The 57,671-nt window shown below is 36.2% G+C and carries 50 protein-coding genes, 2 rRNA genes, 5 pseudogenes and 1 riboswitch (2 of these 58 only partly in view); of the genes and pseudogenes, 7 read left to right on the forward strand and 50 right to left on the reverse strand.

The window, feature by feature from the left end; translation table 11 throughout:
• The 14 genes from QM017_RS06840 to pth form a co-directional block, all read right to left on the reverse strand.
• A 23S ribosomal RNA gene (locus QM017_RS06840) occupies positions 1-1,039 on the reverse strand; it reaches 1,877 nt to the left of the window's first position.
• 204 nt (positions 1,040-1,243) lie between these two features.
• Positions 1,244-2,805 (reverse strand): 16S ribosomal RNA (locus QM017_RS06845).
• The 16S and 23S rRNA genes sit together here, the layout of an rRNA operon.
• 392 nt (positions 2,806-3,197) lie before the next feature.
• Positions 3,198-4,685, reverse strand: a complete 1,488-nt coding sequence (gene lysS, locus QM017_RS06850) for a lysine--tRNA ligase (protein WP_282709223.1) — start codon at positions 4,683-4,685, stop codon at positions 3,198-3,200.
• Between the two features lie 96 nt (positions 4,686-4,781).
• On the reverse strand, positions 4,782-5,765 hold the full coding sequence (dusB, locus tag QM017_RS06855) for a tRNA dihydrouridine synthase DusB (RefSeq protein ID WP_282709224.1): 984 nt from the start codon (positions 5,763-5,765) through the stop codon (positions 4,782-4,784).
• 66 nt (positions 5,766-5,831) lie between these two features.
• A complete protein-coding gene (gene hslO, locus QM017_RS06860) occupies positions 5,832-6,716 on the reverse strand; it encodes an Hsp33 family molecular chaperone HslO (RefSeq protein ID WP_282709225.1) in 885 nt (294 codons plus the stop codon).
• An 86-nt stretch (positions 6,717-6,802) separates the two neighbouring features.
• Positions 6,803-8,896 carry an ATP-dependent zinc metalloprotease FtsH gene (ftsH, locus tag QM017_RS06865; protein ID WP_282709226.1) on the reverse strand — a complete coding sequence of 698 codons (2,094 nt, stop codon included), beginning with the start codon at positions 8,894-8,896 and terminating at the stop codon, positions 6,803-6,805.
• Positions 8,897-9,027: 131 nt separating this feature from the next.
• The gene (gene hpt / locus QM017_RS06870; RefSeq protein ID WP_282709227.1) at positions 9,028-9,567 is read right to left on the reverse strand and encodes a hypoxanthine phosphoribosyltransferase; all 540 of its coding nucleotides are present in this window, start codon (positions 9,565-9,567) and stop codon (positions 9,028-9,030) included.
• Between the two features lie 3 nt (positions 9,568-9,570).
• The gene (gene tilS, locus QM017_RS06875; RefSeq protein WP_282709228.1) at positions 9,571-10,920 is read right to left on the reverse strand and encodes a tRNA lysidine(34) synthetase TilS; all 1,350 of its coding nucleotides are present in this window, start codon (positions 10,918-10,920) and stop codon (positions 9,571-9,573) included.
• A gap of 72 nt (positions 10,921-10,992) precedes the next feature.
• Entirely contained in the window at positions 10,993-11,454 is a 462-nt protein-coding gene (locus tag QM017_RS06880) for a S1 domain-containing RNA-binding protein (RefSeq protein ID WP_282709229.1), read from the reverse strand.
• Between the two features lie 91 nt (positions 11,455-11,545).
• Positions 11,546-11,953 carry a septum formation initiator family protein gene (locus tag QM017_RS06885; protein WP_282709230.1) on the reverse strand — a complete coding sequence of 136 codons (408 nt, stop codon included), beginning with the start codon at positions 11,951-11,953 and terminating at the stop codon, positions 11,546-11,548.
• 19 nt (positions 11,954-11,972) lie between these two features.
• Positions 11,973-12,242: an RNA-binding S4 domain-containing protein gene (locus QM017_RS06890; protein WP_282709231.1), complete on the reverse strand. Its 270-nt coding sequence runs from the start codon at positions 12,240-12,242 to the stop codon at positions 11,973-11,975.
• Between the two features lie 10 nt (positions 12,243-12,252).
• A complete protein-coding gene (locus QM017_RS06895; protein WP_282709232.1) occupies positions 12,253-13,821 on the reverse strand; it encodes a polysaccharide biosynthesis protein in 1,569 nt (522 codons plus the stop codon).
• Positions 13,811-17,353 carry a transcription-repair coupling factor gene (mfd, locus tag QM017_RS06900; RefSeq protein ID WP_282709233.1) on the reverse strand — a complete coding sequence of 1,181 codons (3,543 nt, stop codon included), beginning with the start codon at positions 17,351-17,353 and terminating at the stop codon, positions 13,811-13,813. Before mfd ends, QM017_RS06895 begins: the two co-directional genes overlap by 11 nt.
• Positions 17,354-17,494: 141 nt before the next feature.
• The gene (gene pth / locus QM017_RS06905; RefSeq protein WP_282709234.1) at positions 17,495-18,058 is read right to left on the reverse strand and encodes an aminoacyl-tRNA hydrolase; all 564 of its coding nucleotides are present in this window, start codon (positions 18,056-18,058) and stop codon (positions 17,495-17,497) included.
• Positions 18,059-18,330: 272 nt separating this feature from the next.
• Between pth and QM017_RS06910 the strand changes: the two genes are divergently transcribed.
• Complete coding sequence (locus QM017_RS06910; RefSeq protein WP_282709235.1) at positions 18,331-19,293, forward strand: L-lactate dehydrogenase; 963 nt, start codon at positions 18,331-18,333, stop codon at positions 19,291-19,293.
• A gap of 118 nt (positions 19,294-19,411) precedes the next feature.
• On the forward strand, positions 19,412-20,047 hold the full coding sequence (gene cbpA / locus QM017_RS06915; RefSeq protein ID WP_282709236.1) for a cyclic di-AMP binding protein CbpA: 636 nt from the start codon (positions 19,412-19,414) through the stop codon (positions 20,045-20,047).
• Positions 20,048-20,340: 293 nt separating this feature from the next.
• Here the strand turns inward: cbpA and QM017_RS06920 are convergent, their stop codons facing one another.
• The 9 genes from QM017_RS06920 to QM017_RS06960 form a co-directional block, all read right to left on the reverse strand.
• Complete coding sequence (locus QM017_RS06920; protein ID WP_282709237.1) at positions 20,341-20,712, reverse strand: type II toxin-antitoxin system PemK/MazF family toxin; 372 nt, start codon at positions 20,710-20,712, stop codon at positions 20,341-20,343.
• Positions 20,713-20,739: 27 nt separating this feature from the next.
• Positions 20,740-20,979 (reverse strand): hypothetical protein, encoded by a 240-nt coding sequence (locus QM017_RS06925; RefSeq protein ID WP_282709238.1) that lies wholly within the window; start codon positions 20,977-20,979, stop codon positions 20,740-20,742.
• Between the two features lie 80 nt (positions 20,980-21,059).
• The gene (gene alr, locus QM017_RS06930) at positions 21,060-22,178 is read right to left on the reverse strand and encodes an alanine racemase (RefSeq protein ID WP_282709240.1); all 1,119 of its coding nucleotides are present in this window, start codon (positions 22,176-22,178) and stop codon (positions 21,060-21,062) included.
• 4 nt (positions 22,179-22,182) lie between these two features.
• Positions 22,183-22,557: a holo-ACP synthase gene (gene acpS, locus QM017_RS06935; protein WP_282709241.1), complete on the reverse strand. Its 375-nt coding sequence runs from the start codon at positions 22,555-22,557 to the stop codon at positions 22,183-22,185.
• A gap of 115 nt (positions 22,558-22,672) precedes the next feature.
• A complete protein-coding gene (locus QM017_RS06940) occupies positions 22,673-24,157 on the reverse strand; it encodes a DEAD/DEAH box helicase (RefSeq protein WP_282709243.1) in 1,485 nt (494 codons plus the stop codon).
• A 165-nt stretch (positions 24,158-24,322) separates the two neighbouring features.
• The gene (gene murF, locus QM017_RS06945; RefSeq protein WP_282709244.1) at positions 24,323-25,690 is read right to left on the reverse strand and encodes a UDP-N-acetylmuramoyl-tripeptide--D-alanyl-D-alanine ligase; all 1,368 of its coding nucleotides are present in this window, start codon (positions 25,688-25,690) and stop codon (positions 24,323-24,325) included.
• A gap of 186 nt (positions 25,691-25,876) precedes the next feature.
• The gene (gene htpX / locus QM017_RS06950) at positions 25,877-26,761 is read right to left on the reverse strand and encodes a zinc metalloprotease HtpX (RefSeq protein ID WP_282709245.1); all 885 of its coding nucleotides are present in this window, start codon (positions 26,759-26,761) and stop codon (positions 25,877-25,879) included.
• 21 nt (positions 26,762-26,782) lie between these two features.
• Positions 26,783-27,340 carry a LemA family protein gene (locus tag QM017_RS06955; protein WP_282709246.1) on the reverse strand — a complete coding sequence of 186 codons (558 nt, stop codon included), beginning with the start codon at positions 27,338-27,340 and terminating at the stop codon, positions 26,783-26,785.
• 329 nt (positions 27,341-27,669) lie between these two features.
• Positions 27,670-28,104, reverse strand: coding sequence for a GNAT family N-acetyltransferase (locus QM017_RS06960; RefSeq protein ID WP_282709247.1), 435 nt, complete (start codon positions 28,102-28,104; stop codon positions 27,670-27,672).
• A 356-nt stretch (positions 28,105-28,460) separates the two neighbouring features.
• Here QM017_RS06960 and dhaK point away from each other — a divergent pair.
• The 3 genes and pseudogenes from dhaK (at position 28,461) to dhaM (ending at position 30,123) form a co-directional block, all read left to right on the forward strand.
• Positions 28,461-29,446: pseudogene (gene dhaK, locus QM017_RS06965) on the forward strand (dihydroxyacetone kinase subunit DhaK).
• Positions 29,427-29,755 (forward strand): annotated as a pseudogene (locus QM017_RS06970) (DAK2 domain-containing protein); the annotation flags it as partial. The pseudogenes dhaK and QM017_RS06970, both read left to right, overlap by 20 nt.
• Positions 29,755-30,123: a dihydroxyacetone kinase phosphoryl donor subunit DhaM gene (gene dhaM / locus QM017_RS06975; RefSeq protein WP_282709248.1), complete on the forward strand. Its 369-nt coding sequence runs from the start codon at positions 29,755-29,757 to the stop codon at positions 30,121-30,123. The pseudogene QM017_RS06970 and the gene dhaM, both read left to right, overlap by 1 nt.
• Before the next feature lie 53 nt (positions 30,124-30,176).
• On the opposite strand, the gene QM017_RS06980 is transcribed toward dhaM, so the two are convergent.
• From QM017_RS06980 to QM017_RS07035, 12 genes and pseudogenes are all read right to left on the reverse strand, one after another.
• Positions 30,177-32,021, reverse strand: a complete 1,845-nt coding sequence (locus QM017_RS06980) for an ABC transporter ATP-binding protein (RefSeq protein WP_282709249.1) — start codon at positions 32,019-32,021, stop codon at positions 30,177-30,179.
• On the reverse strand, positions 32,021-33,751 hold the full coding sequence (locus QM017_RS06985) for an ABC transporter ATP-binding protein (protein WP_282709250.1): 1,731 nt from the start codon (positions 33,749-33,751) through the stop codon (positions 32,021-32,023). Before QM017_RS06985 ends, QM017_RS06980 begins: the two co-directional genes overlap by 1 nt.
• A 26-nt stretch (positions 33,752-33,777) precedes the next feature.
• Complete coding sequence (locus QM017_RS06990) at positions 33,778-34,416, reverse strand: TetR family transcriptional regulator (protein ID WP_282709251.1); 639 nt, start codon at positions 34,414-34,416, stop codon at positions 33,778-33,780.
• Between the two features lie 11 nt (positions 34,417-34,427).
• Positions 34,428-36,422: an ABC transporter ATP-binding protein/permease gene (locus tag QM017_RS06995; protein WP_282709252.1), complete on the reverse strand. Its 1,995-nt coding sequence runs from the start codon at positions 36,420-36,422 to the stop codon at positions 34,428-34,430.
• A gap of 515 nt (positions 36,423-36,937) precedes the next feature.
• A pseudogene (locus QM017_RS07000) lies at positions 36,938-37,477 on the reverse strand (NADPH-dependent FMN reductase); the annotation flags it as partial.
• Positions 37,478-37,492: 15 nt separating this feature from the next.
• Positions 37,493-38,101, reverse strand: coding sequence for an NADPH-dependent FMN reductase (locus QM017_RS07005; protein WP_282709253.1), 609 nt, complete (start codon positions 38,099-38,101; stop codon positions 37,493-37,495).
• Between the two features lie 204 nt (positions 38,102-38,305).
• Positions 38,306-39,613 (reverse strand): NCS2 family permease, encoded by a 1,308-nt coding sequence (locus QM017_RS07010; RefSeq protein ID WP_282709254.1) that lies wholly within the window; start codon positions 39,611-39,613, stop codon positions 38,306-38,308.
• A 195-nt stretch (positions 39,614-39,808) separates the two neighbouring features.
• Positions 39,809-41,266, reverse strand: coding sequence for an amino acid permease (locus QM017_RS07015; RefSeq protein ID WP_282709256.1), 1,458 nt, complete (start codon positions 41,264-41,266; stop codon positions 39,809-39,811).
• Between the two features lie 147 nt (positions 41,267-41,413).
• Positions 41,414-41,595, reverse strand: a riboswitch (Lysine riboswitch).
• 60 nt (positions 41,596-41,655) lie between these two features.
• Complete coding sequence (gene budA, locus QM017_RS07020) at positions 41,656-42,375, reverse strand: acetolactate decarboxylase (RefSeq protein WP_282709257.1); 720 nt, start codon at positions 42,373-42,375, stop codon at positions 41,656-41,658.
• Between the two features lie 15 nt (positions 42,376-42,390).
• Positions 42,391-44,079: an acetolactate synthase AlsS gene (alsS, locus tag QM017_RS07025; protein ID WP_282709258.1), complete on the reverse strand. Its 1,689-nt coding sequence runs from the start codon at positions 44,077-44,079 to the stop codon at positions 42,391-42,393.
• Between the two features lie 253 nt (positions 44,080-44,332).
• Entirely contained in the window at positions 44,333-44,875 is a 543-nt protein-coding gene (locus tag QM017_RS07030) for an Rrf2 family transcriptional regulator (RefSeq protein WP_282709259.1), read from the reverse strand.
• 168 nt (positions 44,876-45,043) lie between these two features.
• On the reverse strand, positions 45,044-45,796 hold the full coding sequence (locus tag QM017_RS07035; RefSeq protein WP_282709260.1) for a DUF805 domain-containing protein: 753 nt from the start codon (positions 45,794-45,796) through the stop codon (positions 45,044-45,046).
• A 254-nt stretch (positions 45,797-46,050) separates the two neighbouring features.
• On the opposite strand from QM017_RS07035, the gene QM017_RS07040 reads away from it, so the two are divergent.
• Positions 46,051-47,088 (forward strand): LCP family protein, encoded by a 1,038-nt coding sequence (locus QM017_RS07040; protein WP_282709261.1) that lies wholly within the window; start codon positions 46,051-46,053, stop codon positions 47,086-47,088.
• A gap of 65 nt (positions 47,089-47,153) precedes the next feature.
• Here QM017_RS07040 and QM017_RS07045 read toward each other — a convergent pair whose 3' ends face one another.
• The 11 genes and pseudogenes from QM017_RS07045 to QM017_RS07095 all read right to left on the reverse strand — a co-directional run bounded on the left by QM017_RS07045 (position 47,154) and on the right by QM017_RS07095 (position 55,464).
• On the reverse strand, positions 47,154-48,422 hold the full coding sequence (locus QM017_RS07045) for an ABC transporter permease (protein ID WP_282709262.1): 1,269 nt from the start codon (positions 48,420-48,422) through the stop codon (positions 47,154-47,156).
• A 119-nt stretch (positions 48,423-48,541) separates the two neighbouring features.
• Positions 48,542-48,982 carry a threonine/serine exporter family protein gene (locus QM017_RS07050; protein ID WP_282709263.1) on the reverse strand — a complete coding sequence of 147 codons (441 nt, stop codon included), beginning with the start codon at positions 48,980-48,982 and terminating at the stop codon, positions 48,542-48,544.
• Positions 48,983-48,995: 13 nt separating this feature from the next.
• Positions 48,996-49,748, reverse strand: coding sequence for a threonine/serine exporter family protein (locus QM017_RS07055; protein ID WP_282709264.1), 753 nt, complete (start codon positions 49,746-49,748; stop codon positions 48,996-48,998).
• A 29-nt stretch (positions 49,749-49,777) separates the two neighbouring features.
• Positions 49,778-50,953: an MFS transporter gene (locus QM017_RS07060; RefSeq protein WP_282709265.1), complete on the reverse strand. Its 1,176-nt coding sequence runs from the start codon at positions 50,951-50,953 to the stop codon at positions 49,778-49,780.
• Positions 50,954-51,096: 143 nt separating this feature from the next.
• Complete coding sequence (locus QM017_RS07065; RefSeq protein ID WP_282709266.1) at positions 51,097-51,297, reverse strand: cold-shock protein; 201 nt, start codon at positions 51,295-51,297, stop codon at positions 51,097-51,099.
• A 171-nt stretch (positions 51,298-51,468) separates the two neighbouring features.
• Positions 51,469-52,119, reverse strand: a complete 651-nt coding sequence (locus QM017_RS07070) for a metal-dependent transcriptional regulator (RefSeq protein ID WP_282709267.1) — start codon at positions 52,117-52,119, stop codon at positions 51,469-51,471.
• 135 nt (positions 52,120-52,254) lie between these two features.
• Complete coding sequence (locus QM017_RS07075) at positions 52,255-53,127, reverse strand: RluA family pseudouridine synthase (protein ID WP_282709268.1); 873 nt, start codon at positions 53,125-53,127, stop codon at positions 52,255-52,257.
• Positions 53,128-53,209: 82 nt separating this feature from the next.
• Entirely contained in the window at positions 53,210-53,404 is a 195-nt protein-coding gene (locus QM017_RS07080) for a hypothetical protein (protein ID WP_282709269.1), read from the reverse strand.
• A 32-nt stretch (positions 53,405-53,436) separates the two neighbouring features.
• Positions 53,437-54,222 carry a hypothetical protein gene (locus tag QM017_RS07085; protein ID WP_282709270.1) on the reverse strand — a complete coding sequence of 262 codons (786 nt, stop codon included), beginning with the start codon at positions 54,220-54,222 and terminating at the stop codon, positions 53,437-53,439.
• Between the two features lie 13 nt (positions 54,223-54,235).
• Positions 54,236-55,097, reverse strand: a pseudogene (locus QM017_RS07090) (ATP-binding cassette domain-containing protein).
• Positions 55,090-55,464 carry a GntR family transcriptional regulator gene (locus tag QM017_RS07095; RefSeq protein WP_282709271.1) on the reverse strand — a complete coding sequence of 125 codons (375 nt, stop codon included), beginning with the start codon at positions 55,462-55,464 and terminating at the stop codon, positions 55,090-55,092. Before QM017_RS07095 ends, QM017_RS07090 begins: the two are co-directional and overlap by 8 nt.
• A 53-nt stretch (positions 55,465-55,517) precedes the next feature.
• On the opposite strand from QM017_RS07095, the gene QM017_RS07100 reads away from it, so the two are divergent.
• Complete coding sequence (locus QM017_RS07100) at positions 55,518-56,144, forward strand: phosphatase PAP2 family protein (RefSeq protein WP_282709272.1); 627 nt, start codon at positions 55,518-55,520, stop codon at positions 56,142-56,144.
• Here the strand turns inward: QM017_RS07100 and QM017_RS07105 are convergent.
• The 4 genes and pseudogenes from QM017_RS07105 to QM017_RS07120 form a co-directional block, all read right to left on the reverse strand.
• Entirely contained in the window at positions 56,112-56,948 is an 837-nt protein-coding gene (locus QM017_RS07105) for an FtsX-like permease family protein (RefSeq protein WP_282709573.1), read from the reverse strand. The two genes, QM017_RS07100 and QM017_RS07105, sit on opposite strands and share 33 nt — an antisense overlap.
• A 132-nt stretch (positions 56,949-57,080) precedes the next feature.
• Complete coding sequence (locus QM017_RS07110) at positions 57,081-57,224, reverse strand: hypothetical protein (RefSeq protein ID WP_282709273.1); 144 nt, start codon at positions 57,222-57,224, stop codon at positions 57,081-57,083.
• A gap of 8 nt (positions 57,225-57,232) precedes the next feature.
• Positions 57,233-57,379: a hypothetical protein gene (locus QM017_RS07115; protein ID WP_282709275.1), complete on the reverse strand. Its 147-nt coding sequence runs from the start codon at positions 57,377-57,379 to the stop codon at positions 57,233-57,235.
• Positions 57,380-57,671: pseudogene (locus tag QM017_RS07120) on the reverse strand (ABC transporter ATP-binding protein); it runs 389 nt beyond the window's last position.

The raw sequence follows: 57,671 nt of genomic DNA on the forward strand, positions 1-57,671 counted from the left end.
TGGTCTGGGCTGTTTCCCTTTCGACTACGGATCTTATCACTCGCAGTCTGACTCCCGGACATAAATCTGTGGCATTCGGAGTTTATCTGAATTCAGTAACCCTAGATGGGCCCCTAGTCCAAACAGTGCTCTACCTCCACGATTCTCAATTCCGAGGCTAGCCCTAAAGCTATTTCGGAGAGAACCAGCTATCTCCAAGTTCGTTTGGAATTTCACCTCTACCCACACCTCATCCCAGCATTTTTCAACATACACGGGTTCGGTCCTCCAGTGCGTTTTACCGCACCTTCAACCTGGACATGGGTAGGTCACCTGGTTTCGGGTCTACGTCAACGTACTCATTTGCCCTATTCAGACTCGCTTTCGCTACGGCTCCGGCCTTTGCGCCTTAACCTCGCACGCTAACGTAACTCGCCGGTTCATTCTACAAAAGGCACGCTATCACCCATTAACGGGCTCTAACTACTTGTAGGCACATGGTTTCAGGAACTATTTCACTCCCCTCCCGGGGTGCTTTTCACCTTTCCCTCACGGTACTGGTTCACTATCGGTCACTAGGGAGTATTTAGCCTTGGGAGATGGTCCTCCCGGATTCCGACGGAGTTTCACGTGTTCCGCCGTACTCAGGATCCTGGACTGAGGAAACGACGTTTCGCTTACAGGGCTATCACCTTCTTTGGCTGATCTTCCCAAATCATTCAACTACGTCATTTCTTGGTAACTCAAATGTCCAGTCCTACAACCCCAAAAAGCAAGCTTTTTGGTTTGGGCTGTTCCCCTTTCGCTCGCCGCTACTTAGGGAATCGATGTTTCTTTCTCTTCCTGCGGGTACTTAGATGTTTCAGTTCCCCGCGTCTACCTTCAACTAATCTATGGATTCAATTAGCGATAACAGTCGGTTAAAACTGTTGGGTTCCCCCATTCGGAAATCTCCGGATCATAGCTTACTTACAGCTCCCCGAAGCATATCGCAGTTAGTCACGTCCTTCATCGGCTCCTAGTGCCAAGGCATCCACCATGCGCCCTTAATAACTTAACCTCATCGTTTATCTTTAATAAACGGGTTATGAGTTTTGCGATTAAGAACTTAATTCTCTCTTTAACTCTTTAAAACGCGGTGTTTCTCGGTTTAATAAAAGAAATGTTTGATATCTAGTTTTCAAAGAACAAATTGCTTTGAGAGTAAACCTCTCAAAACTAAACAAAGTTTAGATAACCGTGTAGGTTTCCGTAATATCCTTAGAAAGGAGGTGATCCAGCCGCAGGTTCTCCTACGGCTACCTTGTTACGACTTCACCCCAATCATCTGTCCCACCTTAGGCGGCTGGCTCCTTGCGGTTACCCCACCGACTTTGGGTGTTACAAACTCTCATGGTGTGACGGGCGGTGTGTACAAGGCCCGGGAACGTATTCACCGCGACATGCTGATTCGCGATTACTAGCGATTCCGACTTCATGTAGGCGAGTTGCAGCCTACAATCCGAACTGAGAACGGCTTTAAGAGATTTGCTTAACCTCGCGGTCTCGCTGCTCGTTGTACCGTCCATTGTAGCACGTGTGTAGCCCAGGTCATAAGGGGCATGATGACTTGACGTCGTCCCCACCTTCCTCCGGTTTGTCACCGGCAGTCTCGCCAGAGTGCCCAACTTAATGCTGGCAACTGACAACAAGGGTTGCGCTCGTTGCGGGACTTAACCCAACATCTCACGACACGAGCTGACGACAGCCATGCACCACCTGTCACTTTGTCCCCGAAGGGAAAGCCTAATCTCTTAGGTGATCAAAGGATGTCAAGACCTGGTAAGGTTCTTCGCGTTGCTTCGAATTAAACCACATGCTCCACCGCTTGTGCGGGCCCCCGTCAATTCCTTTGAGTTTCAACCTTGCGGCCGTACTCCCCAGGCGGAATGCTTATTGCGTTAGCTGCGGCACTGAAGGGCGGAAACCCTCCAACACCTAGCATTCATCGTTTACGGCGTGGACTACCAGGGTATCTAATCCTGTTTGCTACCCACGCTTTCGAACCTCAGCGTCAGTTACAGACCAGAGAGCCGCTTTCGCCACTGGTGTTCTTCCATATATCTACGCATTTCACCGCTACACATGGAGTTCCACTCTCCTCTTCTGCACTCAAGTCTTCCAGTTTCCAATGCACTACTCCGGTTAAGCCGAAGGCTTTCACATCAGACTTAAAAAACCGCCTGCGTTCCCTTTACGCCCAATAAATCCGGACAACGCTTGCCACCTACGTATTACCGCGGCTGCTGGCACGTAGTTAGCCGTGGCTTTCTGGTTAGATACCGTCAGCAAGTGAACAGTTACTCTCACTTGTATTCTTCTCTAACAACAGTGTTTTACGATCCGAAGACCTTCTTCACACACGCGGCGTTGCTCCATCAGACTTGCGTCCATTGTGGAAGATTCCCTACTGCTGCCTCCCGTAGGAGTTTGGGCCGTGTCTCAGTCCCAATGTGGCCGATCAACCTCTCAGTTCGGCTACGTATCATCACCTTGGTAGGCCGTTACCCCACCAACAAGTTAATACGCCGCGGGCCCATCTAAAAGCGATAGCCGAAACCATCTTTTACATAATGACCATGCGGTCATCATGGTTATGCGGTATTAGCACCTGTTTCCAAGTGTTATCCCCCTCTTTTAGGCAGGTTACCCACGTGTTACTCACCCGTTCGCCACTCACAGTTTTAACGGTGATGCAAGCATCGGTGTCAAATCTGTTCGTTCGACTTGCATGTATTAGGCACGCCGCCAGCGTTCGTCCTGAGCCAGGATCAAACTCTCAATTTAAAGTTTGTGACTCATTAATTTTTACTAGCGAATTGACTTCGCAAATGTTATTTGACTTGCTTATTGCAAGCACCCTACACATTTGGTTTGTCTAAACTTTGTTCAGTTTTCAAAGATCTACTCAAGTTGTATTTAACAACTTTTATATTGTATCAAGAAGCAACTTTCTTGTCAACAACTTTTTTATTTTATTTTTAAGTCACTCATAAATGACAACTTTTATATTTTACCATTATCAAAGCTAACTGTCAATAACTTTTTTATTGAACAATCTGTAATTGACAACTTTATTAGTATACACTGCTTCTCAGTTTTTGACAAGCTTTTTTATTTAATCAATTAAAAAAATCCTAGCAATAGGAAATTTAATTTCTATTACTAGGATTTTTTGTTTATTTAACACGCATTGTTGGGAATAAGAGCACATCACGAATCGATGGCGCATCAGTCATCAACATTACTAAACGGTCAATACCGATACCTAATCCACCAGTTGGAGGCATACCATATTCCATTGCTTCAATGTAATCTTCATCAATACCTTCAGCTTCATCATTTCCGGCTTGGCGTTCTTCAACTTGTGCTTCAAAACGTTCACGTTGATCAATTGGATCATTTAATTCTGTAAAGGCGTTAGCATATTCATTACCTAAAATAAACATCTCAAAGCGATCTGTAAAGCGTGGATCTTGAGCATTTTTCTTAGCTAATGGTGAAATTTCTACAGGATGTCCATAAACAAAAGTTGGATCAATAATAGTATCTTCACAGAATTGTTCAAAGAACTCATTGATAATGTGACCAACTTTCCAGTAGCTTTCATAATGAACATTATGTTCATCTGCTAATTTTTGAGCTTGTTCTAAAGTCATTTCTTGCCAAAAATCAACACCTGTCACTTCTTTAACTAAATCAACCATATGCACACGTTTAAATGGTTTGTTAAAATCCACTTCTTGACCTTGATAAACCACCTTGCCATTATCAGACACAACTGCTGCTGCAGCTTTAAAGATACCTTCAGTTTGATCCATAACATCTTTAAAATCAAAATAAGCAGCATAAGTTTCTAACATCGTGAATTCAGGATTATGTTTGGTATCAATTCCTTCATTACGGAAAACACGACCAATTTCATAAACACGTTCCATACCACCGACAATTAAACGTTTCAAATGCAATTCAAGCGCAATTCGTAAATACAATTCAATGTCTAAAGCATTATGATGAGTAATAAATGGACGCGCAGACGCTCCACCAGCTTGAGTATGCAATACCGGTGTTTCAACTTCTAAAAATCCATGTGTGTCTAAATAATGACGTACAGCTGAGATAATTTTACTGCGATTAACAAAACGTTGATAACTTTCTTGATTTGTAATCAAATCCAAATAACGTTGACGATAAATTTGTTCAACATCTTGTAAACCGTGATATTTATCTGGTAAAGGACGCAATGCCTTAGATAAGAATGTTAATTTAGTAACTTTTAAGGTTAATTCACCCATGTCAGTCTTGATAACTTGACCTGTTACCCCTAAAAAATCTCCTAAATCGCTACGCTTGAAGATATAATACATATCCTCGCCGACTTCATCTTTACGAATATAAAGTTGCATCCGCCCTGTTTTATCTAATAAATCAGCAAAACCAACTTTACCTTTACCACGCTTAGCAACCATTCGCCCTGCAATTGTTGCCATGATTCCTTTATCGTTTAAGTCTTCTTTAGCTACTTGACCATATTTTTCATGTAATTCTTGATTCATTGAATCGCGTTCAAAACGTTGCCCGAATGGATCAATGCCAGCTTCGCGTAATTCTTGCATTTTTTCACGTCTGACACGTAGTTGATCATTCATTGATGGTTGGTTAGACATTTAAAATCCTCACTTTCCAAAATTTGTTCATACTGTTGTTATTATACCACAACTATTCATTCAGTTAATAACGTCTAAAATTTTAAAACGTTATCTTTATTTGGCCTTCAGTTCAGCCAAGAAATCATCAAAAATCTTAACCATTTCTGCTTCTGTCATTGCAGAATTCAAAGCGGCCTTAGTTCTAGCAGACCGCGGAATTCCTTTGAGATAGTAGGCAGCTTGCGAACGGAATTCTTTTGGTGCCATTTTTTCACCTTTTGCCACGACTAAACGATGCAAATGTTGTTTAGCCACATTAATTTTTTCAATTGGATCGGGTTCTGCAATCAATTCTCCCGTTTCTAAATAATGTGTAGTTTGTTTAACAATCCATGGATTGCCTAAAGCAGCACGTCCAATCATGACCGCATCTGCCCCAACTTCATCTAGCATCTTTTTGGCATCTTGTGGTGTCTTAACATCGCCATTGCCAATAAAAGGAATTTCACTTAAAGCATCCGCTACATCTTTTAAAATTCCCCAATCGGCATGTCCTGTATAAAGTTGCTTGCGTGTTCGTCCATGCATCGCTAAGGCTTTAGCGCCGCCTTCTTGCGCAGCTAAGGCATTTTCAACGGCTAAAATATGTTCTTCATCCCAGCCAGTTCTCATTTTAACGGTTACAGGTTTATCAATGGCACTTGTTACTGCTTTAACCATATGGTAAACCTTATCTGGATCTAATAACCAACGCGAACCAGCGTCTGTTTTAGTCACTTTAGGAACTGGGCATCCCATATTAATGTCAACAATATCTGTACTAGTATTTTCAGCCACAAAACAAGCTGCTTCTACTAACGTTTCTTCACTACCACCAAATATTTGAACACTGACCGGATGTTCTTTAGGATCAACAAATAGCATACCTAAAGTTTTTTCATTTCTAAAATGGATTCCTTTATCAGAAATCATTTCACATACAACTAAGCCTGCCCCGAATTCTTTGCAAATCGTTCGAAAGGCGACATTTGTAACACCAGCCATCGGTGCAACTACGACCTGATTAGGAATCGTCACTTCTCCGATTTTCCATTCCATTTTTTTCACCTCATTCAAACGTTAAATCATACTTTTGCATAATACCATATATTTCAAAAACAAACACTAAGAATTTGCTTCTTGCTCAATTTGTCTTAATTCTTGTTCATTGAAGAAGTATTTTTTACCACAAAAATGACAAACTGCTTCACAACCTTGATCTTTAGCAATCATATCTTCAATATCTGTTTTTGGTAGACTCGCCAACACCTCACCAAATCTTTCTTTAGAGCAATCACAATGATAACTGACCGGCATCTTTTCTAAAATTTCAACATTTTCTTCCCCTAAAATGGCAAATAAAATATCTTCTGGTGTCATATCTTGGCGCATCATTTCAGACACAAGTGGCAATTCTTTTAAGCTTTGCTCTAAGCGATCCAAAGTTTCATCAGTTGCACCAGGCATAACTTGAATCATAAAACCACCAGCTGTTTGAATTGTATTATCTTCATTAACAAACACAGACAAGCCTACAGCAGAAGGAATTTGTTCTGACTTTGCCAGGTAGTAAGTAAAATCTTCGCCTAACTCACCTGAAACCAAAGGAACTTGACCAGTAAATGGTTCCTTTAAGCCTAAATCCTTAGTAACAGCTAAAAAGCCTTGACTTCCAACTGCACCTTTAACATCAATCTTATGTTTTTCATTTAAAGGCAAATGAACATGAGGCTGTTGTACATAGCCTTTAACTGTTCCATGAGCATTGCCATCGACTACAATTCCACCTAAAGGTCCATCCCCATTAATTTTGACAGTCATCTTTTCGTCACCCTTCAAAGATGCTGCACCCAATAATAAGGTTGCCACTAAACTGCGTCCCAATGCTGCTGAAGCTGCACTCCAAGTATCATGGGATGTTTGTGCAGTTTGAACTACCTTGGTTGCATCTACTGCATATGCTCGTAATTGACCATTATAGGCCAAAGTCTTTATTAAATAATCACTCATTTTCATTACTTCCTTTTTCAATCATTTTAATAAAACAAAAGCAGGTAAAACGAGCACTCGTAGCACTCATTTTCCCGCTTTTATCATTACTCATCGTCTTTTTTGGTGTGAGACTTTGGATAGAAAGTCACGGTTGCTTGCAAATCAGTAGTTTGTTCACTATCTTCTTGCTTGCTTTCTTGAACTTGTTGACGTGCCGCTTCTTTTCTTTCTAAAGCTTCTTTTACTTCTTCAAAGCTTGCCGCTTTTTCACTTGGAAACTCATCTTCACTCTTCGCAGGCATCTTACCAGTATTAAAGAGGCTCAAGATTTGTTTTTCATCAAGTGTTTCATACTTCAACAATGCTTCTGCAATAATCTTATGTTGTTCACGATGCTGTTCGATGATTTCTCTAGCCGTTTGCATACCTTCTTCTGCCAAACGTTTAACTTCTTCATCGATTAAGTTAGCCGTTTGAGCTGAATATGGTGCTTGACCTGGTAGCATATCACCGGCAAACATTGCGCTTTGACCTTCATATTGAACAGGGCCTAACTTATCACTCATTCCATATTGAGTAACCATTGCACGCGCCATTTGAGTTGCTTGTTGGAAGTCATTTGATGCCCCTGAAGATTTTTGTCCAAAGATAATTTCTTCAGCTGCACGTCCCCCCATCAAACCAGCAATTTGATCTTGCATGTCTTTTTTGGAGAGTAACATTTGATCTTCTTTTGGCAACATAATCGCATAACCGCCTGCACGTCCACGTGGTACGATTGTAACTTTATGAACAACTCGTGCTTCATTTAAGACTAAACCAATAATCGTATGTCCGGCTTCATGATAAGCAACTGTTTCACGTTCCTTCTTGCTGATAACACGATCGCGTTTAGCTGGGCCAGCGATAACACGATCTTCGGCTTCATCAATATCAGATGCATCGATTTCTTTTTTATCGCGTCTAGCAGCTAGTAAGGCAGCTTCATTAAGTAAGTTTTCTAAGTCTGCCCCAACAAAACCAGGTGTTTGTTTAGCTACCATCTTTAAGTCAACATCACTTGCCAATGGTTTGTTTTTAGCGTGAACTTTCAAAATAGCTTCACGTCCCTTAACGTCTGGGCGACCTACTAAAATCTTTCGGTCAAAACGTCCCGGACGAAGTAAAGCTGGATCTAAAACATCTGAACGGTTAGTTGCTGCCATCACAATAACACTTTCATCACCTTCAAAACCATCCATTTCAACCAAAAGTTGGTTTAAAGTTTGTTCACGTTCGTCATGACCGCCACCCATACCGTTTCCACGTTGACGACCAACAGCATCAATTTCATCAATAAAGATAATCGCTGGAGCGCTTTTCTTAGCATTTTCAAATAAATCACGTACACGACTAGCACCGACACCGACGAACATTTCCACAAAATCTGAACCAGAAATTGAAAAGAATGGTACACCGGCTTCACCTGCAACAGCCTTGGCTAGCAAGGTTTTACCTGTCCCAGGAGGTCCTTCTAACAAGACACCAGATGGAATTCTAGCGCCTAATGATAAGAATTTACGTGGATCACGTAAAAATTCAACCACTTCAACTAACTCTTGTTTTTCTTCTTCAGCACCAGCCACATCAGAAAAACGTACTTTGTTGTTCTTCTTATCAATTGGTTTAGCCTTAGACTTACCAAACTTCATGACGTTTCCGCCACCACCGCCTTGTCCTGCTTGACCAATCATCGAATAAAAGAAGAAGAACAAAATTACAACTGGCAAGAAGTAAAGCAGCATTTGAATCCATACACCACTTGATTCCTCTTCTTTGGCACTGTTTTGAATATCATTTTTTTGAGCTAAGCTTAAAATTTGTTTGACTGTTGCGTCATTAGTTAAGACATTAGTCGTAAACATTGTGTATTTTTCTTGACTTGCAGCTGCCAAGCCTGGGAAATTAGTTGCTGAATTTTTTACCTTTTTAGCCTTACGGTAACTCCCCGTAATTTTATAAGTACTACCCGAAGGTTGCATCGTGAAGTCTTTGACATTATTATTACGTAACTCAGTAATAAATTGACTAGATTGGATACTTTGAGTTTGACTACTTGTATTACTTCCAAAGAAATAATACAACATTCCCATTATTCCAAGGAAAATCACAATATAAAACAGACTATTTTTCATCAGTCCATTTTTCTTGTTATTCATAGATTTCCTCCTTAAAATTTTGTATAGGTCCTAAGAATTAATTCCTAGACTATTTGATAATAATCATATCATAATTGACCATTATTGACTATTAATTATTCTTACGCTTAGTAAATCATTAAATTTTTAGTTTACACTGTGTAAACTTCAGGCTTTAAAATTCCAACATATGGTAGATTACGATAAAATCCTTGATAATCCAACCCGTAACCGACCACAAATTCATTAGGTACTGTAAAGCCTATATAATCTGCTTGAACCGCCTTTTCACGTCTTTCTGGTTTATCTAACAATGTACAAACCTTAACTGAAGCAGCTTTACGATGCTTGAATAAATCAATTACACATTCTAAAGTTCTACCAGTATCAACAATATCTTCAACAATTAAAATATGACGACCTTCAACGCTTTTATCTAAATCTTTAAGAATCTTAACATCGCCAGATGATACTGTTTCATTACCATAACTAGAAACAGACATAAAGTCCATTTCACAATAAGTATCCATTTGACGAACAATATCTGTCATAAAAAGGACTGCACCCTTTAAGATGCAAACTACTAAAGGTTTTTTATCTTGATAATCTTTTGTAAGTTGTTCTCCAAGTTTTTTAGTCACTGCTTGAATTTCTTCTTGACTATATAATACTTCTTTAATGTCATTATTCATGAATTAGTCCTCTTTTCTCTTGTCTGTATATACTATTACGTATTGCATTTTAGCATCTCTTGGCGTTTGTGACAAATCTGATTTTTTTAGCCCAATAACCCAATAAATTTTTTGTTGCTCATCACTGACAAGCCAAGCATCTTGCCTTTGCTCATTAGTTAGTTTATGATCGATAAAAATTTTTTTAATTTTTTGATGACCATTTTTCATCAAGAGTCGATCCCCAGCCAATCGATGTCTTACGAATAATCGCTTAGCAGTTGTCGTAATGTTCAAATAATCATTTCCTTTAGGTTGCTTATCTTTTTCAAATAATCCAATACTTTCAAATTGATTTAATCTTATCCACTCTCCAAGAACCAATTCCTTTGCTACAAACTTCGCTTTAGTCTTTACCAAATTTTCTTTGATTGTAAAATAATCATAGCTTTTAACTAACATGTAGTGTGTTGTCAGATTAACTTGGCCTTGCGGTTTTGATTGATTTGATAGCAAACTTAAAACTGCTTGGCTTTGTCCTGTTGTTAGACTTTTTGTAGTTTGCATGATTAGTTCTTCTATGAACAATTTTTGTTGTAATTGACTTAATTTTAACCAAGATGTTAAACAGTACCCTTCTTTTATTTGTAAATCGTTTTGTAGTTGCCGATAAAGTTGCTGTTTTATAGCTAATAAATCATTTAATTGTTCACAATATTCATTAATATGTTTCAAAAAAGCAGGATTTTCTTTTTTTAAAAGTGGCACAACTTGCTGGCGCATACGATTACGTAAATAACATTGATCTTGATTGGTTTCATCTTCAAACCACCTAAGCCCTTTTTGCTTAGCGTACTCTAGCAATTGTTGCTTAGAAAAAGGTAACAATAGTCGCACTAAGCGTTTATTGGCAAAAGCTCGATTAGCTTTTATAGCTTCCAACTGTTCTAGTCGCCCACCTCTAATTAATTTCATTAACCACGTCTCTGCTTGATCGTCTGCATGATGCGCCGTTAAAAGTGCATCGAATCCTTGATTTTCCATGACTTCTGCAAAAAAAGCATACCGCATCTGTCTAGCACATTCCTCAATTCCGCTTACTGGATGTTCTTTTTTAGGCCAACTTTTACAAACAAGGCTTAAGTTATTTTTTTGACAATATTCTTTAATAAATATCGTCTCTTTAGCGCTTTGTTTACGCAATTGATGGTCCACATAAGCAACTGTAATTTGCGGCCGCACCATCATTGGTAAATTTTGTAATAAATTTAATAACACCATCGAGTCTAATCCCGTTGAAACAGCAACCAAAATTTTTTGGCATGCTAAATCGTTAGCTTGAAAATTTTGTAAAAACAATTGCTCTAACTTCACTATTTCACCTACCTAACTCAAATAAAAAGCAAGCGGCCAATCAAACCCCTTGCTTTGTTTGTTATTCATTTATTAACTACGGCGTCCACCACGTCCGCCACGTTTGCCTTCTGTATTTCGTTTCAAAGAAGTTAGACGTTCATCGCTTTCTTTTAAGAAACCGGCCAACAAGGAGTCAAAATCTTTTTTCTTTACCTCTGGTTTTTTAGCTGTCGTCAAACGTGCTTTACCCGGCATTGCAGATACATTTTGGCCACTTTGTCCTTTACGTTCAAACTGCTTGTTTTCACGCTTAGGCTTATCACTAGCTTTTCTAATTGACAACGCAATTTTGCCGTCACCACCAATCGATAAAACTCTGACGGTCACTTCATCACCAACGTTTAAAACCTCATTGATGTCTTTAATGAAACCATCTGAAACTTCACTGATATGAACCAATCCGGTTTTTTTATCCCCTAAATCGACAAATGCACCAAAATCAGTAATTCCAGAAACTTTTCCGACAACCTTAGTTCCTACTTCAAATGACATAAAAAAAATTTATCCTCCTAAAAATTGTATACACCATTAGTATAACACGTAAAAACCTAGATAGGTATACGCTTATTAAAGAAATTTTTAACTATTTTTCATCAAATAGTTTAGTCTGTGCTTCTTGTGGCAAATTATAAAGTTGCTCATTATCTTTAGCATAATAGTACTTTTCTCTAATATATTTTTGTAAATAATCTTTATCTTTTAATTGTTCAATTTGCCTATTTAACTCACGCGCTTGTTTTTTTGAGCTTTGTAAATTTTTCTCGACTACTTGCTTTTGCTGATTGATTTCATTGATTTGCAATTGCATTTTAATCACGCTATGAACCGTTAACACCACAGCCAATGTCATCAAGACAACAACCACTTTTTTTAATAAATTATAGCGTTTTTTTCCTTTGAGAAACTTTCGATGTGCTTGTTGTTGCATAGTCTTTTTTTGAAAATATTCATTATTTAAAATTTTCGTTTTCCCTTGCTGACTATTTTTCACAGGCCGCTACTCCCTTCACTTATAATCGAAAATCTTCTTTGTACTCTTCTTTAAGCACTTCAAACATTTCTGCGGCTTCTTGTTTTTTAGTTGTTTCTTTAATCGCCAAAATCTTAACAGTCAAATCTTTATTACCAAAATTAATCAATAATTCATCACCAACTTTGACATCACTAGAAGATTTAGCAACTTTACCATTGATCGTAATTCGACCCTGATCAGAAATTTCTTTAGCTACTGTTCTTCTCTTTATTATACGAGAAACTTTTAAATATTTGTCTAATCTCATCTTTTTTATCTTACCTCATTTTATTAAATAATCGCAAAAACTTTTTGCCACCCGGAATTGCCACCCATTCACGTAACGTAAACACTTTAAATTTAAAGGTTGCCACCAAAAAGAGCCCTGCTCCAAAACTAATTGTAATCAAACTAATTATTAATGCGTCAAGGCGCTCATCACTTAACACACTCAAACACAACTGCCGGATTGCTAAAACTCCTATTAACATCGCTAAAACACTTGCTCCTAGACGAACACAAAATTTAGGTGTTAAAAAGCCCCGCAAATTTCCTGGCAAAGAACTTAAAACAATCAATAATGTAGCCAATAAGCCAAAAATCGTCGCTAAGCTTGCTCCCATTATACCAAATTTTTCAATTAACCAGCCATTTAGCAACATCTTAATTAAAACTGCCATCATCAAGCCTACAAGTGTACTTTTGAATTGTTCTACACTTTGCAAAATTGATGTATAAGTACTGATTAATCCCATAAGCAAGACACTTAAAACATAAACGCTGATAGTTGCACTTAAGCTATCATCTCCAAATAATAACGTATTGATTTGAGGCATCAATGCGATTAGTCCGGCACAAGCAGCACAAGCCAATGTGGTACTTAATTTAACAATCAAACCAGCTGTGCGTTTAAATTCTAAAACGTTCTTAGCTTGAATTGCGCGACTTAATGCCGGTAATAATGTGGAAGAAAAGCTAATTGCAACAACCATTCCTAATTGAACTAATGGTTGTGCTCTATCATAAGTTCCTTTGAGCTCTTTAGCAAAATTAGCTCCAATCCCACTAGCTTCTAAACTATTTTTGACAGTAAATGAATCAACCAATTGAAGTAAAACCATCATCGATGCAAATAAACAAATAATCAAGCCTTCACTTAGCAAGCCCTTAGTTAATTTTTGATAACTTGGCAAATTGGTTGTAGTTGTTTTTTTAGTGAATTGATTCAAATAAAACTTCCTAAAGCTAAGAGTTGCTACGATTGCTCCAGCCGTGGACCCAAACATCGCCAAAGCACCCATTTGATAATATGACCAAGAATACTTAACAGCTAAAATTGCTGCTAATATGATGATAAAAACCCTAATCAACTGTTCGCTAATTTGTGAAATCGCAGTAGGAACCATGTCAAACGTTCCTTGATAATATCCACGACCAACGGCTAAAAAAGGCATTAATAAAATCATCCAAGATACACTTGTAATCAATACACTTAGATGCTCGTCTCCCATTTTTTTTGCTAAAAAATTAGCACCTAAATTCAAAAAAACAAAAATACTTATTGCTATTATCGCTAAAATAATCCATAACCTTTTAGCCAAGGCTATTTGTTGCTCTTTAGCAGTTTGTGCAATTAACTTAGAGATATAAACAGGAAAGCCACTCAAAGCAAATGTCATCGCAATCCCATACAATGGATAAACTTGTTGATAAACATAAAATCCAGTATTTCCTACTAAATTTTCAAACGGAATACGATAAAAGGCGCTCAAAATTTTGGCAATAAAAGAAGCTAAAGATAAAATCAAGGCTCCTTTCATCACCGTTTTGATTTGCTTATTTTTCATCTGTTTTTTCAGCCTTTCTTTGTTGTGCAATCTGAGTTACTTGTTGAGCTAAAAACTCTACTAAAACTTGTAATTGTTCCAGGCTTTGTTCTAATGTCATCTTAGGTTGAAGTGTTAATTTAATTTGCATTTGATCTTTTTTCATACCTAAAGTAGCTGCAAACTGAACTTTTGCAGTTGCTTCTAACAAATGTTTAGCAGTCAACATTTCTGTAGCTTGCTTAGATAATGTTATTACAACTTGTCGATCATTTTGCTTAATACTTTCAATTAAAGCTAAATCAGCATGTAATTTTAACAAACCTAATTCTAATAACATCGCGACTTCTTTAGGATATTCTCCAAAACGGTCAAGTAAATCTGCTTGAACTTCATAATATTGATCTTTATTTTCAAATTGTCGAATTCGTTTATAAATATCAATTTTTTGGCGTGCGTCTTCAATATAGTTTGCTGGCAAATATGCTTCAATTGGTAAAGCTAATTCAGCATCTGTTTTACTTGGTAATTCCTTGCCTCGTTTACGTGCAACTGCTTGGCTTAACATTTGTGTATATAAATCATATCCCACAGAATCGATAAAGCCATGTTGCTGCTTACCTAAAATGTTTCCAGCACCTCTAATCGACAAATCACGCATAGCAATCTTAAAGCCTGAGCCTAATTCTGTAAAATCTTTGATTGCTTCTAGTCTTTTTTCACTGACTTCAGTTAAAACCTTATCAGGCTGATACATGAAATATGCATATGCGATTCTATTCGAGCGTCCAACTCGTCCGCGCAACTGATATAACTGTGAAAGTCCCATATAATCAGCATTTTCAACAATTAACGTATTGACATTTGGAATATCCACACCAGTTTCAATGATCGTTGTCGTTACCAAGACATCATATTCACGTTCGATAAAATCATACAAGATTCGCTCGAGTTGTGCTTCTGACATCTTTCCATGAATATATGCAATCCGAGCATCTGGAATCAACTGTCCTAAGTGGGCTGTTACCTTTTCGATATCCTCTACACGATTATGCAAATAAAAAACTTGACCCCCGCGAGCTAATTCGCGCTCAATTGCATCACTGATTACACCATAATTTTGTTCCAAAACATAAGTTTGTACCGGATAACGGTTTAACGGTGGCGTTTCAATTACAGATAAATCACGTACGCCTAACATTGACATATTCAATGTTCGCGGAATCGGTGTTGCCGTTAAAGTCAACACATCAACACAAGCCTTCAATTCTTTTAGTCTTTCTTTATGCTTAACACCAAAACGTTGTTCTTCATCAATAATCAATAAACCTAAATCAGAAAATTTAACGTCTTTAGATAATAAACGATGAGTGCCTACAACTATATCACACATTCCATTTTTCAAATCCGCCAGCGTTTCTTTAGATTGTTTAAGACTAGTAAATCGTGATAAAATTCCAACACTTACTGGAAAACCTTCAAAACGATTGATAATCGTTTCATAGTGTTGTTGAGCCAAAACCGTCGTAGGAACTAAAAAGGCAACTTGCTTACCATCTTGAATTGCTTTAAAGGCGGCGCGTAATGCAACCTCTGTTTTCCCATAGCCAACATCACCGACTAATAGCCGATCCATCGGGCGTGCTTTTTGCATATCTTTTTTGATTTCTTGTGCACTTCGTAATTGATCAGGTGTTTCTGAATAAGCAAAAGCATCTTCAAATTCTCGTTGATATGAATTATCAGGAGAAAACGCAAAACCTTTTTCAGCTTCTCGTTTAGCATAAAGTTCTACCAAATCATCTGCTATATCTTCAATTTTTTTAGCAACTTTTTGTTTTGTTTTATTCCAATCATTTGTTCCTAACTTATTAATCTTAGGAACTTTTGATTCAGAAGAAACATACTTTTGGACACGATCAAGCTGACTGACAGGAATAAATAGTTGTGCTTCATTTTGATAAACAACGGTTAAATAATCTTGATGTCTACCTTCAACTTCTAAGGTCTTCATTCCCGTAAACATCCCTATCCCATGGTTAACATGTACAACATAATCGCCTGGTTTTAAATCTGTATAACTTTTGAGACGCTCAGCATTGCTTAAAGTCGTTTTACGTGTTTGTTTACGTGTTACTTTATTAAATAATTCATTTTCTGTCAAAACAATTAAATGGGCACCAACTAATTCAAAGCCACTCGCTAAACTTGCATTTGTTAACTGTAGCATTTCAATTTGCAGTTCATCTGGCTTAACTATTTGATTTTTAATTTCAAAATCAAGCAAAGTCTGCTCAAATTTGTTTAACTTTTGTTCGTCAGACAATAAAATAACAACCGTTTGTTTTTGAACCTGCCATCGTGTTGCTTCTGTTTTTAATAATGGTAATTGACCAAAAAATTGATTCATCGGTCTAGTTTTTAAATCAATTTTTTGCGCAAAACTCATACGTCCCAAACCTTTTTGCAAAGTTGACATGAAAATCTTAGGTTGTTTAAGTTTTTTTTCGAAACTTCGTAGGTCTTTGCCTAAATCAAGTGCTGGATAAATTTCTTGTTCTTCAATCTTATAAGTTAACCATTCTTGATGTAATTGATTTAACTTATCTTCTTGCTCTAACAAACGACTATAATCATCATAAATAACAATGCCATCTTTACCTAAATAATCAAACAAAGTTACATCTCCAAAAAATTCATTAGCAAACAACAAATGTTTAGGCTCTAATTCATTTTTTGAAACTTGTTCGATTAATTGTTCCATATTATTTTTAAAGCTTTGGCGTTTTTCTGCAGATAATTCTTGTTCATATTTTCGAGCATTTTGAGCAATTTGTTTAGCTGCTTTTTGGCATTGACTTGCTTCAACAATAAAATCACTTGCTGGTAAAATATCAATTTGGGTAATGTTTTCAATACTGCGTTGATCTGTTGAATCAAAAAAGCGCATAGAATCAATTTGCGTATCAAACAACTCTATTCTGACTGGTGCTGTTAAATTTAAACCAAAAACGTCTAAAATAGCCCCTCTAAGAGCAAAATCTCCTGGACGTTCAACAATTTTTTGACGTTGATATCCCATTTGCACAAGCATTTGGCTTACTTTTGTCAAATCAATTTCTTCGTCTATTTTTAAATGTAACTGATGATCTTGCCAAAATTGTGGTGTAGGTAAATAACGTTTTTGCCCTGCAACCGAAGTCACAACAATCTTAGGTTTGTCTTGGCACAAAGCATCCAATGCCAATACCCGTTGACTCCTAAACTCAGGAGAACTTGTCGCAAGCTCTGAAGCTAACATTTCTTCTACAGGATAAAGATAAACTTCATCTGTACCCAAAATATTTTCTAAATCATCCGCTAACTTTTGGGCATGATACAAATCATCGCATATAACTAGTAAATTTTTATGCTGTGTATTAAAAATCTCACTAAGGACTAAAGTTTTTGCAGAATTACTAACTCCTGTTAATAAATGCCTTTTGGCAATGCTTAACTGATTTAACCAAGTAGCAAAGCCATCAATTTTATATAAAAAATCACTTAATTTCATTTTTGTTCTAACTAGATTAACACTAGCTACCTTTCTTTATACACTTCAATAGCCAAAAAGACCGTTGAAACAACAGCGGTCTTTTTATCTTATAATTCATTTCTATTATAATACTTTTTTTAGTGAACTTCTAATTTTAGACTATTTTTTGTTAAAACGATTCATGGTTTGCATAAAATTATCGTTTTTAAGCCAATCTAAAATAGCATCTTGCGCATTTTTAATTCCTACATCAAGTTTGGTTTTTTCTTGTACTGTAAAATCAGACAACACCCAATCAACCACTTTCATTTGTTTAGGATGATCAATTCCAACTTTAATTCGCTTAAATTCCTGTGTTTTTAAATGTGCAATGATACTCTTGATACCATTATGCCCGCCGGCAGATCCTTTTTGACGCAAGCGCAACTTGCCTGTTGGCATATCCATATCATCATAAACCACTAAGATATCTTCTAATTTTACATCATAGTAATCCATCAAGGCACGAAGCGCTTTGCCAGATTCATTCATATATGTTGTCGGTTTAACCAATAATACTTTTTGACCTTGGATTAAGACTTGTGTGTAATTAGCATAAAATTTTTCCTTATCAAAATTTACATTCCATTCACTAGCTAAACTATCAACTACCATGAAACCAACATTATGTCTAGTCTTAGCATACTTAGCTCCAATATTTCCAAGTCCAACAATCATTTTCATCTTTTTAACACCTCAAAAACAAAATATTTTCTGTAAGCGAATTCTTTTTTGTGAAATTTTTCTCTTACTTTTCAAAATAAATTTATCTTCTAAAAATCAAAAACCTTATCATATCCAGCTTTTCCAGGGTTTAACTGGCATAAAACAGTATAGCATATTTTTAAAATTACTGAAAAAATTATTTAATTTTGAAATCATCTCACAAATTATCAAAAAACGTGTTATAATTAAGTCAGTACTAAATTAAGCTATTTATGAAAGGATGAAGTACTGTGTCAAAAACACAAAATCATCAAAAAGTTATTTTAGTTGGCGATGGTGCAGTAGGTTCTAGCTATGCATACGCCATGACATTACAAGGGATTGCCGAAGAATTTGGTATCGTTGACGTTGCCAAAGAACGTACACAAGGTGATGCTTTAGACTTAATCGATGCAACAGGTTACGCATATCCAAAGAAAATCTATGCTGCTGAATATTCAGACTGCAAAGATGCCGACTTAGTTGTTATTACTGCTGGTGCTCCACAAAAACCAGGTGAAACTCGTTTAGATCTTGTTAACAAGAACTTGCGTATCTTATCTTCTATCGTTAAACCAGTTGTTGAATCTGGTTTTAAAGGTATTTTCTTAGTTGCTGCTAACCCAGTTGATATCTTGACTTATGCTACATGGAAATTCTCTGGTTTTCCTAAAGAACGTGTCTTAGGTTCTGGTACTTCCCTAGATACAGCTCGTTTGCGTGTTGCAATGGCTGACTTAACAGGTATCAAGGATCCTCGTTCTATGCATGCATACATCATGGGTGAACATGGTGATTCTGAATTTGCTGCTTTCTCATCTGCAACAATCGGTTCTTTACCATTCTTGAAATGGGCAGAAGACAACAATGTTTCTACTGAAACACTTGAAAAGATGGAAGATGAAGTTCGTAACAAAGCTTACGAAATCATCAATAAGAAAGGTGCTACATTCTATGGTGTTGCAGCTGCTCTTGCACGTATTTCCAAGGCTATCTTACGTGACGAAGATACTGTTTTACCAGTTTCTGCATACTTGGATGGTCAATACGGCTTAAACGATGTTTACATTGGTACACCTGCTGTTGTTAATGCTGACGGTATCAAGCAAGTTATTGAAGTTCCATTGAACGAAAAAGAACATGATATGATGGCCAACTCAGCTAAGACTCTTAAAGAAGTTCTTGATGATGCTTTAAAGAACTTTGAAAACTAAAAACTAGTTTTAACCTCCAAATAAAAAATTTGGAGGTTTTTTTTTAATTTTTCCCAAATCATTCTTTAATGTGTTATCATTATTGTAGAACAAATTTCAATGAAAGTGGGGGAAAATTATGCTTCTTAAAAGCTTGATTAAGCCTAAAAAACAATTAACAACCGTCCGTGAAGACGCTACATTAGAAGAAGCCTTAGGAGTCTTAGAAAAATCTGGATATCGTTGTGTTCCTATTCTAGACAAAACTGGTAAATTATTCCGTGGAAACATCTATAAAATGCATATCTATCGTCACAAATCTCGTGGTGGTGATATGAATTTACCTGTTACTCATTTATTAAAGAATGCAACTAAGTTTATTTCACTTGACTCTGCTTTCTTTAATGTTTTCTTTTCAATTAAAGATTTACCATATATTTCAGTTTTAGATGAAAATAATAATTTTTATGGTATTTTAACACACAATCGTTTGCTTGAAATGCTTTCCCAATCTTGGAATGTTAATGTTGGTAGCTATGTCTTAACAGTCATTTCTTCTGGCGAACGTGGTGAATTAGCTGAAATGGCTAAGATCTTTTCTAAATATACATCAATTGCAAGTTGTATCACGCTTGATGTACAAGCTGGTGAACTAGTTCGTCGTACAATGTTCACATTACCAGCAAATGTCACTCATGAAAAACTCGAACGTATCGTTGCAAATCTTGAACGACGTAACTTTAAAGTTGCCGAAATTGAAGACTTGCAAGCATAAAAAAACTCTATAATTTTTAGGACTGCTAGAATTTCTAGCAGTCTATTTTTTATCTAAAAAATATCGATTACCCTAGAAAATTTTTACATAATTTGGGTAAAATAAAAAGCCAGTAAAGAGAGTTCAAAAATCACAGTTAATAATTCTAATCTTTGGCGACTACTTTATCAGTCAGATTTGATAAAGAGCCACAAAAAGAGTCGTACATCAACTAAAATTGTCAGTGTACGACTCTTTTTTAGAGACTTATGTCTAGCCCTTTTGTGCAAAAAGAAATTATTTCTTTTGCTGATCTATTGATTGTTATGTAAGCTTGCTAACCCAACACTAACTTTGAGTGCGTTATCGACCTTTGCCATCACATCATTATCAACACGTGTAATTTTGGTCCGTAATCTTTGCTTATCAATTGTCCGTAACTGTTCTAACAAAATAACTGAGTCTTTTTCTAAACCTCTTTTAGAACCTAATACACCTACATGTGTTGGCATCTTAGGTTTTGCAATCTTAGAAGTAATTGCAGCTACTATAACAGTCGGACTGAATCGATTTCCAATGTTGTTTTGGATAACCAAGACAGGACGCATCCCACCTTGTTCTGAACCTACAACAGGCGACAAATCGGCGTAATAAATATCGCCTCTCTTAACATCTTCTGCTGCCATATTTTCCAGAAGATCTCCCTCCTATATTTATTCGAAACATAAATCTTCGCAATCACAACCTGAAAACTCGCTGCATATCTCTTGATTTAAACGACTCATATCGCAATACCCCCTAATCAAGGAATCCAGCCACTTTTCTTTTTCCAGGATACATTTTACCGCAGACGTATCATCTCGCAACAAATTAATGTCTACTCCATAAAAGTCACAATAAACAGTTAAGTCTTGTTCCCTTAAAGCGGATAATAAATCTTGATTTTCTGCCATGGTAAATTACCCCTTATAGCTTTAGTTATACTAATGATAACATGAAAACGCATATATATGTCAATCTTTTTTCGCTATTATTATTTAGATTTATATAATCTAGTAACACGTGGAGCTAAACCACATGTAATTTCATAATGAATCGTTTGTGCATAATCGGCAACATCTTGTGCTGTCACTTCGTTTCCATGATCTTCTCCGATTAATGTTACGCGCGTTTCTAAATCATATCGCTTAGGCAATCTAATCATCATTTGATCCATACAAACACGTCCAACAATTTCACAATAGTGTCCATCAACAAGTACTTTAAACCCTTGCATTCGACGTAACCAACCATCTGCATAACCGATTGGCACAGTCCCAATCCACTCATCTTCTTTAGCACGATACGTACTACCATAACCAATTGCTTCACCTTTAGTAACTTTTTTAACAGCTGCTAGCTCACTAACGAGACTCAAAGCCGGTTTTAACTCAAATGGTGTATTAATTTTTGAATTAGGATTCAAACCATACATTGCAATTCCAAACCGAATCATGTTTCCACCACATTTGCGATGCCATAAAGATGCTGCAGAATTTGCCACATGAATATACCGAGGCTTTTTAGTTATTACACTTAATAACTCGTTAAACTTAGTTAGCTGTTGTAAATAATAAGTTTCATCTTCAGAATCTGCTGAGGCAAAATGTGTAAAAATACCGTCAAATTCAAATTGCTGTGGATAATTTTGCATAAACATTAGGACTTGTTTTAGTTCTGCTTTAGTTTTAAAACCTATTCGTCCCATTCCGGTATCCAAAGCAATATGCACCAATAATTTTTGTTTTGCTTCTTTTAAAAGTAATTGAGCCTTGATCAAAAAATCATAATCACCGACTGTACAAGTAATCTTATTTTGCGCCATAAGAACTGCTGTGCTCGCAGGATTTACTCCCAACACCAAAATTTCATCATCAAAGCCAGCTTGTCTCAATGCTAAGGCTTCATCTATTACGGCCACGCAAAAGCCTTTAGCTCCTGCTTTTTTTGCCGCTTCAGCCACTGGTAATAAACCATGACCATAGGCATCTGCTTTAACTACTGCAAATAAGCTTTGAGCTTGTTTTAATTGCTTGATTTCATTTTGAATATTTACTTTAATCGCATCTAAATCAATTATAGCTTGTGTATTACGATGTTTTCCAATAATCATGTGCTCACATCTTCTCTTCATTTTTTTCTAAAATAACTTCAGCAATCACTAAATCTGTACTGTGAGATAATGAAACATGGGCCTTTAACGTCTCACTTTGAGGATACTTGGCAAAGTATGGCGCTCCATTTTTTTTATTTAACAATTCTAAGTCCAAAAATCCAACTTGCTTACCGATTCCGCTTCCTAAGGCTTTACTGTATGCCTCTTTTACTGCAAAACGCCCAGTCAAATACTCAGCTTGTCGCTTGGGGGTTAACTTTGTAAAAACCGCTAACTCATTTACAGTTAATACTCTTTGTGCAAACCTTGCGTTTCTTTCTTGCGCCTGCCAAACTCTTGAAATCTCTGCAATATCAATTCCTATCCCATGAATCATAATTTTTCTCCTTATTTGCTTTTCTTAATTGATTTTATCAAAAACTACACGATTACGCACGTTTAAAGCTAAAAAAACTAAGTAAATTAATAACTTACTTAGTTTAATTGCATTATTAATCTTTAGTTCTAATGGTAAAATTGCGCTTAGAAGAATGACGACGACGTTTATTTTGCTCGTCTTTTCCCTTATATTTACGCTCATTACGCTTAAAATCACCGTTTCTACGATATTTACTACTTTGCGTCTTACCACCGAAACGTGTATTTTTACGACGACGAGGCAATGGTCGTTCTGGTGTAATATTTACTGGAACTTGACTAGCATCATCTTTAGTCAATGAATTTAACAAAGCCGCCGTTAAATCTAGAGCACTATATTGTTCCAACAATTCTTCAGCTTGCTTAGCATATTTTTCAGTATCTGTTTTTTCTACTAAATCTTTAATATTATCCAAAGCTGTCGACAATTGTCCGATAAACGCTTCTCTTTGACTTGGTGGCTTTAATGGATCCATTCGTTTTTTGGTTAATTGTTCGATTACCCGCAAATAATCCATCTCATTTGGTGTTACAAACGTCACAGAAATGCCATGCTTTCCAGCACGTCCAGTTCTCCCAATACGATGCACATAGCTTTCAGGATCTTGCGGAATATCATAGTTGTAGACATGCGTCACGCCAGAAATATCCAAGCCTCTAGCAGCGACATCGGTTGCAACTAAAATATCCAATCCACCTGATTTAAATTTATTTAAAATACTCATACGGCGTTGTTGGGTCAAATCACCATGAATACCAGCTGCATTATAGCCGCGTGCTTCTAAACCTTTCGAAAGTTCATCGACACGCCGCTTTGTTCTACCAAAAACAATCGTCAATTCAGGTGCTTGTACATCTAACAAACGTGTCATGATATCAAATTTTTCATTTTCACGTGCTCGTACAAAGAACTGATCGACCAAATCAGTTGTTAATTCCTTAGCCTTAATCTTAACAATTTCTGGCTCAGTCATAAATCTTTCACCGATGCTTAAAATTTGTTTAGGCATTGTCGCTGAAAAAAGTAAGGTTTGGCGTTTGGTTGGCACTGCTTGCATAATTGCTTCAACGTCTTCCAAAAATCCCATATCAAGCATTTCATCGGCTTCGTCTAAAATCATTGTTTGTACATGTTTTAAATCAATTGTCTTACGTTTAATATGATCTAATAAACGTCCTGGTGTCCCTACCAAAATTTGTGGCGCATGCTTTAAGTTTTGGATTTGTCTACGAATATCAGCCCCACCGTAAACTACTTGCACCTTGGCACGCTTATCTTTTCCTAAGCGATATAATTCTTCTTGTGTTTGAATCGCCAATTCTCGTGTAGGCGACACAATCACAGCTTGAATCGTAGCAATCTTTGGATCAACATGATTTAAAACTGGCAACCCAAAGGCCGCTGTCTTTCCGGTCCCAGTTTGTGCTTGACCGATTACATCTTTGCCTGCTAATACCAAAGGGATTGTTGCCGCTTGAATTGGAGTTGCCTCCTCAAAGCCACTACGTTTAATCGCCTTTAATAGATCTTCTTGCAGACCTAATTCATTAAATTTCAAATTCTTTCCTCCTGCACTGCATTTATGTCTCAAATTGATTTGAGACTCCCTACAACACAGCTCGGAAATTTTTCTAATGCGATCTGTCTTGTAAAGGTATTACCTAGACTTTTTAAGTCAGTATTCTTCTTATATTACCACTATCATGACTTTTTAGCAATTTATTTAAACAAGTTGTGCCACAATTTCTTCTAAATGTATACCATGACTTCCTTTTAACATGACAGCATCAGCACTTGTTAAGTTATCCTTTAACTCGCTAGCTAATTGAGCTTTATCTTCTTTTGCGTATTGATGAATGGCTTTTGGTGCAAATTTAGCTTGTAATGCTTGACCTAAGTTTTGCATTAATTCACCACATAAATAAACATCACTAATTTTAGCTGAATCAATTTCATCTGCCAAATCAGCATGCATCTTAGCAGCATCATCACCTAGTTCCAACATATCGCCAAGAACCACTAGTCTTTTACCAGCTACATTAACTTCCTGAAAGGCACGTAAAACTTCTTTACATGCGGTTGGATTTGAATTGTAAACATCACTTAAGATTTTTGCATCATTAAAAGCAGTTAGCCACTGTGTTCTATTCTTAGTCAAAGAAACCTTAGCCAATGCTTGTTGCATTTCTTTTGGCTTGACATGGAATTTACGTCCTACACACAAAGCAGCTAAAGCATTGTTGACATTGTATTGACCAATCATTGGAATCATAAATTCTTCTTCAAACCAACCGGCTGTCTTAAAATGTGTCTGAGTTGCTTGACTTATAATATCTTTAGCCCATAAGGTATTAGTATCACTTAAACCAAATGTTGCTTGTTGATTGTCAAGTTGCTTGCAGCGGCTTGTTAACAACGGTTCATCTCCATTATAAATTAACCAGCCATCTTCTTTTAAGCCATGTATAATTTCCATTTTGGCATCAGCAATTCGAGCACGCGTTTGGAAAAATTCAATATGAGCTTCCCCAATCATTGTAATTACAGCAACGTCTGGTTCGACTAAACGACTTAATTCATCTAACTGTCCAAAATGATCCATTCCCATTTCAACAACTAAAATTTCCGTATTTGGTTCCATAGATAAACATGTTAACGGAACACCTATTTCATTGTTAAAGTTTGCATAGGTCTTTTGAACGTTATATTTTTCCTGTAAAACAGCAGCAATCATATCTTTAGTCGTTGTTTTGCCATTGCTACCAGTAACTGCTACAATTTTTGGATTGATTTTTTGTAAATAATACTTACCTAATCTTTGTAAAGCTTTCAATGTATCATGCACAATCAAAGCAGGTAATTGCGTTGGATAATTTTCATGGTCTGCTTGCCATAAAGTAGCTACTGCACCTTTTTCATACGCATTTGCTAAATAATTATGTCCATCAGTTTCCCCTAGCAATGGAACAAATAAAGCTCCTGGCTTCAATTGACGACTATCAAAACACACACTCGTCACAGTAACTTCTTGCCACTGTTCAGGAACTTGTACTCCTAAAGCACGTGCGATTTCCGTTAATTGCATCTTCATCTTTGGTTCTTCCTTTCAAATACGCAGTTTAAATTAAGTTTAAATTTATCGTTTAACTTTATTATTTCTCAAACATTGTAACACACTAGAGAAATTTAGTACAAAAAGACTTAAATTTTTCTTTTAATAAATGCACTAAAAAGACCGTTTTTCTAACTATTAACTAGTCAAAAAATCGGTCTTCTTTTACATTTTTTGAAGTCTTTCAATTCGTTCTTGAATCGGCGGATGTGTTGCAAACAAATCTTTACCTTTAAGCGGATTAGTAATATATAATGCTGCGCTGCTTTGATCGACATGTTGCATCGGTTCACTATTAGAAATCTTTTGTAATGCACTAATTAAGCCATATGGATTTCTAGTTAGTTCAACAGCTGAAGCATCTGCCAAATATTCCCGATTCCGTGATAAAGCCATTTGCACAAGAGTCGCTGCTATTGGCCCTAAGATAATTGCTAAGATGGCTAAGATACTAAACAATAATTCTAAACCACCAGATTTTTCTTCATCGTCTCGTCTACGACCTCCCCCCCAAAAATATGCACTTTGGCCAATCGAAGCCAACAGTGAAATCGCAGAGGTTAAAGCAATAGCTGTTGTTTGCAAACGAATATCATAATTGCGAATATGGGAAACTTCATGGGCAATCACGCCTTCCAATTCTTCACGATTCAACCGTTGCAACAAGCCTTTTGTCACAGCAACTGCTGAATGTTGTGGATCGTTACCTGTCGCAAAGGCATTGGGGCTTGGATCATCGATGATAAAGACGCGCGGCATCGAAACCTTACCGACTAACGCCATATCTTCAATAATATTCCACAATTCAGGAGCTTGCTGTTTATCAGTAATTTCAGTTGCACGATTCATCTTCATCACAACATCAATCGAGTTTGACATCATCGATAATGCATAAAAAACGCCTAAAATAATTGCCAAAACCAAGCCAAAGAGCCAACTTCTTAAAAAAGTCGCTCCAATCGCCGCACCAATCACTGAGACCAAGGCAAAAAAGCCCGCCATCACCAGGATGGTTTTGCGTTTGTTTTGTGCAATTTGTTGATATAACATGTGATATTCACCTACTCATCATTAATCAAATGAAACTTTAGGTACTTGTTTTTCTTCTTGCGGTGTTTCTAAATAATCAACCTTGAGCATACCATGCATCTTAGCTATCACGTTAGAAGGAAAAACCAGTAACTTTTGATTATATAAAGCAGCCGAACTGTTGAAAAGTTGGCGCGAATAAGAAATCTTGTTTTCTGTATTAGTCAATTCTTCCATCAATAACTTATATTGTTCATTAGCTTTTAGGTCTGGATAATTTTCACTTAAAGCAAAAATAGATTTCAACGAATCACTAATTTGATTAGACAATTCCATTTTTTCTTGCTTAGCATCTGCTGGCAATTGCACGATTTGATTTCTTAAAGCAATCACCTTTTGGAGTGTTTCTTGTTCATATTTAGCGTAGCCTTTAGTCGTTTCAACTAAATTAGGAATCAGATCGTTTCTTCTTTTAAGTTGCACATCGATTTGACTCCATGATTCATCGGTATTAACCTTAGCTTTTTGCAAACCGTTGTAAATGCCGATATAACCTAAAACTAAAACTACCACTACGATGATACAAATAATTGCTATCATTATCTCAATCCCCCCATATTTCTTAAAATAATTTATGAATTCATTTTAACATAACTTTTTTTCAAAACAACTATTCATACTCAAGTTTAAAAATAATTAAAAAAGCAAGTCAGCTTAGTTGCTGACCTGCTTTTCTTGCGGCACCTATTTAATTTAGATGAGTCAAAATACTCCACAATATTTATGACTAGACACGCTACAATCCGGTAGCATCTGTGCCCCGCATTCGATTAGACCGCTTGGTGCCTCAGCACGACAAAAACTTGTCCGGTCTGACTCGACTCATCGCATGACACTATCATATAGTAATTTTTAACTTTTGACAAGTCCTAATCTAGGTGTTTGTCCATACGATGATGTGCAATTCCCGCATCTAAAAAACCTTCTCCAACCACTTGATAACCTAATTTATGATAGAAAGCTTGGGCACTATCTTGGGCCCCTAGCGTTAACGTTTGAATTCCTTCATTTCGCGCAGCTTGTTCGATTGCTTGTAAAAGTTGGCTAGCCAAACCTTTATGTCGATAGTCTTTTAGTACCGCCACGCGTTGAATATGCCAACTTTGCGCAGTTTCTGCAAAAGCACGAGCTGTGGCGACCGGCTTTTCGGCCAGATAACCTACGTAATGAAGTGGTCCTTGCTCGCCGACTAGTTCTAATTCAAGCGGTACACGTTGTTCGTTGACGAACACTTCTTTTCTAATCACAACGGCATCTTTATAAATATCACTAGTTAAATCCGTCGTCTTTTTTATTGTAAACAATTCTGTCACCTCACATTAAAAGGGTCTCGTTTTAATTGTAACACAAAATTCTTAATTAAAGTCTTTTACATCTTGCTTTTTCAAGAGATTGTAACATATAAAAAATCATCACTTTCTAAGTGAATTTCATTAAATTATTTCTTATTTTTTATGAAATCTAAAAGCTTTTTTAATACCATCTTTTAGACGTTCATCTACTCACTTATAAACTTATCGCCAAATAAATAATTTACGAAATAACATTTATATTTATCAATTCTACAGATAATCTAAAAATTTATCTATTCATCTTTTGGAAGTGCTTTATATAAAATATAGGTGTACCAAATCATTTAATCTAGAAAGGATGATTCATCATGAAAAAAATTATCAATGATCCTAGCAATGTAGTGCCTGAAATGTTAGCAGGCCTAGTTAAAGCTTATCCAGATTATGTAACACAATTGCCAGATACAACTATCTTAATCAGAAGCGATCAAGCTTCCATGCAAGGCAAAGTCGGTTTAGTTAGTGGTGGTGGAAGTGGGCATGAATCAAGCCATACTGGCTTTGTGGGCGCAGGGACGTTAAGTGCAGCCGTTGCCTTACTTCACCAACACCAGACCAAGTCTATGAAGCAGTCAAAGCAACAGATCAAGGTTGTGGGGCCTTTTTAATCATCAAAAACTATTCAGATGATATGATGACTTTTGAAATGGCTAAAGATATGGCCGAACTTGATGGCATCAGCGTTGATAATATCGTTGTTGATGATGATATCGCCGTTGAAGATAGTCTTTATACTCAAGGAAAATGTGGAGTAGCCGGTACACTTTTCATGCACAAAATCTTAGGAGCCGCTGCTCAAATCGGTGCTAGTCTCGCCGAAATTTCCGCTTTGGCTCATGAAGTATTGCCTCATATCAATACTTTAGCAGTTGCTTTAAGTGCAGCAACAGTTCCTGAAGTTGGCACCCCTGGCTTTGAATTGGCTGCTGACGAGATTGAATATGGTGTCGGAATCCACAGCGAGCCTGGCTATCGTAAAGAAAAACTCAAACCATCCAAAGAACTCGTTGCAGAATTGATCGCTAAACTCGATGAATGCATGCACTTTGATGCTAATAAAAAATATGCCGTTTTAATCAACGGTATGGGAGCAACATCTTTAATGGAACAATTTGTGTTTAGTAATGATGTCTTCTTGGCTTTAGCTGCTAAAAATATTACTCCGGTCTTTAGCAAAGTCGGTAATTATATGACATCACTTGAAATGGCTGGTATTTCGCTAACCTTATTTGAACTAGTCGATGATAAATGGCTAGAATATCTTCAAGCTCCAGTCAAATTTAGAAATGGCTAAAGCAAGTGCAAACACAACTGACTTAGCTACTCTCTTAGAAGCAGCCTTAGCAGGTATCAAAAAACGCAGGGGGCTCAAAGCAATGATAAGACCATGGTTGATGTTTGGGAGGCCGTTTTACCTAAGATTAAAACTAAGCAACTAACACAAACCGACATTGAACAAGCCGTGCAAGCTACCGAACCAATGATTACCAAAAAAGGACGTGCATCATATCTAGGTGAACGTTCCAAAGGTCATCTCGATCCTGGCGCAGTATCAAGTGGCTATTTATTTACTGCTTTATTACAAACAAAGGAGTTTTTTTAATGACTTTAGGTATCACACTTGTCTCGCATAGTCCGGCAATACCTCAATGTTTAGCCGCATTATTAAAACAAGTCGCTGCAAACGTTGCAGTGACAACTGCTGGTGGAACACAAGAAGATGAATTAGGCACTAGCTTTGATAAAATTTTAGCTGCCTTTGAACAAAATCCTGCCGATGAAATCTTAGCTTTTTACAATTTAGGCAGTGCTAAGATGAATCTTGAATTAGCATGTGAAATGACTACTAAAACAATTCATATTTATGATATTGCTTTTATCGAAGGTGCATACAGTGCTACTGCCTTATTACAAGCCGATGTTTCTCTTGCTGAAATCGAAGAACAACTTGCAGCTTTAAAAATTAAATAATATTTATAAATAAAAATACTCAAGACTAGTAAACACTAATCTTGAGTATTTTTTTATAAGGCTGCTGCCGTCATGAATTGACTGTTGTAAAGATCGGCATAAAAACCTTTCTTTGCCATTAATTGATCATGATTACCGGTTTCGACAATCGATCCGTGATTCATAACGATGATGTTATCAGCATCACGAATTGTTGATAAACGATGCGCTACAACAAAACTTGTTCTATTTGCTAACAAGCGATCCATGGCTTGTTGAATCAAGACTTCTGTTCTAGTATCAACCGAACTAGTTGCTTCATCAAGAATTAAGATTTCTGGTGAAGCTAAAAATGCCCTCGCAATTGTCAACAATTGTCGTTGGCCTTGCGAAATATTAGAAGCATCTTCGTTTAAAATTGTGTCATATCCATTTGGTAATTGACGAACAAATGTATCGACATGCGCTGCTTTAGCGGCAGCATAGACTTCATCAGGCGTTGCATCTTCTCTTCCATACTTGATATTGTCATAAATCGTACCAGTAAACAACCAAGTATCTTGTAACACCATTGCAAAGTTTTTACGTAAATCTTCGCGACTCATATTTCGTGTATCTTGCCCTTTTAGTCTAATTGAACCACCTTTGATGTCATAAAAACGTTCTAACAAGTTAATCAACGTTGTCTTACCTGCACCAGTTGGGCCAACAATCGCCACTTTTTGACCTGACTTGACTTCGAAATTAAAGTCTTTCATCAAGATATTATCATCTGAATAACCAAATTTCACGTGTTCAAATGTAATGATGTTATCATCAGCTGTTTGTACAGCATCTACATTTGTCTCTTTCATCTCTTCTTCGTCTAAAACTTCAAAGATTCGTTCGGCAGAAACGATTGTAGCTTGAATCGTATTAGCCATATTGGCTAATTGCGTGATTGGTTGGCTAAATTGGTTAACATATTGTAAGAAAGCTTGCACGTCACCTAAAGCAATCGTATTTTTAGCAACCGAAATTCCACCGACAACAGCGATAAAGACATAACCGATATTTTTGACAAGGTTCATCAAAGGCATGATACAACTTGAAATAAATTGCGCTTTCCAAGAGTAAGAATAATAATTCTTATTTTCTTCTTCAAAGTTTTGAATGACATCGTCTTCTTTATTGAAAGTCTTAATAACCGTATGCCCAGCATAATTTTCTTCGACTTGATTGTTTAACAGTCCTAAACTTCTTTGTTGGCCTGCAAAAAATCTTTGCGATCTTGGCGCAATAACCATGACAACTAACAAACTAAACGGAAGAGTCAACAATGCAATTAACGTCAATTTAACACTAATCGTTAGCATCATGTACAATACACCAAAAAAGGTTACGATACTTGTAACTAATTGCGCTAAACTTTGTTGCAATGTACCACCGATATTATCCATATCGTTGACTGCACGCGACATCACATCACCATTTGAATGGGTATCATAATAAGCAATAGGCAAGCGTTGCATCTTAGCCTTTAAATCTTGCCGTAACTTATAGACAATGCGTTGTGAAACATTAGCCATGATGAGTTGTTGGACAAATGATAAGATAGCTGAGACACCATACATGCAAGCAACCGTCACTAAGATTTTAGTAATCTTATCATAGTTGATTGGTAAACTTGTGACGTGTTGGCCCATTTTTAATTCGATGTAGCCTTTTTTGACACCATTAAAAATTTCTGTCGTCGCCTCTCCTAAAACCTTAGGACTGACGATTTGAAAAATTACCGAGCCGATTGCAAAAACAAACACTAACAAAAAATACCATTTCCATGGTCCCATGTAGTTAATCAAACGCCGTACTGTTTTCCAAAAATCTTTAGCTTTAGGCTTTGGCCCGCGGTTAAAACCGCCTCCGTGTGGTCCTGGCATTAGATGTCATCTCCTTTCATTTGTGATTGGACAATTTCTTGATACGTTGGATTAGTCTTTTTCAACTCTTCATGTGTACCTTGACCAACGACTTTACCTTCGTCTAAGACCAAGATTTCATCGGCTTGCGTAACCGTTGAAACACGTTGAGCCACGATGACAACCACACTTTGTTGCATCTGTGGATCGTTGCGTAATGCCAAACGTAATTTGGCATCAGTCTTAAAGTCAAGTGCAGAAAATGAATCATCAAAGACATAAACCGAAGCATTTTTGACTAAGGCACGTGCAATCGCTAACCGTTGCTTTTGACCACCAGAAAAATTATCCCCGTTTTGTTCAACAATCGCATCTAATCCATCTGGTAATTCATCAACAAAATCTTTAGCTTGTGCAATCTCTAGTGCTCGCCAAATTTCTTCATCACTAGCATCTGGTTTGCCAAACAACATGTTGCTACGAATTGTCCCTTTAAACAAGACTGCTTTTTGTTGTACAAACGCCACTTTATCATGTAAATCCTTTTGACTAACCGCGCTAACAGATTGACCATCAAGCAATACTGCACCACTTTCGATATCGTATAATCTTGGAATTAGGTTAATCAATGTTGATTTACCCGAACCAGTTCCACCGATAATAGCTACTGTTTGCCCTGCTTTTGCAATAAAGTTGACATTTTCTAACGCTAATTTTTCAGCACTCTTATAGCGGAAATTGACGTTTTTAAATTCCAAGCTACTCTTAACATCGCTAGTATATTCTTGTGTGTTATCTGGATCTGTAATTGAAAATTCTTCATCTAAAACTTGATTAATTCGGCTAGCTGCAGCTTGTGCACGTGGTACAAAAACAAAAATCATTGAAAGCATCATGAAACTAAACAAAATCATTGTGGCATAAGTCATAAATGATACTAAATTGCCGACTTGCATTTGCATATCACCAATCATGTGTGCCCCAAACCAAACAATTCCAATGTTAGTTCCATTTAAGATTAAAGTCATGATTGGAAAGTTCAATGAAACAATACTAAAAACTTTAATCCCAGTTTTAGTATATTCTTTATTGGCATCATCGAAGCGTTCTTGTTCAAATTGATCTTGACGAAAAGCTCGAATTACACGCACCCCCGTCAAGCCTTCACGAAAGACTAAGTTAATATTATCAATCAATTTTTGCAGACGTTTAAATAAAGGAACTGCAAAATACATCACGCATCCAATTGCTATTAAAAGTAATGGGACAGAGACCATAAAAATCCAAGTTAATTTCTTTTCGCTATGATAAGCCATGATAGTTGCCCCAATCAACATCAATGGTGATTGGATCATCATCCGTAGCATCATAACCATCACATTTTGAATCTGTAAAACATCGTTAGTCGTTCTAGTAATCAAGGATGCCGATCCAATATCGTCAAATTCATTATTTGAATAATGAATGACTTTCTTAAAGATTTCATTGCGTAACCGTGAACCAAGCTTTTGTGCTTGTGTCGCTGCAAAATAAACATTGCCCACAGCAGCAATAATCCCAATCAAAGCAATCCCAATCATTTTAAAACCAACTTGCCAGATATAATTAGTATCACCTTTAGCAACCCCGTTATTAATTATATCTGATGTTAAATTTGGCAAATTCAAGTCACAGATAACTTGGACAAACATAAAGGCGGTACCGATGAAAACGGCTAACCATGAGATTCTACTCTTAATTAGTTTAAACATTCATCTTATCCTCCATTCTTAATTCATTAGTTTTTCGCTCCAAATTGAAGCATATCTATCATCCAATAAAATTTTTGTGCAACCAATTGACCATCGATTTTAGTTCCCTTATCCGTCACTGCATAAACAGCCTCAAGTGAGTGTACCAAACATGTCATGACTAGCGACATCAAGGCTCTAAATTCTTCATAAGTCTCGACTTTTAACATTTTTAAATCACAATTTTGATAGACCTGTTGTAAAAAGTCCATCTTATCGGTATCTTTTGATTTATATTTTTCACGCCGCAATTCACGTAGTAATAAACGATAATCCCGACTTTCAATAGCTAATCTAAAAAAGTCCGTATACTCCTTGCTAAGAACATTGACTTTCATCGCATTCGTACCGTCTTTAATCGTTGCAAATAAATCCCCTTGATGATGTTGCAAGCTTGTTAAAAACGAAGCTTGTAACTCATTTTTCATCCCACTTGCAAAATATAAATATAAATCTTGCTTATCTTCAAAATATTGATAAAAACTGCCTCGCGGAATTTGTGCTTCTTTGATGATACGATTAATCGAGGCATCATTAAAACTAACTTGTGAAAATTCCTTGCAAGCAGCCGCCAGCAAACGTTGCTTTTTTTCTGGACTAATATTGAAAAAAGTTTGCTTAGGCATCTTCTTTCCTCCTATTCTTTGCGTAAAGCCTCCACTGGATCGAGCCGTGCTGCACGACTAGCAGGCATAAGACTTGCTAACATACTGATGATGACACTCAACAATATCCCAGCCAAAACATATTGCCAACTAACGGCTACAACGTTAACTTGATAGGCTGTTTGTGTAACATGATTGATTCCAAGGCCTAAAATATAAGTCACAAAAACACCCAAGATTCCAGCACCCAAGCCAATCAAAAAGGCTTCGGCTACAAAGATTCGACTGATATCTTTTTTTCTAGCTCCTAAGGCTTTTAATACTCCAATTTCTTTTGTCCGTTCAACTACCGAGATATTTAAAACTACTAAAATCATAATAGCCGATACAACAAGTGATACAGCCGCAATCGCAGTCAAAACATAAGTTAAGATGTCTAACATTTGTGAAAACATTTCGGTCATCGTCTCTTGCATCGATCCGGTATAACCCATCTTCTTGACTTTTTCTTTGATCTTAGCAGTATTTTCTTTATCCTTAGTGTATAGATAGATTGTATTGGGTTTTAGAGTTTGATTGTACTCTTTAAACAATTGCTTTAAATCTTGATAACGCACAAATAACGTACTCATTGTGGCATTGCCTTCTTGTTCATATAACCCTGAAACCCGATAATTCTTGGTAATATCCGCATCGCCCAGCTTAAGATTAAGTGTAACTGTCTTACCTACAATATTTTTCCCAAGCAAATCAGCTGTTGTCTTATCCAACATAATCTCATTTTTACCAGGAAACTTTCCTTGCTTAACATTTGCTTTAGCAATGCTAGAAGAAATAGTTTGTAGCATCATAATCTTAGCTGAATTTTTCTGATACGAAACGCTATTAGTTCCTAATGAAAAAGCACTGTATCCTAACTCTAATCGATCAACATGTTTGATTTTTGCCAATTTAGCTTGATCTTTAGCACTAAAAGCCATAGCTTGACTAGTCCCTGTTAGAGCAGCCATTTGATTTTGTTGTTGTTTGGCAATGTCTTCTTTTGAGACTTGCATCTGCCCGTTTTGCATCTGTTCTTGTGCACTAGACTTTTTATGAACCTCAGTGATATTAGGGTTGGTATAAGACTTCATTGTCCCTTTGACATAGCTAGTCACACCTTTTCCTAAAGACAACATCAAGACTACCGACATGATTCCAATACTTGAACCAAGTGCTACCAATAAATTACGACTAAGCTTGGCTTTCATATTCAAAAAAGCTAACCGTAGTGCTTTTGTAAAGCTCATATTCTTGCAACTCTTAAAAGTAGTTGACGCTAAAGCTTTAGGCATAGTCGCCTCTTTTTGATATGTATCGCTAATTAGGTTACCATTGTCGATTCGTAAAATTCGACTACAATGACTTGCAACCTTATCTGAGTGCGTCACCATCAAAACTAGCTTACCTGCTTTAGCAATATTTTGTATCATCTTTAAAATAACATCGGTAGTTTGAGCATCAAGCGCCCCAGTTGGTTCATCAGCAATAATTACATCAGGATCATTAACTAAAGCTCTAGCAATTGCTACTCGTTGCTTTTGACCACCAGAAATTTGATCTGGACGCTTATACAAATGATCTCCTAATCCTACTTGCGTTAATAACTCTTTTGCACGCATCTCACGCTTTTTTGTATCCTCATTAGACAAAGTCATTGCAAGTGCAACATTATCTAGCAAATTAAGATGAGGAATCAAATTAAAGTTTTGGAAAATAAACCCTATGCTTTTTTTGTGATAATCTACCAATTCTTGTTGATTATACTCAGCCAAATTACGTTTCTGGTAAAGAATTTGACCACCAAAATCCGAATCTAAGCCACCGATTAAATTCATCAAAGTTGACTTACCGCTGCCTGATTCACCAACAATTGCAACTAATTCACCAGCTTCAAAACTTGCATTAATCCCTTTAAGGGCCTGAAATTCTCCGCCACCTGCAAGCTTATAGTTTTTGGTTACATTATGCAATTCTAATAATCCCATCTAATAAAGCCTCCTCTCACTATATGACAACCTGTCATATGACACCTTGTCATAATATACTATTTATATTAATTTGTCAATATCTTTTCTAGCCAAAAAAGCTTGCCTTAGCAAGGTTTTCACCTTGCTAAAAGCAAGCTTTTATATAATTATTTCGCTGAAGCTCCCGAAACACTATCGAGTTCTTCGGCACTATTAATTTTTTGACCTTCTTCGTAGATTTCAAAATCATCATCAAAAATTTCAAAATCATCTTCGTTCAAAATCCCTTGCTTAACAGCTGCTAGCTGCTTAAGTTCAGGGTTTTCTTTTTGATACCACTCAAATAAAGCTTGGTAATCTAGCGGATAAGTTTCATATCCTGTATAGTTACCATAATCATCACGTAAAGCACGATAAATCTTAGCAAAGTTTTCTTGGCCATCTTTAGTGAATCCATAATCACGCTTACCTTGCTTAAATTCTTCAATAATCTGTGTAATCTTTGAATCTTGTTGCTGTAATTCATCAAATTGAGCAACAACTTTAATAAAGTTAACAAATTTTTCTAAAATCAAGCGCAAGAAAGCTTGCGTTTTTTCATCTTTTAAGTTTCCTTGTTCATCAAAGGCTTGCTTGGCATTTCCTAACAAAAATTCATTTCCTGGCATAACCATTGCATTTACCCCTGGAGCATCCAAGATCTGGCGTAAGTGTAGTTGTGCACGTGAGGTTCCTTGATCATAATAAGAAGCCCCAACAATCATAACTGGTTTGTGCGTTAAAGGATGAATCTTGTATGATAACCACTCAATTACACTCTTTAAGGCTGCTGGTACTGTATGATTATGTTCTGGTGTGGCGATGATTACACCATCAGCTTGTGTAATTTTTTGATTGAGCAATTGAATGATGGTACTTTGCGTTTGATCTTCATCTTGATTAAACAATGGAACATCCTTGATTTCTAGCAATTCTACTTCACAGATGTCACCATAGCTTCGTGCAATGTATTGCATCAATTTGCGGTTATATGAAACTTCTGCATTTGAACCAATAATTCCTACTAATTTCATCTTAATTACCCTCTCTTAGATATTTTCCCATGAAAATTCAGCGGCTGCTTTTTTATCAAGTTCTTTACTGTTTTGCAATTGGCTGATGATTTGAATAAAGATCATGAAATCTGCAAATAAACCATCTATCTTAGCCACCATTTCACTATTGTTCAAGTTTCCATCTTCATCAAAAGCACTTAACGAATGCCCCAATAAAAATTCGGAACTTGGCATGATACGTGCCTTTAATTCTGGTGCATCTAAGATTTGGCGTAAATGCATTTGCGCTCTTGAAGAACCTAATGTTCCATAAGACGCCCCAACAATCATCACCGGTTGATCGACAAATGGAAAATTGCCGTAAGATAACCAATTTAAAGCATTAATCAAAGAAGCTGGTACTGCATGATCGTACTCTGGTGTTGCAATGATGACACCATCACTAGCCGCGATTTTTTCAGATACTACTTTGACACAATCAGGTAATGTTTTATCGGCTGGTTTGTTAAAGAGTGGAAAATCTTTAATTTCAACCAATTCAATTTGTGCTTGGTTGGCAAAATGTTTTTGCATGTATTGTAATAATTTACGGTTGGTAGAAGCTTTTGAGTTAGCTCCAACTAAACCAATCAAATATTTCATTTCTTATTCAAATCCTTTCTAGATACTGTAAAAATATTTAGTTTTGTGTTACTTTTCACATTTTGATACAACGAAATAATACACTCAATCTTCGCGCAATGTCAACGCTTTTACCTAAAAAAACGTATAGATAAACAAAAGACATTTAAATAATTTTTCTATAAATAAGGAAATAAAAAAGTGAGACTTTAGCCTCACTTTTACTTAGACATTTAAAATCCAAAAGAATACGATAAAGACAAAAAACATTGCATACATCAGCGGTGGAACTTCTTTGTGACGCTTAGCAGCAAGCATTGTTATCGGATAAACGATACATCCCAAAGCCAAACCATCTGAGATACTATATGTCAATGGCATTGTTGCAATAATCAAAAAGGCTGGAATAGCAATCTCTAACTTAGACCAGTTAACCTTAGCCATATTTTGTGCCATTAATACTCCCACAATAATTAACGCAGGTGCGGTTACTTCTGAAGTTACCACTGCAAGCAATGGTGAAAAGAACAAACCAAAGATAAATAAAATCCCGGTTGTGACCGCTGTTAAACCAGAACGTCCTCCCACAGCAATTCCCGCTGAGGATTCTACATAAGCACCAACAGGTGAGGTTCCTAATAAAGACCCAACAAGCATCGCAGTCGAATCAGACATCAATGCTTGGCCTACTCGTGGCATCTTGTTATCTTTCATGAAACCAGCTTGATGAGCCAATCCAACCAATGTCCCTGCTGTATCAAAGAAAGTCACCAATAAAAAGGTTAAGACAACGACTACCATTTGTAAGGAATTGATGTCACCAAGATGCTTTAATGCTACTAAAAAAGTTGGTTCAAGACTTGGTACACTTGCCACAATTGTCGTTGGCACAGGAATAAATCCCATTATCATTCCAAAAATAGCAGAAACTACCATGCCAATAAAAATTGCACCAGGAACATTCATCACCATTAAGATAACGACTAATAATAAACCAAAAATCGTCACCCAAGCACTACCGCTAAATGCGCCTAATTTTACCAATGTCGAATCATCAGCAACAATAAGTTTGCCTCCTTGCAAACCAATAAAAGCAATAAACAAGCCAATTCCAGCAGAAATCGCATATTTCAAGTCAGCCGGAATAGAATCAATGATTAATTCACGTAAATTAAAAATTGTAATAATGACAAATAAAATAGCCGCTACAAAAACTCCAGCCAAAGTCGTTTGCCAAGGAATCTTCATTCCGATACAAACTGAATATGCAAAAAAGGCATTAATTCCTAAACTTGGCGCAGTAGCAATTGGATATTTAGCGCGGATCCCCATTAAAACACAGCCTAAAGCACTTGCTAGCGCTGTTGCCGTAAAAACAGCTCCTTTATCCATTCCAGAAGCACCTAAAATACTTGGATTGACAAACAAGATATATGCCATCGAAATAAAGGTCGTAAAACCTGCCAAGATTTCACGTTTAATTGTCGTATTTAATTCATCAAGCTTAAAAAAGTTAGTGATAAATGTTTTCACCTTAAAATCTCCTCGTTTTATAGTTAAAATAAAATACTTATTTACTATACCTTATGTTTTCATAGTATGTAAATAGCTTTTTTTAATCCCAAGATATCTTTTTTTGTTCGGTTTTTATGGATAAAAAACATAAAGCGCTTAGCCTACTTTAGAAATAACAAACATTAAAAAAGCACGGTGAACCGTGCTTTTTTATTAAATATTATTTTTTTCATCCTCAATATTATGTGCAGTTAAATCAATTTCTTCTAATGGAATCAATTTTGTTTTATATCTAATCTTATAGTAAAGATACAAAATTAAAAATAGCGGTACTGACATATAAGTTACAGCGATCGCTTTCCAATCGAAGTTAGTAAACGACTTAACATCTTGGCCAATAATGACTAAAATACATAAGAATAATGCTAAGAGTGGTCCGATTGGGAACCATTTAGCTTTATAGCGTAATTCGCTTAAGTCGTGGCCTTGTGCTTTAAATGCACGTCTGAAACGATAGTGTGCCAAAGCAATACCAACCCAAGCAATAAAGCCCGTCAACCCACTTGCACTTACTAAAAAGCTATATACACGTGTGCCAAAAATACTTGCCAAGAAAGTAAATAAGCCAATTACCGTTGTTCCAAGTAAAGCAAAAATTGGAATACCATGATTATTAACACGACTAAAGATCTTTGGTGCATCACCTGTAACACTCAAGGCAAACAACATTCGCGTTGAAGCATACATTCCTGAATTTGCAGCAGATAAAACAGAAGTTAAAATAACTGCATTCATCACGGCTGCTGCCGAAGCCAAACCAGCACGCTTAAAGACTAAGGTAAACGGACTAATTGCAATATCTGAAGCATCCGAACCTAATAAATTAGGACTTGTATATGGCAACAAGGCTGCAATTACAAAAATTGATAAAATGTAGAAAAGTAAGATTCTCCAAAAGACTTGTTTAATTGCCTTAGGAATACTCTTTTCTGGCGTTTTAGATTCACCTGCCGTAATTCCAATCAATTCAGTTCCTTGAAACGAAAAACCAGCCACAACAAAAACACTCAAGATCGCCGGTACTCCACCGACAAATGGTGCATCCTTATAGACAAAGTTTTCTAGATATGTCGCATGACCACCCATAATTCCAAAAATTGTTAAGAAACCTACCACTAAAAAGATAATAACTGTCACAACTTTAATCAATGACATCCAATATTCCATTTCGCCAAAAGAACGCACAGATAAAGCATTGATTAAAAAAACGATTGTTAAAGCCCCTAAACTAAAAATCCACCCTGGTACGTGAGGAAACCAAAAGCCAAGCACCAACGCCACCGTTGATACATCAACGGCTAGCGTAATCGCCCAGTTAAACCAATAATTCCAGCCCATCGCAAAGCCAAACGCAGGATCAACAAAACGCCGTGCATAAGTCGCAAACGATCCGGTAACCGGAAGATAAGTAGCCATCTCACCTAGAGATGTCATCAAAAAATACACCATTAACCCGATTCCAATATATGCAACCAAAGCTCCTCCTGGTCCAGCAGTTGAAATGGCCGATCCACTTGCAACAAATAACCCTGTCCCAATACTTCCGCCTAATGCAATCATCGATAAATGACGTGTCTTAAGTGTTCTTTTAACATTATTTTCTTTTGCCATGAGGCAAACCTCCTAAATTTTATTGAGGTCTAAAAAACAACAACCAGCTATGACAAACGTGCGGTAATAAAAAGAGCGTGCCTTCGTAAAAAGGTCACGCTCGCGTTTTTCTATCGTTATCTTCTAAATAGCATAAAAAGCCTCATAAATCTCGACAGCGCTCCGTAGTCTGATGTGACTGCGACAGTGTTTAGTCTCTTAAACTAAACCCCAGCAAACCAAGCGTAAAGTCTTGGCTTACTTCGGCACTTACCCCTTTCACCTCTAGTCATGACCTCTTTACAGGCTCTTAAAGGCTACTCTTGGTTTGTGCGACCTCTTTTCGATATCTTTTATTATAACTAAGTTTTCTGAAAAAACAAGTCTTTTTTACTTAATTTTCATTCCAATTAACTTTCAGCTTGGCGAATTTGCTTAGATAGTCCATCTAATTCAAAATCTGTTTGCATAAAAGTCGGATCTTCGATTGGAAAATGTTGTTCAACACTTGAAAATGGCTGCAAACTTAACTTTGCTTCTTGAATCGTAAAGTCTAAGATATGACCACCCATCTCATGTTTATCATCCAAATAATGCAAATGAAAACCAGCAACAGCCATGCCTTCAAACAACTGTGGTGCATAATATCCCACAACTGTACCAGTAGTTTCATTTGCTTCAAAGACACTTTGTTTATCAGCAACTGCAACTAATGGTGGATATGGTTTAGCTTGTTTAGCCACAGCTCTAGTTTTCATATACTTAAATTTTCCACGTAATGTTACGGCAAAAAAGATGTTTTGATAGGCGTGTTGTGCCAAAATTTTTTGCGTTAGTTGTTTAAAATCAAGTTCACTCACTGTTTGAGTAGCTGAATTTTCGTCATTAAAATGAACTGTTGCAAAAGGTGTCAACACATCGTCAGTTAAAACTTGAACTTCACCAGTGTTTAACACTAAATAAGCCACACCATCAAATACAATCATCTCTCCCCCTAAACCTTGGGCAGTTCCGATTCCATAATCACCGTGTTTTAAAAGTTCACCTATGCTTTGTGTACCATCATATAAGCCAGGCACAAGTAAAGCCAAGGTGCCATGTTGATACATTTTTTTCGTGTCTTTTTGCATGTTTTCACCTGCTTATTAGTGTAATTGATCTTCTAAGATTTGCTTACCTAATTCTTGATTGTAGCTGTAGTCAACTGGAATATCAACGATCACAGGACCTTTAGTTGCAAAAGCTTGATCTAAAACTTTCTCTAAATCTTTGCTCTTTTCAACACGTAAACCAGTCGCACCAAAGCTTTCAGCATACTTCACAAAATCAACCGAGCCAAATTTAACAGCAGCGGATTTGCCATATTTCATTTCTTCTTGGAACTTAACCATATCATAGTTACCATCGTTCCAAATAATATGCACAATATCAAGGTTCAAGCGTACCGCTGTTTCTAAATCTTGGGCAGAAAAGAGGAAGCCACCATCGCCAGAAACTGAGACAATCTTTGTGTTTGGACGAACTAACGCAGCTGAAATAGCCCAAGGCAACGCTACCCCTAAAGTTTGCATCCCATTACTAAAGAGTAAATGACGTGGTTGGTATGAACGAAAATGACGTGCCATCCAAATATAAAAACTACCAACGTCAACTGTTACAGTCATTTCATCTGTCACACGATCTTGTAAAGCTTGAATGATGCTTAATGGATGAGTGTACACTTGATCATCTTTGATTGCAGGTGGTTCATCACGCAACATCAATTGTTCACGCAACATATCCAAGTATTTTTTAGAATCATCAGATAAACTATAACCTTTCATGTAAGGCAATAAGAAATCAAGTGTTTGAGAAATGTCACCAACTAATTCACGTTCTGGTTGGAAGTTCTTATCGATTTCTGCACGCATTGAATCAATTACTACAATATGTGCATCGCGACCTGCATTCCAGTTACGTGGTTCATATTCGATTGGATCATAGCCAATAGCGATTACTAAGTCACTCTTCTTAAGTAATTTATCCCCTGGTTGGTTTCTAAATAAACCTACACGTCCAAAGAAATCAGCTTCTAATTCACGTGGAATGATACCTGCTCCTTGAAATGTTTCTACGACTGGTAAATGTGTTTCAGCAATCAAGTTGCGAATTGCTTTTGTCGTTTCTGGATCTGAAGCTCGCATACCTAAAAGTAAAACAGGCAATTTAGCTTCTTTAATACGTTGTGCCAATAAAGTCGATTCAACCGGACTAGCTGGTCCTAATTTAGGATCAACTAACGGTGCGATTACTTCTGTCTTAACTTCTGAGTCAGTCACGTCTTGTGGCACGGACACAAAACTTGCTCCTTGCTTGGATGCTTGAGCTTCTTGGAAAGCATTAGCGATTACTTCAGAAATGTTTTCTGGTTCTTGAACTTCAGCACTGTATTTAGTAATAGGAGCAAACAACGATGCATTATCCATACTTTGGTGTGTCAAACGCAACAAGTCTGTTCGTTGAACTTGACCTGCAATTGCCAAAACAGGATCGCCTTCAGCAGTAGCCGTTACTAAACCTGTTGCTAAGTTAGAAGCTCCCGGACCAGAAGTTGCAATTACAACCCCAGGTTTGCCTGTGATACGTCCAATCCCAGCAGCCATAAAAGCAGCATTTTGTTCATGGCGTGTCAAAATAAACTTAGGTGCTTTAGGATTATTAGGATATTCTAAACGTTCGAAAACACGATCAATCTTAGCACCTGGAATACCGAAAACATATTTAACATCATGATTAATCAAACTATCGACAATGGCATCTGCGCCATAGTACTTTTCTTTATCATCTTTAGTCATTTTATTTCTCCTTATGTTCCTTTTTTGAAAAACATTGCAAAAAACTTACTTTTTCATGTTAGCACGCATAAAATCAAAAAACTAGTATTATTTTCTTTTGTGAAAAACTTAATATTTTTAAAGTAAAAAAAGTCGTAATTTTAAGGATTATCGTTTTAAAACTTTGTGAATTTGTGCAACGAATAACGACTAATTTGAAACGTTTTCATTATTTTATCATAAAAAAAGCGAAAGCTTACTTCCGCTTTTTTCACTATTTATTTTCATTTTGGTCAATCTCAAATGTTATTCCTTTAAACTTGGCTAACAAATATTGATCAATCTTTAAGTTTGGATCATTCCAGTTAACACGTGGAAAATCTTTAACCTCAAATACTTCCCACAATAACTGTGCTACCGTCACATCATCTAAATACTGTGCCCAACGCTGATCAGCTTGTGCAAAAGCTGTATTTAAAACAACTTCAGCTTTAGAAGCAATCGGTTCGAAATCTTGAAAAACCTTATTAATAAAACCTAAATTAGGAAATGTACTAACATCTCCTTCAGTTGCTTGAACCACTTGCAGTAAGGTGATTTCTTTTGGATCAACCGCTAAACTAAAGCCCCCGTTATTTCCAGACACAGATTTGACCAAGCCACTAACAACTAACTTCCGCATAATCTTACGCAAATATGTTTGTGAACCGCTTAAACGATCATGAATAACATGCGATGAGATGGGCACGTTTTGTTCTTGTGTTGCTAGTAACGCCATAATGCAAGCTGCTTGCTCTAAACCTTTTGTCAGTTGCATGACATTGCCACATCCTTTCACAAAAAATAATACTCAAACACCTTTATGGACATTTAATATCTACATTAGATATTATACATTAAATTTTAAATAAATGCTATCTTTAAATTGGTTAAATTAGCTAAATTTAGCCTAAAAAAATAAGCAAGACATAACATCTTACTTATTTTAGCGCCGTCTTTTAAATGGATCTTCAAAACTATACCAGCCGAATTCATTTTTTTGTGGTCGCATTGCCAACAATAACGATACTAATTCACCTAAAAACGGTACAAACATTAACACACATAAAATTGCAGGTAATTCTGCATCATGATAACGTCGAATCAATGCGGTAAAATTGATGAAATAAAATAATAACGCCCAACACATTCCCAAAAAAACAACTACTCGTAATACCAAATCTTGATTAATATTACTTGGCAATAAATAAACAATAGCCCCTAAACAAACACTAAATAGGATGGTTAAACACCATAATCCTGCATATCCCCACCAAAAATCGCCAAGTCCCATGCGCTTATTGATGGTCAACCAATCGCGCAACATCAATTTAGTCGATGTGATTAAGCCAGGTTTGCGTGATTCGTTTTTGGGCAAATTTTCTATACTTTTTGGTTTATATTGCGTAAATAACTGTTTTAGCTCTTCTTGCTCATCTTGAAAATTACTAAACCAATCTTGCGTAGTATTTGTTTGCATTTGTTGTTTATCTTCAATGTCTTGTTGTGGCTTTGATTGCCATTTTAACTGAGCTTGATCATGGCCACAATAAATACAGTAGTTAGCATTGACTGGAATTTGTTTTTGACATTGCTTACATTCTTTAGTTTCTGTGTTCATTAAACTAGCTAAAGTCCCACAAAAAGCACAACTTGTGTCTGTTAGCTTAACTTCGTGTCCACATTTTTGGCAATACATCTTACACCATCCTCCTATGTTTTCCACATAATTATAACATGAACTTCATTTAATAAGTATTAGATTGTAAAGCTCACTACATTTTTATTATCCAATCTATCCTTTATTTGAGACTAACTCAAGTGTATAATTTATAACATTAACCACTATTTCGTTAAAAAAATCTTATTTTCATTTTGTTAACGTTGCATCTTTTAGTCGTTAAGTTTATCATAACCAATGATACTAATTAATTGCGAAAGGATAACTATTCTATGAATAATTTACCAGATGAACAACATAAACGTTCTAATAGAGCTCAATCTTCTTGCAAAAAAAATAAAATCAAACGTACTTGTTTTTTTTGGGGATTATTATTTTGTGTTTGTCTAATTGGCTTTGGCATTCATTATGGTTTTAAACGTTATCGTGCAGCTCATAAGGCAGCTGATTCAATCTATAATTCTAGCAATATTCAAAAAGCACGTGATGTTAGTGCAACTTTAAAAAAAGGTAAACCAGTCTGCTTATTGTTAATGGGAACAGATACAGGTGCATTAGGACGAACATTTAAAGGGCGGACAGATACTATGATCGTAGCTGTTCTTAATCCACAAAAAAAGATGATGACTGTCGTCAGTTTACCACGTGATGCCGAAGTTGCTGTTTATGGTCATGAAGACTATTTCCCAAGTAAAATCAACTCGGCATATGAATATGGTGGTTCAGCAGCTGCTGTTAAAACAGTCCAAAAATATTTGAACGTACCAATCGACTTTTACGCAACTATCAACATGGGAGGCTTAGAAAGTCTAATCAATGCAGTTGGCGGTGTTGATATTGAACCAACTTTAACATTTTCTTATGATGGACAAAGTTTTACTAAAGGTGAAAAAACGCATATGAATGGTAAACGCGCCTTAGCTTATGTACGGATGCGTTATGATGATCCTTTAGGCGATTATGGTCGTCAAGAACGCCAACGCCAAGTCTTAATTCAGTTGGCTTTCAAATCAACCAAGCTTACTAGTTTATTAAGCGATAATTTCTTAGATACAATTTCTAAACAAATGACGACTGACTTAACCTTTAACGAATTAGTTGCATTAGGAACAAAATATCGTGTAGCCACTCATGGTATGACTTCTGATCATTTACAAGGCGAAACTAAAACTGTTGCTGGACAATCATTTGAAATTCCTACAACGGAAGAAAAACAACGTATTACAGATTTATTACGTAAAGCCCTCGAGCTTAGTCCTGCCCAAACTGGAAGTACGTTATCTTCTTCAAATCACATTGATTCTAAATAATAATTAAAAGGCCATGAAACAACCTAAATTGAAGTTGTTTCATGGCCTTTTTAGTTGTCAAATTTTCAATTATCGCGGTGCAAACTTTTATGTTTAAGTACCAAGCGGCTAAACAAAATAACGATACATGCTAAAAATAAACTTAAAAAAACTAACAATGTTAAGTCTTTTAACTGTGAAATATCATTTATAACCATTAAATGATTTATTTCTAAAGGAAAATTTTGTTTGTCTAAGAATAATAAGCGTTGATTATCTAAGAAATGATATATTTTACTACTTAAGTTTAACAAAGTTTCGCAAATTAAAGTACCGACTAAAAAATCACCGATTCCTGCCATGATTGCCGCTAAAAATAATAACAGTCCATTCTTTTTCCAAAAACATCTAAAACTAGCCTTAGGTGTTGCTAAAAAAACGCCTCTTGTAGCAAATGATACCAATCCAACTACAAGTAATATGAGTGAAAAAACAACAATTATTACAGCTAATATTTTGATGTTGCTAAATTTTTGAATAACTGCTTGATACAATGCATCGTTTGTTTGAAGTAAATAGTTGGTATCTGCGATGACTTTTTTAGCTTGTTTGATAAAGCTTAATCTAGAGGAAAAATCTTTCAACTCAAAAGTTGCTAAATCAGCCGATTGGTTATTGCCTTTTAATTGATTAGCTAGATTATATGAAACATAAATTGTATTAGCCGGTTCTTGTTTTACACCGTTTAGACTAACACCAAAACCATAAAATCCCTCTTGTGCTTGATAAATTCCAATAATCTTTAATTTATACGTTTTTTGCTGTTTGGAAATCTTTAGACTATCTCCCACATGTAAATTATTTTTATGGGCTAAATTACGTTCGATAACTGCATTTTGTTTTAAATTATCACTGGGCTTAAGACCACGACCTTCGATAATTTTATAATTTCGTGTCACAAATTGATTGATCTGACTAGTATGTAACACTCCGGTCAACGTGATATCTGGATTATCTAACATAAAATCCAATTCGTCATCTGGTGCAGAAGCAATTGTAAAATTAAGGCCTTGAGCGGTAGTCGAGCTGTATTTATTATAACTTTTCACTTGCTTAAGCTGAGCTAATTGAGTAATAACCTTACCAGAGATTCCACTAAAATCAAGCTTAGTATCATTTTTTTGTTGCAAAGACTTAATTGCTGGTGTCGTTAGGATCACACTTGTTTTAGCTTTTTGCTTAACTGTTTTTTCCAGTAAATTTGCTGTTTGATAAATACTTAGACCAGCCATTCCCACTAAAAACGCAACTAAGAAGAATACTAGTTTTGCTGTTGGCTTGAGTAACTTTTTCATCCGCACCCTCCTTTTTTGCCAATAACCGCTAGGATAATTTTAACTAAAAAGTATGAATTATATTTGACCAAAGTTAGGATAAACATCAAAAAACGACCAGCCTTAAGCTAGTCGTTATCTTACTCAGTTTTATTTCTAAATTTAAAATATACGCGTGAAACCAGTTCTGCTAAGAAAAAGCCCATCGCAATGGAACCTGCAATCAACACTACTTGTACTAAATAAACGATGGCTTCACTGTTATTACCAAAAGCAAAATTACGTACAGCCCGATACGCTTGTCCTCCTGGAACCAATGGAACCAAGCTAGGAATATTAAATAAAATCATGGGCATTTTCTTAAATCGGGCAATAAACATCGAACTTAAACCAATTGCTAAGGCTGCCGTCAAATTGCTTAACACCATTCCTGCGTGTTGATTCATCATAAACTTATAAATCAGCCAACCTAATACTCCCACGCAACCACAGCCATTTAACGCCTTACGTGGGACATTTAAAATCACCCCAAAGCCCACGGCAGATAGATAACTAAAAACTATGTTAATCAAAATTTGCATCGTTTATCCTCCATCACCAAAAGCGCAAGATAATTCCAACACCCATACTAATCGCACAAGCCGATAAAAAGGCCTCGGTTGCACGCGCAATCCCACTCAAAATATGTCCGGCTAAAATATCTCGTACTGCATTTGTCAAAGGTACTCCCGGAACAAGGGGCATAATGGCTCCAATCACAATCATATCTGCATTTATCCCTAAATGATACTTAACAGCTAACAAAGCCATAAATGCCAAGACTACTGAACCTAAAAATTCACTAACAAACTTTAATTTAAGCTTGATATTAACCCAATAATAAACTGCATAGCCTACCGCTCCAATTACAAAAGTTGGTAAAAAATCAAACCAACTACCCCCATATAAAACTTGCAAAGTGCTACTAACTAAAGCAGCCCCTAAAACTTGCCATCTAAAAGCAAAAAAAGGAACTTTTTCATCGATAGCTTGTAATCTACTATAAAGTTCAGCCAAAGTAATTTTTTGAGCTTGAAAAGCACGCGAAGCATCATTAACACGAGCAATCTTTTCTAAATCAATTCCAAAACGGCGCTGAATAGGCTGAACCTGTGCATTATGCGAAGAAGGAATCGACATCATGATTCCCGTAGTTGTTTCAAAAATTTTAGGGTCACTGATGCCAGCGTTTCTAGCAATCCGATACAAAGCATCATCAACCCGTGCCATATCTGCTCCATTTTCTATCATCAGCTTTCCAGCCAGCATCACAGCGGCAATTGCTAAATCTTCTTTTGTTTGTTCCATTCCCTAAACTATTTCCTTTCATTAAAAATTTAGCTGCGCAAATTAGTTTTAACTGCAACTAAGATACCTATGACCGTTAAAAATATAAAACTTGCCATCACCATAAACAACACTGTATAAGAAAAACTATCAATAATCAAGCCCCCAATTAAAGGTCCTACTGCACTACCACAAGAAGATGCTATCCTGACAAAGCCTTGATAGCGCCCTTTTTCACCGACACTGCTCAAATCATCAACAATTGCTGGAATCGTTGGGAAAGTAAAGACTTCAGCTAAGGTCACTAAACACATTGATAAAACAAAATGTGGATAATCTTTGGCAATTATTAAAGAAGCAAATGCAACAGCAAACATTCCACCACCAAAATATAATTTATGCCAAATATTGACATTAAAATGATCATCACACCAACTGATGATAGGCTGTGCTGTGACAATGATAATTCCATTGATTGTCCATAAGAAACTGTATTTATGCAATGCTATCCCTAACTCACGCATATAAACAGAAAGATTTGATTGCCATTGTGAATAACCCAAACCAACAGCTACATAAAGTGCTAAAATCGTGAAAATTACGATAATATGCTTTTTAGAAGTCTTTAGCCCTTCTTTAGCAGTTGGATTTTTGCGACCTTCAAAGACATGTTGTGGCACAAAATAATGATAAAAAGCTAAAATTAAAAAGACTACATACAATGAAAAATTAATAATAAAAATTAGTTCAATATTGATATCTACTACATAGCCTACCAAAAGAGTGCCAATCACCACACCAATGTTAGCCATAAAATACATCATATTAAAAATGTATCTAGCATCTTTGCCTTTAACTGCAGTAGCAAGTGAATTGACAATCGTGCTAGCAATTCCGCCACCAAAATTATCAAGAATTAAAAATATCGGATAAGCTGGCCATCCATTGAAAAAAATCAACATAAAAACTGACAAGCTCGCAAGTGCTAACGATGCCAATAAGAATTTGCGTGCATCATAATGATCATAAATATACCCACCAATATAACTTCCAATAATTAAAGATAATGAATTAAAAAACAGCACTATCCCTGCAGTTGTCAAGCTTTTTCCTAGATAATCATGCATATATACAGTCGTCAGCGGCCACATAAAACTGGTCCCGACCGATACAATAAAGTTTCCTAACAAAAGCCACTTTAATTGAAGCTCTTTTGTTTTTGCCATTTTAAATTCCACCCTCTTTAACCATATTTAGCTATGCTAATTATACTATTACAATTAACTAAAACAAAGTATTCATTTTAATAAAAATAAAAGACCGCTAACTGCTACCAGTTGCGGTCTTTTATTACTTAATTAACAGACGCTTAAGCTTTGTTAACGTTAGATGCTTGAGGTCCACGATCTGTTTCTTCAATGTCAAACGTTACGCTTTGACCTTCTTCTAAAGTCTTGTAACCTTCACCTTGAATAGCAGAGAAGTGCACGAATACATCACTACCGTCTTCACGTGTAATAAAGCCAAAACCTTTGTCTGCGTTAAACCATTTTACTGTTCCTTGTTCCATAATTGGAATCCTCCTTGATACGCCTTTGTGGCAAATAAAAATTGTTGTAGTTCTGAATGGCGCATTCTGGGGAAAGTTAAGAAACGTTCTGTCCACAATAACCGAAACAAAAATACACTTATGATTATAGCATAGCCTTATTTTGTTTAACAGTAATATGCCTTATCGTAACTATTCCTTAACAAAAACATAATGTGCAGCTTTATAACCAATGCTTGATCGACTACCATCTTTGTTTAATTTAAACGAAATTGGACCTTCAAATGGCGCATGTTTTAAAACCGTTAATTCATCACCGATATTTAATTGAATATCATCTAAGTAGGTCAATAAATCATGATTGTCGATGAAACGATCAACAATTACAACGCTACCTTCTTTAGCATCCGCCAAGACTTGATAACTATCTTCTTGATAATTACCTGCCTTATCTGGGATTACTCCACCATGTGGACAATGTGTTGGATGGCCTAAAAATTCTTCTAAATGATCCATCAAAGTATCACTAGTCACATGTTCTAAGACTTCTGCGTCATCATGAACATCTTGTAATTTATAATTGAGCTTAGAAACAAGGAAGGTTTCCCACAAGCGATGGCGTCTAACTAATTCTTCAGCCACTTTGACCCCTTGTTTAGTCAATGAGATACCTGCATAAGGCGTATGCTCGACTAGCTTTTCTTTAACCAACTTGCTAACCATTTCAGTTACCGAACCAGCCGCAACATTTAGACTCAAAGCTATTTGTTTATTTGAAACTTTCCGTTTTCTACCACCTAATTCAAAAATAATCTTGAGATAATCTTCTTTTTTTGGTGTCACTTTTTTCACCTCGTTTGTCTCTTTGCTCTCTAAAAAAACAATTAATCTTTTTGTTAGGCATCCCTAAAATAATTTAATTATAATTCCAAAATTTCAAAAATGCAAGCACAGTAAAATCGCTTACGTTCTAAAAATTTATTGTAAAAATAATTGCATATCATCTGGCAACGGACTTATAAAAACATGTTTTTGACCTGTTAATGGATCTTTAAAGGTCAATTGATAAGCATGCAAGGCCTGTCGCTTTAACATCAAAGACCCACCATAAAGCTCATCGCCTAATAGCGGATGACCTAAATGACTAAAATGTGCACGAATTTGATGGGTACGTCCGGTATGCAACTTAATTTCTAAAAGCGCACCATCTTTAAGATGCTGTTTGCACCAATACTCGGTTTTAGCATCTTGTCCAGCTCGCATGACTTGGCGCTTAATTTCGCCTTCTTTTTTTCCTAAAGGTAACTCAATTATACCATGTGTTTGCTTGATTTGACCGCTAACCAAAGCTAAATACCGTTTATCTAGGCATTGCCATCCATCTTTTTGATTAATCAAACTTTGGGCAAAAGTATTTTTAGCAAATAACACCAATCCACTCGTATAACGATCTAGTCGGGTGATAATATGTGGATTAATATTTTCAGCTTTTTGTCTAAGTAAGTAGCCTTTGACGCGATTAACCAAGGTATCTGCTTGATTGCTTGGGCCAGGTACACTCGTCAATCCTGCTGGTTTATCAACTACTAACCAATTTTGATCTTCGTAAACAATTTTGACTGGTTCGTGACTGACTAACACTTCTGGTTTATCAGGTTCTGCTGGTAATTGCAAAGTTACCTTTTGTCTGGCTAAAACTTTAGCATTTAAAGTTACCTTTTGGTCATCAAGCAAAAGCGCCCCTTGACCATTGCGTAATTTGCTCAACAAGCGTCCACTGACCCCGTGTTGTTTTAAAAAATTTTTTAAATTTAGCGTTTGTTCGCTATCATTTTGCCACACAAATTTCATTCATTAATCCTTTCAAGTTTCCTTGCTAAAAAAGTCTTGCCTAAAAGCAAGACTTAAAAACTACTCTTTACAGTTATCTAAGTTATTTTTCACGCCAATAAATCATGGCCAAGATGTCCCCCAACATCACAAAGATCAATAAAAACAATAAGATCTTTAAACCCACATAACCTTCCTTGATTAATTGCTCGATCACATCAGGACCAAAACAATACAAAATAATCCCTGCTAGCAAGGCAAGCATCTCGGCATAATTTCTTTTCGGTAACCTATCCATGCCTTCTTCACCTCACATACTCTTAAACTTAATTATGTGTTGCGAATTTGCAAGCGCAAAAACGCAAAATAACTAAGTCCTATACTAATTATACTTAAAAGAATTAAAATAATAAAGAGCATTGTTGGATTATAATGTCCCAAAGCAACATTTGGACTATAACCAAAGACAAAACTATAGGCATTTTGTAAAACTCTTAGCGATGCTACTAAAGTCTCTTGTTTAATAGCGGACGTCATTAAATTAATGCCTAAGAGTCCCCAAGAAAAAGGTCCGCTGATCACTAAAATGACTAATATAATCTTAACTGTGCGACTGCATAATGCAAAACAAACTGCTAACATCATCACTACCGCACCTAAACTAAGCAAATCCAAAAAATCAAGCCCTACGCTTAAAAGCTGATTTTGCCAAGCATGGACAAATAAATGACCATAAAAATCGTCGTAATTATCGACCATGATAATTCCTAAAGGCTTTTGAATCAAATTGTAAATCAACGTATTAAAAACGGCTATCAAAAGGCTAACAAGAATTAAGGTTATACTTTTAGCTTGCCAAAAAGTCTTGCGCGAAATTGAATTTTGTATCAAATAAGTAAACTTTCGTTGATTACCGACACTAATAATAATGATAGTAAGAGTTCCGATAAACTTAAATGAAATATCAAATAAATGAAAAGCAAAATTGTGTAAATTAGTGAGATCGTTCAAATTCCAAACAATATTCATCACCATAGGTACCAAAGCCAATATACCATAAAATAACATCCACACACTGAATAGATGTTTTATGACAACATTTCTTTTATTTTTCATTTGCTTGCACCTCTTATAAAACATTTGGATTACTTGGACTAGTTAAATATATAAATAGTCTTTGCAAATCAACGTGCTCAATATTGACTAAATCAGGTAAGATGCGTTGCTCATCTAAGGCACCATAAACATAGCTTTCTTGTAAATTACCTAAATTCTCTTTTCCAATTACATTTAAACCTTGCGTATAGGCATCTACTTCGTCTTTAGGTCCAGTAATCAGATAAGCTTGTTTTAAAACATCTTCAACATCTTCATCAAGTAAAATTTTTGAATTATCTAAACTCTAAGCTAGCAGCAATTTCTTCAATTAAGTGCGTTGAAATCACAAATGTCCGTGGCTTGTTTATATAGCTTTCCAACAATTCTTTATAAAACAGTTCCCGATGACTCGCATCTAAGCCTAAGACTGGCTCGTCTAAAAAGATAAATTTGGCCGGTACACACAATGCAATGATTAACTTAAAAATCGAACGATAACCGGTTAATAGCTTACCATACATTTGTTTTAAATCGACTTTAAAAGCTCGAGCTAATTTAGCTGCATATTCAAAATCAAAATCACCATAAAATAAGGCAGTATCCCGCAAAATTTTGCTTAATTTTTGGCTTTTTGCATAAAAATCTCGTTCACTCATCAAATAAATCTGCCCTAATAGTTCATCATTATTCATGATGGGTTGTCCATCTAATAAAATTTCTCCTTCTTTAAGCAATAAACGCGTGCTAAGCAAATTTAATAATGTGCTTTTTCCTGCGCCATTGTTTCCTAACAATCCATAGATTTTTCCTTCGGTTATTGTTAAATTAATTTGATTTAACACTGTTTTCTTTCCAAAATTTTGACTAAGATTTTTTACTACTATTTCACTCATCTTCTTTTATCCCCCTAACAATCAAAGCACTAATCTCTTCTGGTTTCATATTTAATTTCTTAGCTTCTTTAATAAGTTTGACAACATATTCTTGATAAAAGGCTTCTTGTCTTTTGTGCAACAAAAGTTCATATGCGCCGGGTTTAACAAACATCCCTAAGCCACGCCGTTTTTCAAGTAGATTGGCATCTACCAATATATTCATTCCCTTTAAAATGGTTGCTGGATTGATATGAAAGTTTTGTGAAATTTCTGTTGTCGAAGGAATTTGCTCATTTTCACGAAACACTTGCGTAAAGATCGCCTCTTCTATTTGATTTGCCACTTGTAAATATAATGGCTCTGTGCTATTAAAATTAAAGCGCATCTCTTTTTCCTCCCTCAGTTAGCTATCTGGTACAATAATCTTGAGGTGATTTAATGTCTAAATACATTCGTAATGCATTACTATTTTTAATTTTCTTTTTAATATTACTTTATCTAGTTAAAAGCGCCAATCCTTGGCTATTAGTTTGTGATCAGTTAGCACAAAAACTAACTGGTTTACTCTTAAATCCGACTAGTTTTGCGCTTATTAAGGTCTTAACTAACCTAGCTAGTTATCAAGCCACCAGTGTTTTAGGTTTTGTTTTAGCAGGCGTCATCTGGTTTAAAACGGGCTTTGTTAACGCTAGCACTTGTATAGTGTTACTAGGCATCTTAAACTTTATCTGTGGCCAAAGTAAGCCTTTAATTCAGCGTGCGCGTCCGGCTAATAAACTTGTAGAAATCGGCGGTTTTAGTTTTCCTAGTGGACACACCTTTGCAGCTGTTAGCTTAGCGGTTTTGGCCTGTTATTTCTTGTTTAGCCATTTCAAACATCGTTACTTAAAACAAACCTGCTATCTCTTAGCAGGTGGCTTTGTCTTGTTTATTGCTTTTAGCCGTGTCTTTTTACGTGTTCATTATTTTAGCGACACCTTAGCAAGTGTCTTATTGTTTGGTTTTTTATGGAATCTCTTTTTGGCTATTCGCTTATTCATAGCGCAAAGCTGCAATCGGGTTTAATTTAGCTGCGCGCAAAGCTGGCAACGTTCCTGCTAAAAAGGCTATCATCATGATAATCAAAATGATAAGCAAACTATCCTTTAACGTAATTTGTATTAAAGTAAAACCATCTAACCCAGTTAGAAAAGATTTAACCGCTACATTATTAATTACAAAACTGCTTATAAATGCTCCCATAACGCCCAAAAATGAGCCCCAAAAGCCTAATAGCAATGCTTCTGTACTAAAACTTAAGAATAATTTAGAACTACTCATCCCCATGGCTTTCATCAAACCAATTTCTCGGGTGCGTTCCTTAACTGCCATGTAAAGCGTATTGATAATTCCAAAGCTTGCTGCTAGTAAAGCAATCGCTCCAAACAACGTTAAAACTCCAGTAGTTGCACTGACAAGCTCTTTGACAGAATTAATCTGATCTTCAATTGTCGTTAAATCATATCCCTTAGCACTTAATTTTTGCTTTAAGTCTGTAACATCAACATGTTTATTTCGCAAGCGTGCAGTTACAATATAGTAATTTGCTTTAAGATTATCCGGTAAATTAGTTTCATTAATCGCTTTAATAGCTTTAACCGTTCCAACACTAACAATAGCTACGTTTGATTGAATCAAACTCTTATTACGAATACCGACAATTTTAACTGGTATCGTTTGAATTTCACCACTAACTTGTTGTTTAGCAGCTAAATCAACTTGCTTATTTAAAGCAGCTTGCGCATTTTTAAATCCTAAAGCTTTAACATAATCTTTAGGCAACACGATTTCTAAGGCATCCGTCGTTTTCTTAGGTTGTCGCCCTAACATTAAATCCACTTGCGAACTACTCAACACATTTTGCGCGTCAAGGGTAAATCTTTTAGCACCTTTCGTTGTGATATATTCGATACTAAAACTTTCTAGCGGTTGGACATCCTTTAAAGCGGATGTCTTTTTTAATTACTCAACATCTTTAGCCGTTATTTTACCGAGTGTTGCACTACTTTGATTTTCATCATATTCAGGAACTCCTGCAACCTTTTTTGTATTAGCTTGTAATATCTTACTAATGGTTACCGTATCTTTTCCGCCTGCATTAACCAATTGTTTTTCTACATAATCATTGACACTGCTTTAACTCCTAATGTTAATGAAATTGTCACAGAGCCAACGAAAATCGCAATAATCGTCAAAATGCTTCGGCCTTTATTACGCCATAAATTGGTACTAGCTGTTGCTAAAATATCCGTAATTTTCATCTAGTTTTCCTCCTCAACTACCAAGCCATCTTTAATTTGAATTTGGCGTTGACATTTCTGTGCCAGCTCAGAATCATGTGTCACGATTATTAAAGTGATATTTTTTTGGCGATTAAGTTTAAACAATAGTTCTTCTACTTTTTGGCCCGTTTTAGAATCAAGATTTCCTGTGGGCTCATCAGCAAAAATAATTTCTGGTTGGTTAACTAGCGCACGCGCGATGCAAACTTTTTGCTTTTGTCCCCTCGATAAATCGCTGGCTTTATTTTTAGCCTTATCCTCCATTTCAACA

Source organism: Ligilactobacillus sp. Marseille-Q7487 (genome assembly GCF_949152225.1).
Lineage (GTDB): Bacteria > Bacillota > Bacilli > Lactobacillales > Lactobacillaceae > Ligilactobacillus.

Excerpts from the sequence above, each read along its gene's own strand:
- lysS (WP_282709223.1), bottom strand. The coding sequence starts at position 4,685 with ATGTCTAACCAACCATCAATGAATGATCAACTACGTGTCAGACGTGAA.
- dusB (WP_282709224.1), bottom strand. The coding sequence starts at position 5,765 with ATGGAATGGAAAATCGGAGAAGTGACGATTCCTAATCAGGTCGTAGTT.
- hslO (WP_282709225.1), bottom strand. The coding sequence starts at position 6,716 with ATGAGTGATTATTTAATAAAGACTTTGGCCTATAATGGTCAATTACGA.
- ftsH (WP_282709226.1), bottom strand. The coding sequence starts at position 8,896 with ATGAATAACAAGAAAAATGGACTGATGAAAAATAGTCTGTTTTATATT.
- hpt (WP_282709227.1), bottom strand. The coding sequence starts at position 9,567 with ATGAATAATGACATTAAAGAAGTATTATATAGTCAAGAAGAAATTCAA.
- QM017_RS06880 (WP_282709229.1), bottom strand. The coding sequence starts at position 11,454 with ATGTCATTTGAAGTAGGAACTAAGGTTGTCGGAAAAGTTTCTGGAATT.
- QM017_RS06890 (WP_282709231.1), bottom strand. The coding sequence starts at position 12,242 with ATGAGATTAGACAAATATTTAAAAGTTTCTCGTATAATAAAGAGAAGA.
- QM017_RS06895 (WP_282709232.1), bottom strand. The coding sequence starts at position 13,821 with ATGAAAAATAAGCAAATCAAAACGGTGATGAAAGGAGCCTTGATTTTA.
- mfd (WP_282709233.1), bottom strand. The coding sequence starts at position 17,353 with ATGAAATTAAGTGATTTTTTATATAAAATTGATGGCTTTGCTACTTGG.
- pth (WP_282709234.1), bottom strand. The coding sequence starts at position 18,058 with ATGAAAATGATTGTTGGACTTGGAAATATTGGAGCTAAGTATGCTAAG.
- cbpA (WP_282709236.1), top strand. The coding sequence starts at position 19,412 with ATGCTTCTTAAAAGCTTGATTAAGCCTAAAAAACAATTAACAACCGTC.
- QM017_RS06920 (WP_282709237.1), bottom strand. The coding sequence starts at position 20,712 with ATGGCAGCAGAAGATGTTAAGAGAGGCGATATTTATTACGCCGATTTG.
- QM017_RS06925 (WP_282709238.1), bottom strand. The coding sequence starts at position 20,979 with ATGGCAGAAAATCAAGATTTATTATCCGCTTTAAGGGAACAAGACTTA.
- alr (WP_282709240.1), bottom strand. The coding sequence starts at position 22,178 with ATGATTATTGGAAAACATCGTAATACACAAGCTATAATTGATTTAGAT.
- acpS (WP_282709241.1), bottom strand. The coding sequence starts at position 22,557 with ATGATTCATGGGATAGGAATTGATATTGCAGAGATTTCAAGAGTTTGG.
- murF (WP_282709244.1), bottom strand. The coding sequence starts at position 25,690 with ATGAAGATGCAATTAACGGAAATCGCACGTGCTTTAGGAGTACAAGTT.
- htpX (WP_282709245.1), bottom strand. The coding sequence starts at position 26,761 with ATGTTATATCAACAAATTGCACAAAACAAACGCAAAACCATCCTGGTG.
- QM017_RS06955 (WP_282709246.1), bottom strand. The coding sequence starts at position 27,340 with ATGATAGCAATTATTTGTATCATCGTAGTGGTAGTTTTAGTTTTAGGT.
- dhaM (WP_282709248.1), top strand. The coding sequence starts at position 29,755 with ATGACTTTAGGTATCACACTTGTCTCGCATAGTCCGGCAATACCTCAA.
- QM017_RS06980 (WP_282709249.1), bottom strand. The coding sequence starts at position 32,021 with ATGCCAGGACCACACGGAGGCGGTTTTAACCGCGGGCCAAAGCCTAAA.
- QM017_RS06985 (WP_282709250.1), bottom strand. The coding sequence starts at position 33,751 with ATGTTTAAACTAATTAAGAGTAGAATCTCATGGTTAGCCGTTTTCATC.
- QM017_RS06990 (WP_282709251.1), bottom strand. The coding sequence starts at position 34,416 with ATGCCTAAGCAAACTTTTTTCAATATTAGTCCAGAAAAAAAGCAACGT.
- QM017_RS06995 (WP_282709252.1), bottom strand. The coding sequence starts at position 36,422 with ATGGGATTATTAGAATTGCATAATGTAACCAAAAACTATAAGCTTGCA.
- QM017_RS07005 (WP_282709253.1), bottom strand. The coding sequence starts at position 38,101 with ATGAAATATTTGATTGGTTTAGTTGGAGCTAACTCAAAAGCTTCTACC.
- QM017_RS07015 (WP_282709256.1), bottom strand. The coding sequence starts at position 41,266 with ATGGCAAAAGAAAATAATGTTAAAAGAACACTTAAGACACGTCATTTA.
- budA (WP_282709257.1), bottom strand. The coding sequence starts at position 42,375 with ATGCAAAAAGACACGAAAAAAATGTATCAACATGGCACCTTGGCTTTA.
- alsS (WP_282709258.1), bottom strand. The coding sequence starts at position 44,079 with ATGACTAAAGATGATAAAGAAAAGTACTATGGCGCAGATGCCATTGTC.
- QM017_RS07030 (WP_282709259.1), bottom strand. The coding sequence starts at position 44,875 with ATGCAACTGACAAAAGGTTTAGAGCAAGCAGCTTGCATTATGGCGTTA.
- QM017_RS07035 (WP_282709260.1), bottom strand. The coding sequence starts at position 45,796 with ATGTATTGCCAAAAATGTGGACACGAAGTTAAGCTAACAGACACAAGT.
- QM017_RS07040 (WP_282709261.1), top strand. The coding sequence starts at position 46,051 with ATGAATAATTTACCAGATGAACAACATAAACGTTCTAATAGAGCTCAA.
- QM017_RS07045 (WP_282709262.1), bottom strand. The coding sequence starts at position 48,422 with ATGAAAAAGTTACTCAAGCCAACAGCAAAACTAGTATTCTTCTTAGTT.
- QM017_RS07050 (WP_282709263.1), bottom strand. The coding sequence starts at position 48,982 with ATGCAAATTTTGATTAACATAGTTTTTAGTTATCTATCTGCCGTGGGC.
- QM017_RS07055 (WP_282709264.1), bottom strand. The coding sequence starts at position 49,748 with ATGGAACAAACAAAAGAAGATTTAGCAATTGCCGCTGTGATGCTGGCT.
- QM017_RS07060 (WP_282709265.1), bottom strand. The coding sequence starts at position 50,953 with ATGGCAAAAACAAAAGAGCTTCAATTAAAGTGGCTTTTGTTAGGAAAC.
- QM017_RS07065 (WP_282709266.1), bottom strand. The coding sequence starts at position 51,297 with ATGGAACAAGGAACAGTAAAATGGTTTAACGCAGACAAAGGTTTTGGC.
- QM017_RS07075 (WP_282709268.1), bottom strand. The coding sequence starts at position 53,127 with ATGAAATTTGTGTGGCAAAATGATAGCGAACAAACGCTAAATTTAAAA.
- QM017_RS07080 (WP_282709269.1), bottom strand. The coding sequence starts at position 53,404 with ATGGATAGGTTACCGAAAAGAAATTATGCCGAGATGCTTGCCTTGCTA.
- QM017_RS07085 (WP_282709270.1), bottom strand. The coding sequence starts at position 54,222 with ATGAAAAATAAAAGAAATGTTGTCATAAAACATCTATTCAGTGTGTGG.
- QM017_RS07095 (WP_282709271.1), bottom strand. The coding sequence starts at position 55,464 with ATGCGCTTTAATTTTAATAGCACAGAGCCATTATATTTACAAGTGGCA.
- QM017_RS07100 (WP_282709272.1), top strand. The coding sequence starts at position 55,518 with ATGTCTAAATACATTCGTAATGCATTACTATTTTTAATTTTCTTTTTA.
- QM017_RS07105 (WP_282709573.1), bottom strand. The coding sequence starts at position 56,948 with ATGTTAGGGCGACAACCTAAGAAAACGACGGATGCCTTAGAAATCGTG.
- QM017_RS07115 (WP_282709275.1), bottom strand. The coding sequence starts at position 57,379 with ATGAAAATTACGGATATTTTAGCAACAGCTAGTACCAATTTATGGCGT.